This is a genomic window from Thermoleptolyngbya sichuanensis A183 (assembly GCF_013177315.1).
GTDB lineage: Bacteria > Cyanobacteriota > Cyanobacteriia > Elainellales > Elainellaceae > Thermoleptolyngbya > Thermoleptolyngbya sichuanensis.
In genome coordinates this window covers 4,085,353-4,143,023 of sequence record NZ_CP053661.1, presented here as the reverse complement: position 1 = coordinate 4,143,023, position 57,671 = coordinate 4,085,353, and the positions used below count along the sequence as shown (strand labels likewise).

Annotated in this window: 46 protein-coding genes, 2 tRNA genes and 1 pseudogene (2 of these 49 only partly in view); 15 read left to right on the top strand and 34 right to left on the bottom strand. The window is 56.3% G+C overall.

Annotated elements, in window-relative coordinates; genetic code table 11:
• Window positions 1-1,347: the 5' portion of a hypothetical protein gene (locus HPC62_RS17270; RefSeq protein WP_172357647.1), read on the bottom strand. It extends 252 nt beyond the left edge of the window; 1,347 of the gene's 1,599 nt are visible here — the first part of the coding sequence; it begins with the start codon at window positions 1,345-1,347; its stop codon lies off the left edge, out of view.
• 213 nt (window positions 1,348-1,560) lie between these two features.
• Here HPC62_RS17270 and rplU point away from each other — a divergent pair, with 213 nt between their 5' ends.
• Both rplU and rpmA read left to right on the top strand, forming a co-directional pair.
• Window positions 1,561-1,974: a 50S ribosomal protein L21 gene (rplU, locus tag HPC62_RS17265; protein WP_172357645.1), complete on the top strand. Its 414-nt coding sequence runs from the start codon at window positions 1,561-1,563 to the stop codon at window positions 1,972-1,974.
• An 81-nt stretch (window positions 1,975-2,055) separates the two neighbouring features.
• On the top strand, window positions 2,056-2,328 hold the full coding sequence (gene rpmA, locus HPC62_RS17260) for a 50S ribosomal protein L27 (protein ID WP_172357643.1): 273 nt from the start codon (window positions 2,056-2,058) through the stop codon (window positions 2,326-2,328).
• Between the two features lie 223 nt (window positions 2,329-2,551).
• On the opposite strand, the gene fabG is transcribed toward rpmA, so the two are convergent.
• Complete coding sequence (gene fabG, locus HPC62_RS17255) at window positions 2,552-3,301, bottom strand: 3-oxoacyl-[acyl-carrier-protein] reductase (RefSeq protein WP_172357641.1); 750 nt, start codon at window positions 3,299-3,301, stop codon at window positions 2,552-2,554.
• Between the two features lie 275 nt (window positions 3,302-3,576).
• Between fabG and trxA the strand changes: the two genes are divergently transcribed.
• Entirely contained in the window at window positions 3,577-3,894 is a 318-nt protein-coding gene (trxA, locus tag HPC62_RS17250; protein ID WP_172357639.1) for a thioredoxin, read from the top strand.
• Here trxA and HPC62_RS17245 read toward each other — a convergent pair.
• The 4 genes from HPC62_RS17245 to HPC62_RS17230 all read right to left on the bottom strand — a co-directional run bounded on the left by HPC62_RS17245 (window position 3,891) and on the right by HPC62_RS17230 (window position 7,625).
• A complete protein-coding gene (locus HPC62_RS17245; RefSeq protein ID WP_172357637.1) occupies window positions 3,891-5,588 on the bottom strand; it encodes a glycosyltransferase family 39 protein in 1,698 nt (565 codons plus the stop codon). The genes trxA and HPC62_RS17245 overlap by 4 nt on opposite strands.
• The gene (locus tag HPC62_RS17240; RefSeq protein ID WP_172357635.1) at window positions 5,585-6,778 is read right to left on the bottom strand and encodes an aminotransferase class V-fold PLP-dependent enzyme; all 1,194 of its coding nucleotides are present in this window, start codon (window positions 6,776-6,778) and stop codon (window positions 5,585-5,587) included. The genes HPC62_RS17245 and HPC62_RS17240 overlap by 4 nt, the downstream gene beginning before the upstream one ends.
• 18 nt (window positions 6,779-6,796) lie before the next feature.
• A tRNA-Asn gene (locus HPC62_RS17235) sits at window positions 6,797-6,868 on the bottom strand.
• Between the two features lie 187 nt (window positions 6,869-7,055).
• Complete coding sequence (locus HPC62_RS17230) at window positions 7,056-7,625, bottom strand: NYN domain-containing protein (RefSeq protein WP_172357633.1); 570 nt, start codon at window positions 7,623-7,625, stop codon at window positions 7,056-7,058.
• A 366-nt stretch (window positions 7,626-7,991) separates the two neighbouring features.
• Here HPC62_RS17230 and HPC62_RS17225 point away from each other — a divergent pair, with 366 nt between their 5' ends.
• A complete protein-coding gene (locus HPC62_RS17225) occupies window positions 7,992-8,558 on the top strand; it encodes a DUF3172 domain-containing protein (protein WP_172357631.1) in 567 nt (188 codons plus the stop codon).
• 105 nt (window positions 8,559-8,663) lie between these two features.
• On the opposite strand, the gene HPC62_RS17220 is transcribed toward HPC62_RS17225, so the two are convergent.
• Window positions 8,664-10,073, bottom strand: a complete 1,410-nt coding sequence (locus HPC62_RS17220; protein WP_172357629.1) for an amidase — start codon at window positions 10,071-10,073, stop codon at window positions 8,664-8,666.
• 305 nt (window positions 10,074-10,378) lie between these two features.
• On the opposite strand from HPC62_RS17220, the gene HPC62_RS17215 reads away from it, so the two are divergent.
• The 5 genes from HPC62_RS17215 (at window position 10,379) to HPC62_RS17195 (ending at window position 16,133) form a co-directional block, all read left to right on the top strand.
• Window positions 10,379-11,917, top strand: a complete 1,539-nt coding sequence (locus HPC62_RS17215) for a WD40 domain-containing protein (protein WP_216655278.1) — start codon at window positions 10,379-10,381, stop codon at window positions 11,915-11,917.
• A 189-nt stretch (window positions 11,918-12,106) separates the two neighbouring features.
• A complete protein-coding gene (locus HPC62_RS17210; RefSeq protein ID WP_205370758.1) occupies window positions 12,107-12,604 on the top strand; it encodes a GbsR/MarR family transcriptional regulator in 498 nt (165 codons plus the stop codon).
• A 125-nt stretch (window positions 12,605-12,729) separates the two neighbouring features.
• Window positions 12,730-14,061 (top strand): efflux RND transporter periplasmic adaptor subunit, encoded by a 1,332-nt coding sequence (locus tag HPC62_RS17205; protein WP_205370760.1) that lies wholly within the window; start codon window positions 12,730-12,732, stop codon window positions 14,059-14,061.
• Window positions 14,062-14,070: 9 nt separating this feature from the next.
• A complete protein-coding gene (locus tag HPC62_RS17200; RefSeq protein WP_172357623.1) occupies window positions 14,071-15,288 on the top strand; it encodes an ABC transporter permease in 1,218 nt (405 codons plus the stop codon).
• A 125-nt stretch (window positions 15,289-15,413) separates the two neighbouring features.
• The gene (locus tag HPC62_RS17195; RefSeq protein WP_068511525.1) at window positions 15,414-16,133 is read left to right on the top strand and encodes an ABC transporter ATP-binding protein; all 720 of its coding nucleotides are present in this window, start codon (window positions 15,414-15,416) and stop codon (window positions 16,131-16,133) included.
• Between the two features lie 176 nt (window positions 16,134-16,309).
• Here the strand turns inward: HPC62_RS17195 and HPC62_RS17190 are convergent, their stop codons facing one another.
• The 4 genes and pseudogenes from HPC62_RS17190 to HPC62_RS23525 all read right to left on the bottom strand — a co-directional run.
• Window positions 16,310-17,686, bottom strand: coding sequence for a UDP-glucose dehydrogenase family protein (locus HPC62_RS17190; RefSeq protein WP_172357621.1), 1,377 nt, complete (start codon window positions 17,684-17,686; stop codon window positions 16,310-16,312).
• A 264-nt stretch (window positions 17,687-17,950) separates the two neighbouring features.
• Window positions 17,951-18,913: a UDP-glucuronic acid decarboxylase family protein gene (locus tag HPC62_RS17185; RefSeq protein WP_172357620.1), complete on the bottom strand. Its 963-nt coding sequence runs from the start codon at window positions 18,911-18,913 to the stop codon at window positions 17,951-17,953.
• A gap of 465 nt (window positions 18,914-19,378) precedes the next feature.
• A complete protein-coding gene (gene psbM, locus HPC62_RS17180) occupies window positions 19,379-19,495 on the bottom strand; it encodes a photosystem II reaction center protein PsbM (RefSeq protein ID WP_068511535.1) in 117 nt (38 codons plus the stop codon).
• Window positions 19,496-19,874: 379 nt separating this feature from the next.
• Window positions 19,875-20,168, bottom strand: a pseudogene (locus HPC62_RS23525) (2Fe-2S iron-sulfur cluster-binding protein); the annotation flags it as partial.
• 278 nt (window positions 20,169-20,446) lie between these two features.
• On the opposite strand from HPC62_RS23525, the gene psbB reads away from it, so the two are divergent.
• Window positions 20,447-21,979: a photosystem II chlorophyll-binding protein CP47 gene (gene psbB / locus HPC62_RS17170; RefSeq protein WP_172357619.1), complete on the top strand. Its 1,533-nt coding sequence runs from the start codon at window positions 20,447-20,449 to the stop codon at window positions 21,977-21,979.
• Window positions 21,980-22,139: 160 nt separating this feature from the next.
• Window positions 22,140-22,244, top strand: a complete 105-nt coding sequence (locus HPC62_RS17165; protein WP_172357618.1) for a photosystem II reaction center protein T — start codon at window positions 22,140-22,142, stop codon at window positions 22,242-22,244.
• Between the two features lie 222 nt (window positions 22,245-22,466).
• On the opposite strand, the gene HPC62_RS17160 is transcribed toward HPC62_RS17165, so the two are convergent.
• Window positions 22,467-24,113 (bottom strand): CTP synthase, encoded by a 1,647-nt coding sequence (locus HPC62_RS17160; RefSeq protein ID WP_172357617.1) that lies wholly within the window; start codon window positions 24,111-24,113, stop codon window positions 22,467-22,469.
• A 409-nt stretch (window positions 24,114-24,522) separates the two neighbouring features.
• A complete protein-coding gene (locus HPC62_RS17155; protein ID WP_172357616.1) occupies window positions 24,523-24,936 on the bottom strand; it encodes a PPC domain-containing protein in 414 nt (137 codons plus the stop codon).
• A 411-nt stretch (window positions 24,937-25,347) separates the two neighbouring features.
• Between HPC62_RS17155 and HPC62_RS17150 the strand changes: the two genes are divergently transcribed.
• Window positions 25,348-25,719, top strand: coding sequence for a hypothetical protein (locus HPC62_RS17150; protein ID WP_172357615.1), 372 nt, complete (start codon window positions 25,348-25,350; stop codon window positions 25,717-25,719).
• A 69-nt stretch (window positions 25,720-25,788) separates the two neighbouring features.
• Here HPC62_RS17150 and HPC62_RS23520 read toward each other — a convergent pair whose 3' ends face one another.
• Window positions 25,789-26,637, bottom strand: coding sequence for a M15 family metallopeptidase (locus tag HPC62_RS23520; RefSeq protein WP_225910566.1), 849 nt, complete (start codon window positions 26,635-26,637; stop codon window positions 25,789-25,791).
• A 167-nt stretch (window positions 26,638-26,804) separates the two neighbouring features.
• Between HPC62_RS23520 and HPC62_RS17140 the strand changes: the two genes are divergently transcribed.
• A complete protein-coding gene (locus HPC62_RS17140) occupies window positions 26,805-27,779 on the top strand; it encodes an AEC family transporter (protein WP_172357614.1) in 975 nt (324 codons plus the stop codon).
• A 95-nt stretch (window positions 27,780-27,874) separates the two neighbouring features.
• On the opposite strand, the gene HPC62_RS23175 is transcribed toward HPC62_RS17140, so the two are convergent.
• The 4 genes from HPC62_RS23175 to HPC62_RS17120 form a co-directional block, all read right to left on the bottom strand.
• Entirely contained in the window at window positions 27,875-28,312 is a 438-nt protein-coding gene (locus HPC62_RS23175) for a hypothetical protein (protein WP_205370764.1), read from the bottom strand.
• 463 nt (window positions 28,313-28,775) lie between these two features.
• Window positions 28,776-29,606 carry a carbohydrate ABC transporter permease gene (locus tag HPC62_RS17130; RefSeq protein ID WP_172357613.1) on the bottom strand — a complete coding sequence of 277 codons (831 nt, stop codon included), beginning with the start codon at window positions 29,604-29,606 and terminating at the stop codon, window positions 28,776-28,778.
• A gap of 175 nt (window positions 29,607-29,781) precedes the next feature.
• Complete coding sequence (locus HPC62_RS17125) at window positions 29,782-30,585, bottom strand: transglutaminase family protein (RefSeq protein ID WP_172357612.1); 804 nt, start codon at window positions 30,583-30,585, stop codon at window positions 29,782-29,784.
• Window positions 30,586-30,612: 27 nt separating this feature from the next.
• Complete coding sequence (locus HPC62_RS17120; protein WP_172357610.1) at window positions 30,613-31,098, bottom strand: hypothetical protein; 486 nt, start codon at window positions 31,096-31,098, stop codon at window positions 30,613-30,615.
• 224 nt (window positions 31,099-31,322) lie between these two features.
• Between HPC62_RS17120 and aroA the strand changes: the two genes are divergently transcribed.
• Window positions 31,323-32,666, top strand: a complete 1,344-nt coding sequence (gene aroA / locus HPC62_RS17115) for a 3-phosphoshikimate 1-carboxyvinyltransferase (protein WP_172357608.1) — start codon at window positions 31,323-31,325, stop codon at window positions 32,664-32,666.
• Window positions 32,667-32,765: 99 nt separating this feature from the next.
• Here aroA and HPC62_RS17110 read toward each other — a convergent pair whose 3' ends face one another.
• From HPC62_RS17110 to HPC62_RS17035, 16 genes are all read right to left on the bottom strand, one after another.
• Window positions 32,766-33,992, bottom strand: a complete 1,227-nt coding sequence (locus HPC62_RS17110) for a glutamate-5-semialdehyde dehydrogenase (protein WP_267313414.1) — start codon at window positions 33,990-33,992, stop codon at window positions 32,766-32,768.
• 417 nt (window positions 33,993-34,409) lie between these two features.
• Window positions 34,410-34,817 (bottom strand): hypothetical protein, encoded by a 408-nt coding sequence (locus HPC62_RS17105; protein ID WP_172357604.1) that lies wholly within the window; start codon window positions 34,815-34,817, stop codon window positions 34,410-34,412.
• 846 nt (window positions 34,818-35,663) lie between these two features.
• Window positions 35,664-35,735, bottom strand: a tRNA-Gly gene (locus HPC62_RS17100).
• 129 nt (window positions 35,736-35,864) lie between these two features.
• Window positions 35,865-36,260 (bottom strand): YidH family protein, encoded by a 396-nt coding sequence (locus tag HPC62_RS17095; protein ID WP_172357603.1) that lies wholly within the window; start codon window positions 36,258-36,260, stop codon window positions 35,865-35,867.
• Between the two features lie 17 nt (window positions 36,261-36,277).
• Window positions 36,278-36,940, bottom strand: a complete 663-nt coding sequence (locus HPC62_RS17090; RefSeq protein WP_172357602.1) for a zinc metallopeptidase — start codon at window positions 36,938-36,940, stop codon at window positions 36,278-36,280.
• A 210-nt stretch (window positions 36,941-37,150) separates the two neighbouring features.
• Window positions 37,151-37,795, bottom strand: a complete 645-nt coding sequence (locus HPC62_RS17085; protein ID WP_172357601.1) for a TM7S3/TM198-like domain-containing protein — start codon at window positions 37,793-37,795, stop codon at window positions 37,151-37,153.
• 173 nt (window positions 37,796-37,968) lie between these two features.
• On the bottom strand, window positions 37,969-38,550 hold the full coding sequence (locus HPC62_RS17080) for a chemotaxis protein CheW (RefSeq protein ID WP_172357600.1): 582 nt from the start codon (window positions 38,548-38,550) through the stop codon (window positions 37,969-37,971).
• Window positions 38,513-41,926, bottom strand: coding sequence for a hybrid sensor histidine kinase/response regulator (locus HPC62_RS17075; protein ID WP_172357599.1), 3,414 nt, complete (start codon window positions 41,924-41,926; stop codon window positions 38,513-38,515). Before HPC62_RS17075 ends, HPC62_RS17080 begins: the two co-directional genes overlap by 38 nt.
• A gap of 67 nt (window positions 41,927-41,993) precedes the next feature.
• Window positions 41,994-45,485 (bottom strand): methyl-accepting chemotaxis protein, encoded by a 3,492-nt coding sequence (locus HPC62_RS17070; protein WP_172357598.1) that lies wholly within the window; start codon window positions 45,483-45,485, stop codon window positions 41,994-41,996.
• Between the two features lie 72 nt (window positions 45,486-45,557).
• The gene (locus HPC62_RS17065) at window positions 45,558-46,067 is read right to left on the bottom strand and encodes a chemotaxis protein CheW (protein ID WP_172357597.1); all 510 of its coding nucleotides are present in this window, start codon (window positions 46,065-46,067) and stop codon (window positions 45,558-45,560) included.
• Window positions 46,064-46,450 carry a response regulator gene (locus HPC62_RS17060; protein ID WP_172357595.1) on the bottom strand — a complete coding sequence of 129 codons (387 nt, stop codon included), beginning with the start codon at window positions 46,448-46,450 and terminating at the stop codon, window positions 46,064-46,066. Before HPC62_RS17060 ends, HPC62_RS17065 begins: the two co-directional genes overlap by 4 nt.
• Before the next feature lie 95 nt (window positions 46,451-46,545).
• Window positions 46,546-47,601: a response regulator gene (locus HPC62_RS17055; protein ID WP_172357593.1), complete on the bottom strand. Its 1,056-nt coding sequence runs from the start codon at window positions 47,599-47,601 to the stop codon at window positions 46,546-46,548.
• 516 nt (window positions 47,602-48,117) lie between these two features.
• The gene (bcsA, locus tag HPC62_RS17050) at window positions 48,118-50,700 is read right to left on the bottom strand and encodes a UDP-forming cellulose synthase catalytic subunit (RefSeq protein ID WP_225906771.1); all 2,583 of its coding nucleotides are present in this window, start codon (window positions 50,698-50,700) and stop codon (window positions 48,118-48,120) included.
• Between the two features lie 14 nt (window positions 50,701-50,714).
• Entirely contained in the window at window positions 50,715-53,009 is a 2,295-nt protein-coding gene (locus HPC62_RS17045; RefSeq protein WP_225910565.1) for a cellulose biosynthesis cyclic di-GMP-binding regulatory protein BcsB, read from the bottom strand.
• Between the two features lie 226 nt (window positions 53,010-53,235).
• Window positions 53,236-55,515 (bottom strand): tetratricopeptide repeat protein, encoded by a 2,280-nt coding sequence (locus HPC62_RS17040; RefSeq protein WP_172357591.1) that lies wholly within the window; start codon window positions 55,513-55,515, stop codon window positions 53,236-53,238.
• 756 nt (window positions 55,516-56,271) lie between these two features.
• Window positions 56,272-56,586 carry an RNA recognition motif domain-containing protein gene (locus tag HPC62_RS17035; protein ID WP_068511627.1) on the bottom strand — a complete coding sequence of 105 codons (315 nt, stop codon included), beginning with the start codon at window positions 56,584-56,586 and terminating at the stop codon, window positions 56,272-56,274.
• A gap of 279 nt (window positions 56,587-56,865) precedes the next feature.
• Here HPC62_RS17035 and HPC62_RS17030 point away from each other — a divergent pair, with 279 nt between their 5' ends.
• Window positions 56,866-57,671, top strand: partial view of a sensor histidine kinase gene (locus HPC62_RS17030; protein ID WP_172357590.1) — the 5' portion only. 505 nt of this gene lie beyond the right edge of the window; only the first 806 of its 1,311 coding nucleotides appear in the window; its start codon is at window positions 56,866-56,868; the stop codon falls past the right edge of the window.

The following is a 57,671-nucleotide window of genomic DNA, read 5'->3' as shown; positions in this document are numbered from 1 at the left end:
AAGGGGAATCTGGCGATCGCGCACATAGCTGGCCAGCGCCACCGTCGCCTGGGTCTGGGAGCCAGTAAGCTGAAACGGCGTGTAGTTGCTGTCGTATTGGCCCGCAACGCGGGGAAACTGGCGGTAATATGTGGCGGGGTTGAACTGGGTAGCGATCGCCTCGAAGCCATCCGCCCGCAGTCCCGAATTTGCAGGCACATCGGGCAACACCACCACCGAGGCTACTTGGCTCGGCGCGGGCAACGTTGGATCGAGAAAAGATAGACAGACGGGCGACTCCGCTAGCAGCGCATCCCCCGGAAACGCCCGCTGTGGATCGGTCAGATCAGGAACCCCCTGCAACGGTGTCAGCGTGGACTGAAGATCCAGGAAAAAGTTCGCCGCGTCGGGATTCGACCAATCTACAGAGGAGGATGGAACAGGCTCTAGGTGAGGCGTTTGACCTTTTTCTTCTTTTCGATCGCCTCCAGAAATTTGCCCCGTGACTTGCCCTATGACTTGCCCTATGACTTGCCCCGTGACTTGCCCCGTGGTTGCAGCGGGCGATCGCGCGGTCGTGGGGACGGGGGTCGATGCTTGCGCCGTTGCGCCGAGGACCGCTGGGTTGCCCACAGGCTTTGCCAGTACCGGAATCGGCGGAATCTCCAGGCAAATTTCGGGCGGCTGCTCGGCGATCGCCTGCGACGCGGGCACAGGCTCCGGCGGAATCGTCCGCACACGCGCCGCCAACTGGCGATAGCCTGCTGAAGATGCGATGCCGTTAAACGTCACGTCTGCCTTGGCGCTATTAAACGCCCGCAGCCCGTCCGCCCAGATAATCAGCCGCGGCAGGCGGTCGGGCGGCAGCACTTGGCGCACCACCAGATCCATGACGCGAGCCGTCGCGCCGTTGATGCTGAAATTGTAAATCCGCAGGTTGGGGCGGCCCCGTTCTGCGAGTGCCTGTCGCAGCACCGCCGGGTCGATGCCCTGCAACGCCCGCGAACTGCCGATGATCAGCACGTCAGGCGTGCCCTCGGTCATCACATAGTGCGAATAGAGCCGAATCTGGTGGTCAAGCCGCTGGCTGTTGAAGGAAGGGAAATTCGGTAAATACTGGGGCGATTCGGGCGGCGGATCTGTCGAAGCGGGGGGCAAGCTTACCGTAGACAGCAGCGGCATCAGTGGCGGCAGGGGGGCGATCGCCTCCATCTCAAACGCCTCCACAGGCAAAATCGGCATCGACCACAGCGGCACCACCAGCGCCGACCCCGCTGCCCAGCCCAAGTGCCCTTTAACCGAGTGCAGCTTTATAAGCCGAATCAAGCCGTTTTTTAAGCCGCGATAGATGAAATTGCCAGCAACCATAGCGCTGTCATGTTCAGACGCGATTCTTCGCACCGCATTACTCATTTACTATAGATCCCCTGGTGGAAACGAAAGCGAACTTGACACTTTGGCAGATTCTTGGCGAGAATAGTTAACTGTTATTCATGCGCTCGGATCAGGTTCCAAACAGCACAAAGGACATGGCTTAACGCCTTTCCCTGGTGCGGCCTGTACGGCGATCGCTTTACGAAAATGACCTACGCAATTGTCGAAACGAGTGGAACCCAACTGCGGGTAGAGCCGGGCCGGTTCTACGACGTGAACCGCCTGGATGTGGGCGAAAACGAAAAAGTCACCCTGGATCGGGTGCTGTTTGTTGAAAACGACGGCGAAATTTCGGTGGGGCAGCCTTTGGTGGCTGGGGCAACCGTCGAAGCGACTGTCCTGCGCCATCTGCGGGCCCGCAAAATCATCGTCTACAAGATGCGCCCCAAAAAGAAAACCCGCAAGAAGCAAGGCCATCGCCAAGATCTGACCCGCCTGATGATCGACGCGATCAACCTGGGCGGCACGACTCTGGCCGCTGCAAAGAAAACAGAAGTTGTTCAGGCGACTGAGCTGGTGGAACCTGCCCCGGAACCTGCGGCAGACGACGCAGAAGCCTAGAGGGTAAGCTGGAGCGCAGTTTCTAGTTTTGAGACGTGAGTTTGTGGATTGAGTTTGTTGATTTAGAGAAGGGCAGGAATCATGGCACACAAGAAAGGAACTGGCAGCACTCGCAACGGCCGCGACTCTAATGCACAGCGCCTTGGCGTGAAGCGCTACGGTGGACAAACCGTGACCGCAGGCAGCATCCTGGTGCGTCAGCGTGGCACCAAGGTTCACCCCGGCTTCAACGTTGGCATCGGCAGCGATGACACCCTGTTTGCGCTGATTGACGGCGTGGTGACGTTTGAGCGAAAGGGCAACAGCCGCAAGAAGGTGAGCGTGTATCCGGCGGCGGAAACCGCGTCTGCCTAGTGTGATCAGTCGTTGAGCATCAAGTTAAGCATTGAGATAGGATTCTGGCGGGGCGATCGCCCTTTGCTCGGTTCCCTCTATTAACCTAGAAGCCTCTGAGGTCAAGCGTCGTCCTGTCGCTCACTCCCTCAGAGGCTTTTGAATTGAGGCTTTTGAATTGAAGCCTAGTCCCGAAGGTGGGGCGCTAATTTATTGCGCTAATCGGGGGTGCTAATCTAGGGCGCTAATCCATCACCATGCCGCCATCCACATTCAGCACTTGCCCGGTGATGTAGGCGGCGGCGGGGTCAGCCGCGAGAAATCGAGTTGCACCTGCGACCTCTTCGGCCTGGCCATAGCGCCCCAGCGGAATGAACTTCAAAATATCCTCGCTGTTTAGCCCGTGGGTCATGTCAGTGGCGATGAACCCAGGGGCGATCGCATTCACGGTAATCCCACGCGGGGCCAGTTCCTTGGCGACACTCTTGGTAAAGCCAATCACGCCTGCTTTGGCGGCGCTGTAGTTCGCCTGGCCGGGATTGCCCATCAGCCCCACGACCGAGCTAATGTTGATGATCCGCCCAGACTTTTGCTTCAGCATGATCTTGCTGGCGGCGCGGGTACAGAGAAACACGCCCGTCAGGTTCAGGTCGATGACGGCCTGCCAGTCCTCTGGCTTCATCCGCAGCAGCAGCGTGTCGCGGGTAATGCCTGCATTGTTTACCAGCACATCGACCCGCCCCCATTTCTCCATGACGGCGTTGAACAGCGCATCCACCTGATCCGCCTTCGACACATCGGCTTGCAGGGCAATCGCCTCGCTGCCTGCGCCCGCAATCTCCGCCACCACCGCATCGGCCGCCCCGCTGGAACTGGCGTAGTTGACGGCGACCTTTGCGCCCTCTGCGGCCAGGGCCAGGGCGATCGCCCGTCCAATTCCCCGCGATGCGCCCGTCACGATGGCGACCTGTCCTGCTAACCGTTGTATTGTCATAGCCGTTTCTCGAAAATCCAGAGTTCATCTTATCCCACAGGCGTTACGCCGTTAAGACCTGCTTTCTGGGGGGTTGTCTGGATGTCTCGCAGGCTGCACCCGCAAGACGTAACTCGTTCTAAGGCGAGTCCCGAAATCCAGAAGCGCGGGGCGGGGGCAATCCTGGCGAGAAAACCCGCCATGCATCGCCAGAAAACCGCCCCCCGTAGCCCAAAATCCTCACTAGGATGGAGGAAATAGCAGCCCCCAAGCCCTATTTAACGGAGGATGCGACGATGGCCGTCAAGAAAGCCTTTGGCAGTTTTCAAGAGATGATCGATCAGTCGGAGAAGCCCGTGCTGGTGGACTTTTATGCGACGTGGTGTGGCCCCTGCCAGATGATGGGCAAAATTCTCGAAGATGTGAACGCCCGGATGAAATCCAAGCTGCGGGTCGTGAAAATCAACACCGAAGCCTATCCAGATTTGGCCTCAAAGTACCAGGTCTACGCGCTGCCGACGCTGGTGCTGTTTAAGCAGGGGCAGCCTGTGGATCGGATTGAGGGTGTGTTGACTGCGCCACAGCTCATGCAGCGCCTTGCCGCAAAGATCTAGCCCTCGCAGCGGAGGTGGTGCAGCCGATAGCCGTCTTCCGTGCCGTCGTCTAGCACGGTGCAGTTTTGTTGTGCCAGTTCCCGAAGCAGCGCCGGACGCTGGGGAATTTCGATATTCAGCAGCCAGAGGTCGAACGGGCGGGGCTGGGGTGCGACAGCGCTGAGAATACTGGGGGCGATCGCCGCTCTGGGGGACTCCTGATGCGCCAGCAGAAAACGCGGTTCGGGGCCATCGGCAAACTGCGATCGCCATGACCACGCCACGCCCATCAGCCGACCCGTTTGCCCATGCGTGCGGTGGGCGATCGCCACCAGAGCGGGAAAGCGGGTATTCTCCCGAATCCGCTGAGCCAGCAGGTCGGGCCGGTGCGTTTTTTGGAAGCCCAGGTTCGCCAGCACCGTAAGGCTGCCCAGCAGCCCCAGCAGGGCTACCAGAAGAATTACCCGCCGCTGCCCCTGTTGCCACAGGGCCGCGAATCCTCCTGCAACCAGCACCATGACCGCCGGGTAAACCACAAACTGATAGCGAAATGCCACGGTCAGGTCGCGCTGAAAGCCATAGGTGATCAGCAAAAACAGGGCGATCGCACTTAGCACCACGCCCCCCAGCGGCAGGACGGAATCAGGCGTTTTCTGAACCTGGAGCCGCAGGCCAGCCGTGAGTTTGGCAGCCGTCCACAGCGCCAGCCCCACCAGCGCCAGCACCGAGGCATAGGCGACAGTCGGCGGCGTTGCTTGGACAGGCAGCAAATAAAGCATACTGACCAGCCCGCTGAGCAATTGCCCCAGGGGAGTGAGCCACGCCAGCCCCGTGCGATCGCGCCGCACGATCCAGCGGGTTAGCTCCGATTCTTGCGTGCCCTGAAGCGTTGGCAGCCACACCAACCCACTGAGCAGCGTGCCCCCCCCCACCGCCAGCACTCGCCGCCAGCCCGCATTCAGGCGAAATTTGCCCTGCCGGAGTTGAAAGAGCGCCAATCCGACTAGGGTCAACGCTTCGGCAGCAAGGGCGATCGCCACAAAATAATGCGTCGCCAGCCCCAGCCCGTTCACCAAAATCCACGCGCCGCAGAGCCAGAGCGCTGGCACTCTCTCGGTTTGCAAAGCGCGAACGGTCGCCAGCAGGCAAGCCAGGGAGGCCATCACCCACAGCACAGGCAGCGTGTAGTGCCGCGCCTCCTGCGCCAGATACACGCCAAAGGGCGACACCGCCATGAGCAGGGCAGTCAGGTGGGCAGCGGGGCGAGTGCGAAAGGCCAGCCAGCCCAGCCCAAAGGCAGCGGGAATCGTCAGCGTGCCGAAGAAGGCAGAGAGCGATCGCACGCCCCACAGCGAGACATACCCTCCATCGGGAGAAAACAGCCGCAGCCAGAGGTGCGTCAGCGCAAAATACAGCGGCGGATGGTTGCTCTCGCTCAGCAGGGTTTGCACTACATCGCCCTCGCCTGCATTGGGATTGGGCACGAGCGGCTGCATCAGGTCTGATAGAGAAATCACGCGGTCTAGCGGCACGGTGCGGAAGCTGTTGCCCAGGCTAAACACCATCGTGGAAAATTCGTCCGTCCAGGGGGCTTTGTCCGACAGGCGGGCAAACCGCAGCGCCAGCCCCAGCAGCGTCCACCCCAACAGCCAGAGGAGCGATCGCCCCTGGGTGGCAAGTCGATTTCTGAACATGGCATCAGGGCGATCGGTCACTGGGGTTTGGCAAGCAATAGCGCAAGGACATCTGCCAACCGATCATAGTCTGCGGGCGTGTTGTAAAGCTGCGCCGACAGGCGAATCAGCCGATTAGACACGCCCTGCCAGGGGATCACGGGAATTTCAATGGCGTGGTCTTCTACTAGCGCCCGGTAGAGTGAGTCGGCATCGCCCTCCGGCAGGGGCAGCGTCGCCATCGAGCCGATCATCTCGTCGGGACAGGGCAACCCCAACCCCAACCGCTGGCTCAGCCGTTCTCGCGCCCACAGCGCCAGCGCCCGGTTTTGCGCCATGATGTCTGCCCAGCCGCCGGGCAGCAGCGTCGCCAGGTACAGAATCGCCGTGCCCACGCAGAGAAACGGCGTGGGGTCGCCTGTGCCTGTCCAGTCAAATTCCAGATGAAAGAAGGGGCGATCGCGCCGGGGAGAATTGGCTCCGTGGCTAATCACCAGCGGCCGAATGCAATCGCGCCGATCAGCCCGCACATAGAGAAATGCCGCTCCTTTGGGCGCACAGAGCCACTTGTGGCAGTTGCCTGTGTAATAGGCCGCACCCAGGTCGTTCAGCGCCAGCGGAATCATGCCAGGTGCATGGGCCCCGTCTACCAGCGTGTCGATGCCCTGATCCGCAAGCGCCCGAATCAGCGGCGAAATCGGCAACACCAGCGCCGTCTGGCTAGACACATGGTCGATCAGCAACAGCCGGGTTCGGTTAGAGACCTTGCTCAACACGCGCTCGACCACCTGTGCGGGGCTGCTCAGCGGAAAGGGAATGTCTGCTACCACGACCGTTGCGCCGCTCCGCTGGGCGACAAACTCTAGCGCATTGCGAGAGGCGTTGTACTCGTGGTTCGTGGTCAGCAGTTCGTCGCCAGGGCGAAACGAGAGCGATCGCAGCACGGTGTTCACGCCCGTCGTGGCATTGGGCACAAAGGCTAAATCGGCGGGACTCGCCCCCACAAACGCCGCCAGCACCGCCCGCGACTCGTCTAGCAAGGGTTCGAGCGATCGCCCAAAGAACTGCACGGGCTGCGCCTCTAGCTGCTGCCGAAGCGCCTGCTGCCGCTGCTGCACGGCCAGCGGACACGCGCCAAAGGAGCCGTGGTTCAGGAATGTAAAAGCAGGGTCTAACCCCCAGACCTTTCGCCAGCCCTGACTCGACGCATCAACCACCGCAGAAGAGAGCATGGCACAGGATTCAAAAAACTCCCCAGGCTGGATTCGAACCAGCGACCAATCGGTTAACAGCCGACCGCTCTACCACTGAGCTACTGAGGAACGCGAATCTCATATTAGCAGATCAAAACGGCCGATTGGCAAGGGCGAACCGCAGTTTTTTTGAGATTTTTTTGGAGGAGTGTTTTTGGAGCCATTGGGAAGAAGGGAAAATGAAGAACGAAAAACGAAGAAAGAAGAACGAAAAGAGAAGCGGGAGAGATGGAGGCTTGGGGTGCTGAAAGGCAATTTAGGGCTGTTCAGGCTCCAACTCCCCAAACCGGAGCCGAGAGAGTTTTTCACGCGCCTGTGGGTCGAGGGAGTTGGCCAGGAAGCGGCCGGGCGATCGCCCCTTGGTAAACTGTCGCTGCCGCACCCGCCGCTCTGCCGCCTCCACGTCCGAAAGGAGCCGTTGGGCGGACATCAGTTCTGCGCCGTAGCCAATGACCGTCTGCTGCTGCGCCCGGTCAGAGGTGGCCACAATCAGCCGCTGCTCATATTTCCGCAGATCGTTGCGAAAGCGAGAGCAGGCTAGTTCGATAAAGGTATCTGCCGTTTGCTGAAAGTCGGTATAGCAGATGCAGAGATTTTCGGTGATAATTTCGCGGCTGCCCGGCGTGTCCTGATATTGCGCGTCGAACACGACCTGCGTGTTAAAGCCCTGAAAGGCGCTGTAGCCCACCAGCGATTCCACCAGCCCGCGCCGCGCTTCTTCTAGCCCGTGGCGATCGCGCAGTTGCCGCAGCACGTCCCAGGCTCCAATCACGTTGTAGCCATCGACGAGCAAAATTGCCTGATATACGGGGCGGCGACGGGGCATGGCAGAGTGCGGAGTGCGACAGTGGCGAACCAGTGACGAACGAATGGCGAACCAATGGCGAACGAGTGGCAAACCAGTGGCAAACCAGTGGCAAACCAGAACGCAGCGTTAAATCATTCCAAAGCCGTGATAGCCAGGTATTACCTCTTCTTATATGATGCCCGGTTTTGTTGCAATTCGTAAACCGCTGCCGTTGTTTCCTAGAATCTCGAAACTCTCGACTTGCCCCTTTCCCCAAACCCTGTTTTTCGATTCCTGTCCCCGTGCCTGTCGATTTCCCAAGCGAGGCACTAAACTGGATGAAAGGATTGGGCAAACCACCAGTCCTCGCTTCTTCAGTCCTTGTGCTTTTCCAGATATTTCCCTATGGCACGTAGACCCAAGGCACCCCAGCGTCCCCCCTCTTCCCGCTACATGGATGACGAACCCAAGCGATCGCCCCTCGGCTCAGCCATTAACTACGGCACAGCCATGCTGATGGCTGCCGTGTTGATTCTGGGCATCGGGCTTGGCATTGCCTTTAGCTCGACAGCAAACTTTGGCACTGAGAACGTCGCCTCGCGGGAAGTGATCGACCGCAGCGCCCCCAATGCCGATATCTGCGTGCAATACGGAGCCAGCGCCATCACGATGGATATGCGGGCGTTTTTGACGCTAAACCCGTTTAGCGTGTACGTGTCGCGTCCGGTGATGCAGCCCGGCTGCGTGCTGCGGAGTAGCAACTGGTCGATTTTGGAAAAGGCGAACGTGGTAAACGCGCAGGAAGTAAATGAGTGCCGTCGCCGTTTGAATACCTTCGGCTTTACGGGCGACATCCAGAAGGGTGGCGAGAATGTGCGCGTCACCTGCATTTACCAAAACGACTCTGCCCAAAACCTGTTCCTGGATCAGTCTGGACTTACCGGCACGCCACGAGAAACCGGTCGGTTCTAGGTTCGTCGGAGTCTAAGCTCGAAAGTCTCCAATTCAGAGCATTGTTTGCGGGGCTGGCCAAGGGGTCAGCCCTGCTTTACAGCAAAATTTGCAGGAAAACCCGTTCTAGGTGGTGGCGATCGCCGGCCGGTGCTGAATCCACGGCTGGTCTTGCTCTAGCTGTGCTGCCAGGGAAATGAGCGTCACTTCGTCGGCGGGTCGCCCCACAAGTTGAACACCGATAGGCAATCCGGTTTCGGTGAATCCCGTCGGGAGGGCAATGCCCGGTTGCCCAGTCGCGTTCAAGATGGGGCTGGGCGCAACCCAGTGGACGATGTTTTGAAACATTTTGTGGGCAGGCAGGCTGGCCCATTCCCCCACGCGAATCGTGGGGTGGAGAAACACGGGAAACAGGGCGGCATCGTAGGGCAACAGCGTTGCGACAATCTGGCGAGCGGCGATCTGCATCTGGTTCACTGCGGTCAGGTATTGTCCGGCACTGCGTTTGCGCGATCGCCAGTAGAGCCAGCGATTCAGCTTGCCCATCACAAACCACGGCACGCCGACGTCTACGCCCGTTTGCCAAACAGCGATCAGCGGCTCCACCAATTGATTCAGGTCAATCTGCACAGGTTCGACCGTGTGGCCCAGCGCCTCCAGTTGCTTTGCCGTGTCCAGCACGGCCTGGGTGCAGGCGGCATCGGCAGCCCCGATGGGCGAAAAGTCCGTAGTATAGCCAATCCGCAGGCGACCGGGCGATCGCCCTACTGCTGCCAGGAAACTGGGTTCGGGATCGGGCAGCCAGTAGGGATCGCCCACGGTATAGCCCGCCATTACGTCCAGCAGGGCTGCGGCATCTGCCACCGTGCGGGCGATGGGGCCATCGGTAGACAGCCCGTTCATGCGATCGCCCACCGGAGCTAGCGACACCCGCCCTCGTGCGGGCTTTAGCCCCACCAGCCCGCAGCAAAACGCGGGCCCGCGAATCGAGCCGCCGCCATCTGTGCCCTGGGCGATCGCCGCCAAACCCGCCGCCACCGAGGCCGCCGCGCCGCCGCTAGAGCCACCCGGTGTATAGTCCGGATTCCAGGGATTGCGGGCGGGTGGAAAGCCGCGTGGCTCCGTAAAGGGCGTGGAGCCAATCTCTGAGGTGGCTGTTTTGCCCAGAAGCACGAAGCCCGCCTGCCGCAGCCGCGTCACCACGCCCGCATCTTCGGCAGCGACTCGATTCTTTGCCACGCTCAAACCATAGCTACAGCACTCACCCGCCACCGGGGTCAGATCTTTAATAGAGATAGGAACCCCCAAAAACGGCGGCAGTTCACTGGGGTCTGCCTGGAGGAGCCGCTCGGTCTGGTCTTTTGCCGTGGCGATCGCCGCCTCGGCCATCACGGTGAAATAGCTGCCCAGCAAGGGATTGAGCCGCTCGATCCGCTCCAGGTATAGCTCTACCAATTCCAGAGGCGACACCTCGCGGCTCCGAATCAGACGGGCCTGTTCTAGCGCTGGGGTAAAGGCAAGGTCAACGGCATTCATGGGTGGCGACGTTCAGTAAGGAGCGACTTCTGATGACTCTAGCAAGGCCGCTCCCAAATTCCTGCAACAGCAGGACAGATTTTCTCATAGCCCACAATTTGCGTCTGCTGTCCTACTTGCCCTATCTGATACTTGCCCTATCTGAATTGAGCCATTGCGCTTGTTCAGATTACTCGCTCCTGATTGCCCGCTCCTGATTGCCCCGTTCTGATTTCCCACTCCTGATTGCCCACTCACGATTCCTGTGAATACTAGACCATGCCACCCGATCGGCAACCCCTGGCAGGACAACCCGCAGGTCATCCGTGTGCCAACTGAAGTATCGAAATATGGCAGAAATTCAGTCCTATTACGAGCGTCTTGATCTCAAAGTTGGCGCATCCGAAGCCGACGTAAAGGCCGCCTATCGGGCCCTGGCAAAGCGCTGGCATCCCGATCAGTTTCGTGATCCTCAACAAAAGAAACAGGCCGAAGAGGAACTCAAAAAAATCAATGAAGCCTATCAAAAAATCAAGGCGTTTCTAATCGAAAATCCCTCTCCTCAAACCGAGGCAGGAGGACAGTCTCAAGAGCGCGAAAACTCAGACCCAACCGCAAATCATTCGTCATCTAAATCCTCGTCGGCACAGACCAAAATCTACACTTCAGGGGCATCGGCCGCAGAAGCGCTTTACCAGATGGGGGCTGAATTGACCAAGGCCGGAAAATATGAAGAGGCGATCGCCCATTTCAGCAGCGCTATCAAGCTCAATCCCAACTATGCAGAAGCCTATCGACATCGGGGCTTTGTCTATTCTTTGATGGGGTTAGAGCTAGGGGCAGAATCAGACCTGAGAAAAGCAAAAGCACTAGGACTTACGTCCCAAAACCGTACCTCCCGATCGGATCGAACGGCTCAATCTGAACCCGAAATTGTTTCCGAAGTTCTGACTCCAGAAAACTCCAAAAGTCAAATTTGGCAGTGGGTTCATCCCCTGGAGCCACATCATGATGAAGTCACAGGTCTGTTATTTTCCCCAAATGGAAAGAGCCTGATCAGCGCTAGCAAAGACGGATCAATTCAGCTTTGGAATCCGCTAAAAGGCACCTTATTGGTTACATTAGAAACCCGATCAGCGGCAATCGCCTCGCTGGCTCTTAGCGCAAATGGCGAAATTCTAGCCAGCGCTAATGCCATGCCTGAAGTCAAACTCTGGCATTTGCGGACGGGCGCTTTGCTCAAAACGCTCAGACCCAATGCAGAGGCGATCGCCGACATCACCTTTCATCCGCATCAGCCGATTCTAATCGTCGCCAGCAAAGACGGCAGCATTACCTTTTGGGATTTGCGATCGGGCAAGTTGGTGAAAGGCTTGAACTGGCAAAAAACATCCGTTTCTGCCCTCGAAATTAACCCCGACGGACGCACCCTGGCGATCGCCAGCGGCAACGGTTCTCTGGTGCTTTGGAACCTGAGCTTGAACCGCCCGATGCGGACGCTGGATTGGCCCTGCGGTGGCATTTCAGCGATGACCTTCACGGCAGATGATTCGCGGTTAATTTTGGGCTGTCAGGATCGCACCCTGCGAATCTGGGACAGGGTGGGCGATCGCCTTGTGGCAACGCTTGCTGGTCACGCGGCCGCCGTCACGGGCATCTCGTCGGGTCATAGCCGAAACGCGGTGGCTAGTGGTGGCGATCGCACGGTTCGCCTGTGGAATGTAGAAACCAGACAGCTTCTCGCCGTGCTGGACGGGCACGAAGCCGCCGTCACCGCTGTTGGTTTTCTGGAACCGCAGCGCATCCTGGCCAGCGGCAGTGCCGACGGCTCGATCCTGATCTGGCGCAGAACAGACGAGCCGTGATCCCATTGCTGCCAGCAAATTCCTCCGGTCAGGTGAGGATATCCGGAGGAGCCGTCAGGAATGTCTTCAGGTTAAAGTGAAGCTATGGGGAGAAATGCTTACCTTCCTAATTATTTATTCAAAAAGTTCAGTGATTACTGAACATTCCAAACTGAGGGCGATTCGTGTTAAGTATCGTTAAGATCTAACGTGAGGTGGAAGCCGTTGAACCGAGAGCAGCCGTTCGAGCATACGCATTTTGTCGAAGAAGTGGGGCTGATGTTTGAACTGATTGGGCTGCCCCGCATGGCCGGGCGCATCTTTGGCTGGCTGCTGATTTCTCAACCGCCGCACCAGTCCAGTGGCGAACTGGCGGAGGTGCTGCAAGCCAGCAAAGGGTCCATTAGCTCGATGACGCGCCTGCTGATCCAGCTTGGGCTGATTGAGCGACTGCCGCTGCCGGGCGATCGCCGCGATTTTTTTCAGATCAAGCCCCACGCCTGGTCACAGCTTCATGAACAGCAGCTTGCCCGCATCGCCGCCTTCCGCAAGCTCTCCGAACGCGGCCTCGACCTGCTCAAAACCCAGCCGCCCGAATCCCAGCAGCGCCTCCGCGAAATGCACGACTACCATGCCTTTTGGGAGCAAGAGCTGCCCCGTGTGCATCAGCGCTGGATTGAGCATCGCCGAAAGATGGCGGTGGAGTAGTAGCAGATGACCAAAATGAGAGGACTGCTAGCCCCCTTTTAATTTTGTTTCTCATCCCCTCTGCGAATCTCTCAATCCTCCCAATTCCAACACCCCCAATCCCTAACCCAATCCCTAAAATGACCATGCGACTCCCTATGATCGGCAAAGTTCAGCCCAGCAATCCCTGGCTGTGGGGATTGGTAGCGGCGGGTTTGATTGGCACGGGTACGACGGCGGCGCTGGTGGCGCGACAGAGTGCGACGATTCCTGATGTGGCGGCGCTGACGGTGCCCGTGGAATCGCAAGCCCTGACGGTGCGAATTACCGCCAACGGCAGGGTGCAGCCTGTGCAAACGGTGAATATCAGCCCCAAGGCGACGGGTATTTTGCGAGAACTGCTGGTGGAACAGGGCGATCGCGTCCGGGAAGGGCAGATCATCGCCCGCATGGAGAGTGAAGACGTGGCGGCGCGAATGATGCAGGCGCGGGCCCAGGTTGCCGAAGCGCAGGCCCGACTGGCAGAAGTGCGATCGGGCAATCGTCCCGAAGAAATTGCCCAGCGCCAGGCCGAAGTGGAGCGGGCCCGGGCCCAGGTGCGCGATGCCGAAACCCGCGTGCAGTTGGCGAATCAGCGGCTAGAGCGGAACCGATCGCTGGCCAGCCAGGGCGCAATTTCCCGCGATGCGCTGGATGAAGTGGTGCGTGAAGCCAACAGTGCCCGCGCCAACCTGGAGCAAACCCAGGCCAGCCTGCGGGCCGCGGAGCAGAGCCTGAATCTGTCTCGCAACGGCAGCCGCGCCGAAGACATTGCCCAGGCAGAAGCCCAGTTGGCCAGCGCCTTAGGCAATCTCCGCAGCGTAGAAGTGCAGCAAGAGGACACAGTGCTGCGGGCCCCCTTTGACGGCATTGTGACTCAGAAATATGCGACGGAGGGGGCGTTCGTCACGCCGACGACTTCGGCTTCGGACGCAACTTCTGCTACTTCGACCGCGATTGTGGCGATCGCCAGCGGGCTAGAAATCCTGGCAGATGTGCCAGAGGTAGACATCGGGCAAATTCGCCCCGGCCAAACGGTAGAAATTCGTGCCGATGCCCTGCCTAATCAGGTGTTCACGGGTGAAGTGCGGCTGGTGGCTCCGGAGGCGGTGGTGCGGCAAAACGTCACCTCCTTTCAGGTGCGGATTCGCCTGCTGACGGGGCAAGACAGGTTGCTGTCGGGCATGAATGTGGATCTGGACTTTTTGGGCGATCGCCTCGATAGCGCGGTCGTGGTTCCGACGGTGGCGATCGTCACGAAGGATGGGCAGAACGGGGTGCTGGTTCCCGGTGAGCGAAATCGACCCGAATTTCGCCCTGTTACGCTGGGCACTGCCGTCGGCAACCAGACCCAGATTCTAGACGGCATCGAACCGGGCGATCGCGTCTTTATCGATTTGCCCCCGCAGTATGCCCGCGAGTGGATGCAGCCGCAATAGGGAGGATCTATGGACTTACTCGAAAGCACCGCAATGGCGGTGAAAACCCTCAAAGCCAATAAGCTCCGCAGTGCGTTGACCATGCTGGGCATCATCATTGGGAATGCCTCGGTGATTACGATGGTGGGCGTGGGCCAGGGGGCGCAGCGCTATGCGTCCGAACAGTTTGAGTCGCTGGGGCCGAACGTGCTGTTTGTGATTCCCGGCAGTGACTCGTCTCGTCAGCGCACGCTAGAAACACCGCGCACCCTGACGCTAGAAGATGCAGAGGCGATCGCCTCCCAGGTTCCCACGGTCATCGGCGTTGCGCCCCAACTGCAAACCCAGCAGACCGTCACCCAAGGCAACCGCAGCACCAGCGCCCTAATCGTGGGCACGACTCCTGAATTCAGCACAGTGCGGAGCTTCCCAGTGGCACGGGGTCGCTTCCTCACGGATATGGACGTGCAGCGGGGAAACCGCTCGGTGGCGCTGGGGGCTGACCTGGCCCGCAGCCTGTTTGGCGACGCTGACCCGCTGGGGCAAACGATTCGGATTAAAAATCTCACCTTTCAGGTCGTGGGCGTGATGGAGGCGAAGGGCGCATTCTTAGGTAATAACCAGGATGACGTGGCCTATATCCCCATCACCACCATGTCGTCGCAGATTACAGGCAACTCGTCGCCCTACGGCACAGAAGTCACCTTTATTTCCATCATGTCGCGGGATGAGCAGTCCATTGGTGCGGCCCAGTTTCAGGTGACGAATCTGCTTCGATTGCGCCACAGAATCGTATCTGAAGATGACTTTACGGTTCGCAGCCAAAAAGACGCGCTGGAGATTGTGGGCAATGTTACCGGGGCGCTGACCATCATGCTGGCGGCGATCGCCGGAATTTCGCTCCTCGTCGGCGGCATCGGCATCATGAACATCATGCTCGTCTCTGTCCGCGAGCGCACCCAGGAAATCGGCCTCAGGAAGGCAATCGGCGCATCCCAGCAAGACATTCTGGTGCAGTTTATGATCGAGGCAACCATCCTGGCCGTGCTGGGCGGCGTGGCAGGAACCCTGATCGGCATCGGCGGTGTGTCCCTAGCCGGTGCGCTGACCCCGCTCAAGGCGGGCGTTTCTCCCACCGCCATTCTTCTAGCGGTGGGTGTATCGGGTGGCATAGGCCTCTTCTTCGGCGTGGTTCCCGCCCGCCAGGCCGCCAAGCTTGACCCCATTGTTGCCCTCCGCAGTGCCTAACTGTGCCTAACTGTGCCTAACTTATGCCTACTTAACTGTGCCTAACTGCGCCTAACTCGTGTTGGCGTGGTAGGGTTCCGGCTCCACTGCGCCAACACCTCACCTTCCTAAAATCCCCTTTTCCTATGCAGCCCATCATCCGCCTCGAGCACATCTCCAAAGTCTACGGTTCTGGCAATACGGAAGTCCGCGCCCTGTCGGATGTGAACCTGACGGTCGAAGCAGGGGAATATTGCTCCATCATGGGGCCCTCGGGTTCTGGCAAGTCCACGGCGATGAACGTGATCGGCTGTCTCGATCGCCCTACGTCTGGCAGCTATTACCTGGACGGAACCGATGTGGCGGGTTTGGATGATACGGAACTGGCCCACGTCCGAAATCGCAAGATTGGCTTTGTGTTTCAACAATTCCACCTGCTGCCGCAACTCACTGCCATCGAGAATGTGATGCTGCCAATGGTTTATGCAGGCGTGCCTGTACGCGAGCGCCAGGAGCGGGCCGCCGAAGCGCTAACCCGTGTGGGTCTGGAAAACCGCATGAACAACCGCCCCAATCAGCTTTCGGGAGGACAGCAACAACGGGTGGCGATCGCCCGCGCTATTGTAAACCGTCCTGTCTTGCTGCTAGCCGACGAGCCGACGGGTGCCCTCGACTCACACACCACTCAAGAAGTGATGAATATCTTTCAGGAGCTAAATGCAAGTGGCATCACAGTGGTCATGGTGACGCATGAACCAGAGGTGGCTCGACTCACTCGCCGCGTGGTCTGGTTCCGCGACGGGCAGGTCATCCATGCCAACATGGCTCCGTCAGACATCGCTCAAGTGTCCGTTGCGCCTGTCTAAGCGGTTCTCACCCGGGGCGAAACCTGAAATTGCACCTGACAAGAACCCAGTACAAAAAAACAAAAAGACCTTGCGAGAATTCTCAGCAAGGTCTTGATGCTTTCTAGCTTGATTGGAGGTTCAATCGGGCAGGATCAGCTGCGAACTAGCTGGCGGCCGACTCCCTCATCCCAGATCTAGCGACCAATGCCCACATAGCGGAAACCAGCTTTCTCAATCGCTTCTTGATCAAGATAGTTCCGTCCGTCGATCAGGATGGGGCTGTTCATCAGGGTTGCCATCTTGGTATAGTCGAGCGTCTTAAACTGGCTCCAGTCCGTCACTAGCACCAGCGCATCGCAGCCATCCGCCAGACGCTCCGGATCGGTTTCCACAATCACGTTCGACAAGCCGTGGCGCATTCCGGTCTGAGATACCAACGGATCATACGCTTTGACCTTTGTGCCCAAACGAGTCAGATGCTCGATGATAGTCAGCGCAGGCGCATCGCGCATGTCGTCGGTGTCAGGCTTAAAGGTCAAGCCCAGCAGGCCCACCGTCTTGCCCTTCAGAATCTTCAGCACTTGCTGGAGTTTCTCAACCGCAATCAAGCGCTGGCGGTCGTTAACGCTCACAGCAGCCTTTAGAAGCTGAGCTTCATAACCGTAATCATCCGCCGTGTGAACCAACGCCGCAACGTCTTTGGGGAAGCAAGAGCCGCCCCAGCCGATGCCTGCTTGCAGGAACTTGCCGCCGATGCGCGAGTCCAGACCAATGCCTTTGGCGACCTGGGTTACGTCCGCACCCACGCGATCGCAGATATTTGCCACTTCGTTGATGAAGCTAATCTTGGTTGCCAGGAATGCATTGGCAGCGTACTTCACCATCTCTGCCGAACTGAGGTCAGTCACGACCACGGGCACCGTCGGGCCAGATTTGTCTTCCGCAAACTGACGAGCCACAATCGGCGCATATAGTTCCTTCATCATCGAGATGGCGCGGGAGCTATTGCTACCTAGCACAATCCGATCTGGGTTGAAGGTGTCATACACCGCGCAACCTTCTCGTAGAAATTCGGGGTTGCTGACTACATCGAAGGCCACATCCGGCTCTGCCACCGCCACGCCACCGCCAGCCGTAGCCACCTGACGCTCTAAAACGCCATCCATAACAATCATACGAACCCAGTCGCCGGAGCCAATCGGCACTGTTGACTTGTTCACAATCACCTTGTAGCCGCTGTTCAGGTGTGCCCCAATCCCACGCGCCACGGCTTCGACATAGCGGGTATCGCTCTCTCCGGTCGGTAGCGGAGGCGTACCCACTGCAATAAACAAAATCTCGCCATGTTCCACACCCTTGGCCAGATCAGTGGTGAACTCAATCCTGCCTTCCTGAATGCAGGCGGTCATTAGCTCAGAGAGTCCAGGCTCGAAAATGGGCGACTGCCCGGACTTCATCAGCTTGACCTTTTCTTCGTTGTTGTCCACACAAATTACGTCATGCCCAATGTGAGACAAGCAAACACCTGTCACCAAGCCGACGTAGCCTGTACCGATAACACACACGCGCATGGGCAGTACCTCATTTATTCAACTGCTGACGATGGACAAGGGAAACGCATCTCGAACAACAAATCTCGAGCAATAAAAATTCCTACAAGATGCAGTCAAAAGCGCTCCAGATCTAAAACGCCCAGGTAGGACAAGCTGTGTAGCCCATCAAAGCTACCGTGAGGCAGGATCAAAGGACTTGGCGGGGCACCCCTCTACAAGACTGGCTCGTGAACCCAGTAAGAGGCTTCAGAGATTCTGGGGAACCCTGGGCAACCAGCCCCGCTAGTGTGAGGAAACCGAGGGAACTTTAGCGACGCGATCGCCCAGACGAGTCCGAAAATCCTCAATCGTAAGCCGTAGCCCGTCTGCCAGAGGCACCGTCGGCTGCCAGCCTAGATGCGTCTTGGCACGGGTAATGTCGGGCTGACGACGACGAGGATCGTCCTGGGGCAACGGCTCAAACTTGAGGGCTACGTCAGGGTTGATCATGGATTGCACCGTTTGAGCCAGTTGCAAAATGGTGTACTCCTCAGGATTCCCCAAATTAACCGGGCCCATAAAATCACCATTCATCAGGCGAATCAGTCCGTCTACCAAGTCTGAGACATAGCAGAAGCTCCGGGTTTGCGACCCGTCGCCGTAGACCGTTAGCGGCTTGCCTTTCAGGGCTTGCACCACAAGGTTGCTAACCACCCGACCGTCGTTTTCCAGCATCCGGGGGCCATAGGTATTGAAAATCCGAGCAACCCGAATTTCCACATCGTTCTGGCGATGATAGTCAAACGCCAGCGTTTCTGCGACCCGCTTTCCTTCGTCGTAGCAACTGCGAATCCCAATGGGGTTCACATTGCCGCGATATTCCTCCACCTGGGGATGAATTTCTGGGTCTCCGTAAACCTCAGAAGTGGATGCCAATAGGAATCGAGCTTTGATCCGCTTGGCCAGCCCCAGCATATTTAGAGTTCCCATGACGTTGGTCTTAATCGTCTTTACGGGGTTGTATTGATAGTGAACCGGGGATGCGGGGCAGGCCAGGTGATAGATCTGATCGACTTCTAGCCGGATGGGTTCAGTGATGTCGTGGCGAATCAGCTCGAAAAACGGACTATCGATCCAGCGAAGAATATTTCGCTTGTCACCTGTATAAAAGTTGTCTAAACAAATCACCTCATGCCCCTCTGCCATGAGGCGATCAATCAGGTGAGAACCAATGAACCCTGCACCACCCGTCACTAAAATTCGCATAGTTACCACCGTATAAGTGTGTACAACTCCAAACGCACTACAGGCTGTCTAAAACTAAAGTATCTGGCACATGACCCAATGTGAGGCAAGCTTCCCGGCGCGGGTCACAGTATTTTCACGGAAATGTGAAGCTAGCTAAACAAATATCGCATAACAGAAATAAAATGATCTGCTTTTGTAGATACAACCTCTTCTCTAGCGCAACGCTCTATATCTAAGGGGTAACCCCAAATCCTAAGTTCGATGTGCGCTAAGAGTTCTGAAGCTGAGTCTGCGGCAAATTTGAGGATTTTAGAGGATTTGGAGGATTGATCTGTAGGAATAGGCTGGGCGATCGCCACTAATTCGCCCCTAGTTTTGCCCCTAGTAAAGCCCAGAGGTTTCACAACTCCCTTTACAGACCAAACAAAAAGCGGACAGGAAACTCTGCCCGCTTTCATCAATCAAAGAATCTGGTGCCCTCACCTATTTCGACTGTTTACCCTCGCGGCTAGCGGTCTGAATATAGAGAATCAGCAGGAAAACCGTTGGAACCAGAACGAACAGCAAGCTCGCAACAAACCCAAGATCATTGACAACCATAGTGCTAGACCCTCCACGCAAATCCAGAGATATAAACTCCTAAGACTACAGAATATCACTCCACCGCCTAAGCACATCAAGCCAACAGGGCTACGAAGACGCTGGAATTGTGAAGGTCTGACCCTTTGGTTACTCAGGTCTGCAAACTCTTAGATCTGCAAACCCTATGGATTCAGACGACTTCCAGTTTCCCTGTTGAGGGATTCGTCTCCTCAGCACTGGAACCGGATACCTGCTCTTCTGCCAACACTTCCAAATCTGGCTCAGATGCTTCAGAAGATGAACCGGGTTCAGAGGATTGGGTCGCCCCCACTGCGCCACCTTCCAAATCTGCCTGAGACGGTGAACTGGGCTGATACTCCACCGTCTCACCGGGCTTGGGCTTGGTCACGACGCTGACCGGCCCATTTACCATCGTCTGGCAGGCGAGTCGATAGCCTGCGGGTTTCTTTCTCAGCTTCTGGTCTTCAACTGGAGTCCGCGGGGAAAGGTTTTCCCCGCCTTCGACAATCTCCACGACGCAGGTGCCGCACTGACCGTAGCCTCCACAGTTCATCATTTTGCCCATGAAGGTGTAGAGGTCGATACTGTTCTCAAGCGCCTTCAGCCTCAGATTCGCTCCGTCGGCAGCAATAATCTCTTTGCTTTCTTTAACAAACTTAATATTGGCCATGTCCGATACCGTCCCTGCGTCTTACGCAATGCGCCTGTAACCAATGCTTGCGTCCCATCCAGGCCCTGGTTACACTTTTTAATACACTTTCATTTTTACAACCGGATTGTCAAACTGTCGAAGTGTCTGGCGATCGCACGTTGTCTTTCGTTGGTTCATAGGACTTTGGGCGGTTTGCCACGGATAATGGTGCTTGATTCTGGTAGGCTTACTAGTATCTTGCAGCTTAATAAAAAGGCTCAAAAAGGCGTTGAAACGTAATAGGAGGAGCGTAGTCGATGGGACTACCCTGGTATCGCGTACACACAGTGGTTCTGAATGATCCAGGACGCCTGATTGCTGTACACCTGATGCACACCGCGCTGGTTGCAGGCTGGGCCGGTTCAATGGCGTTGTACGAATTGGCGATTTACGACCCCAGCGACCCGGTTTTGAACCCCATGTGGAGACAGGGCATGTTTGTTATGCCGTTTATGGCTCGCCTGGGCGTTACTCAGTCCTGGGCAGGTTGGAGCATTACGGGTGAAACTGCGGTCAACCCTGGCTTCTGGTCATTTGAGGGTGTTGCTGCTGCCCACATCGTTCTGTCGGGACTGCTGTTCCTGGCAGCCTGCTGGCACTGGGTCTATTGGGATCTGGAGCTATTTAGAGATCCTCGGACGGGTGAGCCTGCATTGGACTTGCCCAAAATGTTCGGTATCCATCTGTTTCTTTCTGGTCTGCTTTGCTTCGGCTTTGGAGCATTCCACCTCACAGGGCTGTTTGGCCCAGGCATGTGGGTGTCCGACCCTTATGGATTGACAGGAAGCGTCCAGCCTGTTGCTCCGTCTTGGGGCCCTGAAGGTTTCAATCCGTTTAATCCAGGCGGCATCGTGGCACACCATATCGCCGCTGGCATCGTAGGCATTATTGCAGGCCTGTTCCACCTCACGGTTCGTCCGCCCGAGCGTTTGTATAAGGCGCTTCGGATGGGGAACATTGAAACGGTGCTGTCGAGCAGTATTGCAGCAGTATTCTTCGCGGCGTTTGTGGTGGCTGGCACCATGTGGTATGGCAGCGCTGCCACGCCGATTGAACTGTTTGGCCCGACTCGCTATCAGTGGGATAGCGGCTACTTCCAGCAAGAGATCAATCGTCGCGTTCAAGCGGATGTGGACGATGGTCTGACGTTGGCCGAAGCTTGGGAGAATATCCCTGAGAAGCTCGCTTTCTATGACTATGTGGGCAACAACCCGGCTAAGGGCGGTCTGTTCCGCACCGGGCCGATGAACAAGGGCGACGGTATTGCTCAGGGCTGGCTGGGGCATCCTGTGTTTAAGGATGCCGCTGGGCGTGAACTGTTTGTGCGCCGGATTCCCAACTTTTTCGAGAACTTCCCGGTTATCCTGACGGATAAAGACGGCGTGGTTCGTGCAGACATTCCGTTCCGTCGGGCTGAGTCGAAATACAGCTTTGAGCAGGCTGGCGTGACGGCGACGATCTACGGCGGTGCGCTGGATGGTCAGGTGTTTGACGACCCGGCAGAAGTGAAGAAGCTTGCGCGTAAGGCTCAGTTGGGCGAACCCTTTGAGTTTGATCGGGAGCCTCTCAAGTCTGATGGGGTGTTCCGAACCAGTCCTCGCGGTTGGTTTACCTACGGACATGCGGTGTTTGCGCTGCTGTTCTTCTTTGGTCATATCTGGCACGGCTCTCGGACGCTGTTCCGCGACGTGTTTGCGGGGATTGACCCTGACCTCTCAGAAGAGCAGGTGGAGTGGGGCTTGTTCCAGAAGGTGGGTGACAAGTCTACTCGCCGTAAGGAAGCCGTCTAGGCATCTGAATTGTGAATTGGAGGAGGGCTTGCTGACGAGTTTTGCTCTGTGAGCATTCCCTCCTTCAGGTTTGCAGGTTTGTATCTGCTGGATTCGTATCTGCTGTGCTGAGTTTTAGTCTGGTGCTACGTTTCCTTGAATAGCTTTAGGAGACTGTGTTATGGAGAGCCTGATTTACGTTTTTCTGCTGGTTTGCACGCTGGGACTGCTCTTTTTTGCGATCGCCTTCCGTGAGCCGCCTCGGATCACCCGCGACAAGGATTAGTTTTACGGATTAGGTTTTCGCTTTAATTTTGCGCTTGCAACTTTGCGCTTGCAACGATGCAAAATCGGCCGTCGAATGGGGTTCCTGCTGGGGACGACTTCGACGGCTAATTTTATAGGCTAATTTTATGGGCAGCTTTTCTCTTATAGGCAGCCCATTCTTTATAGGCAGCCCATTCTCTTTAGCTGTGGAGTAGGAGTGGAGCGCTTGGCACGCCCAGTCCTAATTCACCAGCGATTGGGGCTTGACCGGGGATTGCCCTGAAGATTGCTCTGAGTGGGCGATCGCCGCCTGCACAAACCCTCGAAATAGCGGGTGAGGCGCGTTTGGACGCGACTGAAATTCGGGGTGAAACTGGCTAGCGATGAAAAACGGATGGCTGGGTAGCTCGATAATTTCCACCAGGCGACCATCGGGGGAAGTGCCGCTAATCATATAGCCCGTTTCCAAAAACAGCGTGCGATAGGCATTGTTGAACTCATAGCGGTGGCGATGGCGCTCGTAGACCACCTCTTCGCCATAGAGCCGCTCGGCCAGCGTGTTGGGTTGCAGCCGACAGGGATATAGCCCCAAGCGCATCGTGCCGCCCAGATCCACCACATCCTGCTGTTCAGGCAACAGGTTAATGACGGGGTTGCGGGTCTGCGGGTCAAACTCGGAGCTATTGGCATGTTCCATGCCGGCCACATGCCGCGCCCACTCGATCACCGAACACTGCATCCCCAAACACAGCCCCAGAAACGGAATCTGGCGATCGCGCACGTATTGGATGGCGGTAATCTTGCCGTCGATGCCACGGCTGCCAAAACCACCGGGTACGACAACCCCGTGGATGCCTTGGAGTTGCTCGGCTACCGTCAGTGGCTCGATGTCTTCAGAGTTGATCCAGCGAATCCGCAGGTCGCCGCCCGTAGCCAACGACGCATGGCGCAGCGCCTCCACCACCGACAAATAAGCGTCGTTCAGCCGCACATACTTGCCTACGATGGCGATTTCCAGCGGACAGCCGGGGCGATGCAGCCGCTCTACCAGTTCTTCCCACTGGCGGAGGTCAGGATCTCGCTGCTCCAGTTGCAGCAGGTCGAGTGCTTGGTGTGCCAGGCCTTCTTTTTCCAGCGTCAGGGGCACTTCGTAAATGCTGCTGGCATCCTGTGACGTGATCACGCATTCCACAGGCACATCGCAAAATTCCGACAGCTTTTCTTTAATTCCCTTTGGCAGGGGACGATCGCACCGACAGACGAGAATATCCGGCTGAATCCCAATCGAGCGCAGTTCTTTGACCGAGTGCTGCGTCGGCTTGGTTTTCATTTCGCCAGCCGAAGCAATCCACGGCACCAGCGTCACATGCATATACAGCACATTGCGCCGCCCCACAGCTTTGCGAAACTGGCGAATCGCCTCCAGAAACGGCAGCGACTCGATATCGCCCACCGTGCCGCCAATTTCTGTGATCACCACGTCAGGGTGGGTATTGGTGGCAACACGCAAGATGCGTTCCTTAATTTCGTTGGTGATGTGGGGAATCACCTGCACCGTGCCGCCCTGATAGTCACCCCGCCGCTCTTTGTTCAGCACGGCTTGATAAATCGACCCCGTGGTGACGCTGTTCAACCGCGACATGGAGGTGTCGGTAAAGCGCTCATAGTGTCCCAAGTCTAGGTCGGTTTCTGCACCGTCTTCCGTTACAAAAACTTCCCCATGCTGAAACGGACTCATTGTGCCGGGATCGACATTGATGTAGGGGTCAAGTTTCAGGATCGAGACGGAGTAATCGCGCGACTTGAGCAGTCGCCCCAGGCTAGATGCCACAATGCCTTTACCGATGCTGGAAACAACACCGCCCGTTACAAATACAAACTTTGTCATAGGTGGGGAGAGAGCGTGGGGGAAAGAGCGAGAAAACTGAAAAGCTGAGGGCGATCGCCAGACTGCCAATTTGACCGAATCCATTCTGACACAAGCTGCCCCCTTCAATTCGCTCTGAGCCGTTCCCCAGACGCTATAAACCAATCCCCTAAAACAAACGGCGCATCTCGATGAGGTGCGCCGCGCCAGAAGCGTTATAAAGAACTGTTCCAAAGAGCATCGCAGAGCAGCAATGCGCCAATCCTTCAGGAACGCCATTTCAGGTTGTGTCATGAGATTTTGGCCAACCTATGGGGCGATCGCCCTGTGCAGCTTTGCCTGCGTTTTGGACTGCCTCTGTTTGGGCTGCCTCCGTCGGCTCCTTGGAAGAATTTTGGAAGAATTCCAGAATTCCCCGGTGGGTTTTCTGCTATTCGGCAACCATGACCTCGACCGTGTAGCGGCCGCGGCTGCTGGCATCAAAACCGTTGGCAATCACGATGTAGGTGCCGTCGGTGGCCAACGTCAGTTCCAACTGCGAGTTCTGAGGGTTGCCGCCTGCGCTGTGGTTTTCGCCCAGCACCTCACCTTCTGGGCTGATGACCGCCAGATAGGGCTGAAATTCAGTGCTGAATAGTTTGATCGTCACCGTTTGTCCAGCTTTACCTTCAAAGGTGAACTGGTCGTACAGGCTGTTATCCGAAGGCAGCACCATGTCGCCGTTTTCCAGCACGCCTTCTTCACTTAGCAGCATTTCCTGAGCGCGGGCGATCGCCCCTGTCGCGCAGATTCCCACCGCTACTGCACCGGCCAGCACCCTAGCAAACCATTTCTGACCTGTCATAGCCCGTTCCTCAACTAAATCCAAATAGAACAAGTCGCGCTAGAGAATCCTGCGATGGTGTTTTAATGTCTCACCTGATACAGGGCCTGCCAAACACAACACAACGATTCTTACATGCTCTGCTATTTGGCTTCAGGGAGAAAATGCGGAATTCACAAAAGCAAAATCATTCTCTTCTTGAAGATTACCCAGATTTGATCCCGTCCGTAACATCCATTAGACGCACTGGATGGCGATCGCCCCTCGCCTGCGGCAAGTCTTGCAAGCCTTGTGGATGGGTCAATTTGGGGATTGGCCTCAGGAGGCGATCGCCCGCCTCAATTCGTTCACAAATCTCGCCTAACCGCTTGGAAATCCTGGGCAAAATTAACATAATGTTAATTAATGCAACGATATTTTTCAGAGGCACTCATGGCAGGACTATTCGGTTTGTTTGGCAAAAAGAATAATGCAGAGGCACCACCCTCCGCTAGCAATGGCGCAAAGCCAGGAGCCTATTTCCTGGACGCAGACGATGCCAAAACGATGGGCAACATCGAGTACATGCGCTCGAAAAAAGTCATCAAGCACAAGTTTCCCAAGACCGCAGGCAACGGTGGCGAGTTTGAAGTGGAGTACGAAGTGTCTTCTGACAATATGAAGTCGGGCAACAGTCTGCAAGTTCCAACCGAACCGACTTCCACGTCTTCTGAAGCGACACCCAAGCTAACGAACGAGCGCCGCACGGCCGACTCCAGTATGGATCTCTTCCGTAACATGGCTCGCGACATTCGCAAGCGCTAGAGCTGATCAAGAAGTCTAAGCGTGGGGGGTGGGTTCACCTGCCCCCTGACTGATTGCCAGTAGCCGAAACTACCGCTTATAAAACGTTTCGAGGCTGTGGCGATCGCCCACGAAGCGCCAGTGCCACGGTTCGTAGCTCACGCCCTGAGCGTTGTCCTGAGGGAAAGACAGCTCAAACCCAAAGCGGGCAGCATTGGCCGTCAGCCAGCGGTAGGCGGCTGTCTGATCGAAATCGGTTTCCAAGTCTGTATCTGGGCGATCGCCGTCCCCAATATCCACTGCATAGCCCGTGTGGTGTTCGCTGTAGCCGGGAGGAGCGCTGACCTGGGCCCGTTCCTGAGCCGAGAGCGATCGCTTCGCCTTCAGCGTGAAAAACAGGTAAGTCTGTTCTTCCACCGAGCGAAAGCCCGACAGCGGCACCAGCCTCACCCGCTCAGCGCGAGCCGCCCTCACCATTGCCAAAAAGCGCTCGGCAGCCGCATCACGCAGCAGGATGCTGCCATTGGGAAGCACTGGGCTGAGGGTGTCTGGAGGAGCTTCGGCGTAGGCGATATGGCCCAGCAGGCTATCGGCCGGGGTCAGCGACAGTTGAGACATCGCTGCGGACAAGCCGGCCTCGATCGGCTGATAGCCCTGTGCGGTAGAAACATTGCTAAAGAACAGGCTGCGGCTGACCAGCGCAAGCTGCACCGCCGCCACAAAGCCAATCAGCCCCCATAGCCAAACCCGCCCCCGAAAGAGCGATCGCAGCCTATCCGCCGCCGCTCGAAACCCAAACCCACCGGGGTTCAAATCGGCCTCTAAACGCGCCCCATCTCGCTGAGCAACCGGGATATCGTCGGTCAGCCCATATTGACTTTCCTGGCCAGAGACATCGGGCTGGGGCGCTGACGACTTGGGCAAACTGGCATCTTTCACGCAAACTCTCCCGCAGACTGGTTTAGTCCTGCGGGGTTATTATTGCATGGCCTTGGAAGAGCGTCATCCCCTTCGACACACGGCAAAGTAACTCAACGGTCTGCTGAACCCTTGCTCCGCAACGATAGCCTTAAAACCGTTCAAATTACTCCAACGATAATCAACCTATGGAATTTCCGAGTCTTCGCTTGCTGAGTCTCTATGTCCCGCTGATAGGGTGGAGCAGTTTGGGATTTTGGCTAGGACGGATTTGTCCGCTGTGGGTGGGCGATCGCCTCGGAAAGCTGCTGTTTTGGGTAGGGGTGCCGATTAGCGTGCTGGGGTTTCTGCGCCAGTCCGAACTCTCGGCAGCGGTGTGGCTCGCGCCCGTGGCAGCGTGGCTGGCGATCGCGCTGGGGGGGCTGCTGGGCTGGCTATGGCTGATGGCTACGCTAAAGCAAGGACAAAGACCAGAACAAAAACAACGACCTGTTTCTTCCCCCATGACTCAGAGCCGTCCTCAGCAAGGCAGCTTTTTGCTGGCGACCATGATGGGCAACACGGGCTATTTGGGGTTCCCCGTCAGTCTAGCGCTTATAGGCCCAAAGTACTTTGCCTGGGCTCTGTTTTACGACATGATTGGCACGACGCTCGGAGCCTACGGGCTGGGCGTAGTCATGGCCGCCCACTTTGGCGGCATGCAAAAGAGTCCACGGGATTTGCTGCGGGCGCTAGTGTGCAACCCGGTGCTGTGGAGCTTTGCGCTGGGGTTGGGCATCCACGACATACCGCTACCGCTCTGGCTAGACTCGTTCCTCAAAACAGTCGCTTGGACAAGCATTACCGTTGCCCTTGTGCTGATCGGAATGCGGCTCAGCCAGTTGCGTTCTTGGCGCAGTGTCCGCCTCGCCTCCGTCAGCCTGAGCGTGAAAATGCTCATTGTGCCGCTGCTAATCGGCGTGCTGCTCTCGTTCACCAGCCTTGGCTCAGCAGAAAAGCTAGCGATCGTCCTCCAGGTCAGTATGCCACCGGCCTTTGCAACCCTCGTACTGTGTGAAGCCTACGAGCTAGACCGAGAGCTAACAGTGACGGCGCTGGCCATGGGATCGATCGGGCTACTCGTCACGCTGCCCCTCTGGCTGCTGCTGTTTCCCACAAGTTAGACGCAAGTTAAATGCAAGTTAGAAATGCAAGTTATACGCAGCAGAAGCAGCCCAAATGCGGCTTCAATGTGGTCTTTTTCCTTAGACCAACGCTCCTAGCCGACCCAGCTTACGTCGCTATCTGACGAGTTCACCGGAGGCAGGGGCTTGGAAATGGGAACCTCGCGCCGGGTAGGAGTCTTTTGGGCGTTGGCCGGCGCTGCTGGCGGCACTGGCTCGACTCGTTGAGCAGGTGCAGGAATTGGGGTCAACGGCGGCTGCTGTTGGCGCTGCTTCTCTTCCCAATCTTGAAATGCTTTCTTCTCAGGCAGGATCACCTTTTTCATGATCCACTCAATCGTCTGTTCTTTGACCCAGCCGCGAGCCACCAGCACCTCGCCCAGACGCATCCCAGTTGCCTGCTGATCGTTCAGCGCCACCGTGACCTGATCCGGCGTGATCAGACCTGCATCTAGCAGGTAGCTGCCCAGGCGCTTGGGGCGCATCGGCATGGGAATAGATGTTACTCGATAGCGATCGCTCCTATCACGCATAGTCATACAACTCATAGCAGATCAGTACAGCGGTATCAAAAGCAAATCTCGGAAAATCCCGATGCTCTGCAACTTTGGAGCAGAAAACCTTTGTAAATTCACCTGTAAATCCACTATAAACCCGCATTTAAGCTCACATCTCAGCAAGTAATAACGGGCGTGTATCTTCAGAGAATTTACTGGCTCCCGATGAACAGACTGGTCTAGCGACGCTTTCCCTCCGGGATAATACGGAGATTAGCTCAAGGCGAAAGAGTTCTTTACAGTATAACAACGGAACACTGACTCTTTCTTTATCGAGCCTTTACAGGTTGTTTCAGAATATCTCACAGAGTATTTTTCGGCAATGGGGCGGAGTTAATTCTCCATAACCTAGAAAAATGAAACCCCTCAGCGCTAGGGGCTGAAACCCCTCAACAGCAAGACATTTCGCCGTTTAGCCCGGTTGAGCGGGCAGTTTTGATTATCCCTTGACCCCACTACTGGTATCCGTTGGCACGATGTAGCGCTGAAGCAGACCGAATACCAGCAAGATAGGCGCAATCGAAATCACAGACCCCGCTGCAATCAGTCTCCAGTCGAGGGAAAATGCACCCGCTAGTTTGGCAACGCCCAGGGGCAGCGTGTAATAGTCGGGCTGGTCGAGCAGGATGAGCGGCCAGAGAAAGTCGCTCCAAGCTCCGATGAAAACGAAAATCGCCAGCGTGATCAGGGCAGGGCGGACAGCGGGCAGCATCACATTCCACCAGATCCCCAGTTCCGAGCAGCCGTCGATGCGGGCGGCTTCTTCTAGCTCTTTGGGTACGCCTTGAAACGCCTGACGCAGGAGAAAAATCCCAAAGGCAGAGGCGATCGCCGGTAAGATCAGCCCTAAGTACGTATTACGCAGCCCCAGCTTCACCGCCAGGACATACAGCGGAATCATCACAATCTGAAACGGAATCAGAATTGTGGACACAATCAGCAGCAACAGCGCCTCGCGCCCGCGAAACTGGAGTCGCGCCAGGGGATAGGCCGCCAGCGAGCAAAACAGCAGATTTAGCACCACCGTTAGCACTGCGACCAGGGTGCTGTTGAACAGGTAGCGCCCGAAAGGATTGGTCTGCCATACTGTTACAAAATTTTGCAGCGTTGGAGACTGGGGCAAAAACCGGGGCGGAAACTCGAAGATATTTTCTGTGGGGGCTTTGAACGCCGTGCTGACTAGCCAGATCAGCGGCAGCAGCATGACGAGGGCGATCGCCCCCAGCAGGGCATACAAAGCGAGGGTCTTGAGCGATCGCGTCGAGGGCATTCGTCGAGGATGGGATAGAGGTTGGAGATCAGGCAAAACCCTTTCGGCGGGTTCACCCGCACCAAGGGGGAATTCTTTGAGTTTACCTGGTGAGTTTGCCTGGTGAGTTTGCCTGGTGAGTTTGCCTGGTGAGTTTACCTGGGGGCTGCACATTTCCTTGCCTAGCTGCTAACCCCTAGCCCTCCTTCACCCACACGCGCATTTCCTGAAGTGTCAGCGGGCCAAACTGGGTCGCTAGGGCCACATCGGCGGCATCACGACCATAGGCGATCGCAATTCGGTTTCCCCGTGGCTGTGGCTGCGTCGCGTCGAAGGTATACCAGCGGCCCTCGGCGGTTGACCCGTCGGGGCTGCTGAGGAATGCCTCAAACCAAGCGTGCAGATCCATCGGCTCCAGTTCGTACAAGTACCCCACCACCATCCGCGCCGGAATCGAGAGGCTGCGGCAGAGGGCGATCCCCAGATGGGCAAAGTCGCGGCAGACACCGATTTTGCTCTGGGCAGTGTCTACCGCAGATGTAGAGGAGTTGCTGGTGCCGTATTGATATTTCACCTGGGTATGAATCCAGTGGCGGATCGCCTCCACCTGGGCATAGCCCGGTTCCGTGTCGCCCACGATGGCGATCGCCTCGTCGTAGAGCATATCTGACTGGCAGTAGCGGCTGGGCAGCAAAAACTGCACCACGCCATCGGGCAGCAGTTCCACAGGCACATAGGCGGCATCGGGCGCAACGTCGATCTCGTCCGCTGTTTCTACACAAGCGGCGGTGTAAACCAGAAATCTTCCCTCTGACGTAACCAAACGCTGGCAGAGATTGCCGTAGCTGTCGGTATATTCCACCATAGGCACCGACGGCTCCAGCCGATATTCTTCGCGCACCACCCACTGCCCTTCGCCGCTGCGGGGGCGCAACATCAGCAGCAGCGGACTTGGCGCTTCTGCCGAGAATAAAAGCTGACAGCCTGCTTCCAGCCGCATTTGAGAATCCTCAACCGATGGCTGGCGCTACAAGGACTGCATTTCTAAATTCAGCACATAATGCCCAAGCTGCAAGTTTTCTGTCCACAGTTCATACTCCACGCGCAGGTGACGGGGCTGGGGATCGGAAATCAGCTTCAGGTGGCGCGTATAGTTCCGCAGGCGCATCTGGTCGCTCATACCCAGGTCGCCCGACTGCGATCGCAGCCAGTAGCGGCTGATGCCGTAGACTCCTTGCTCCCAAAAGTGGCGATAGCTGATGCTGCCGTTGCCCTGCATGGTCATAATCACGCGGTAGGGGGAAATTTCGAGCCAGAGCAGGTGGGGCTGCTGGGCCTGGTCAGCCGAAGTTTCCCCTTGGGAATAGTCCATAAACAGCGGCTCCGTCAGCACGACGTGATAGCGGCCTGGCTCTTTTTCATATAGCGCGGCAGAGGCTTCCACCACCGACCAGAGCGGCGAATTCAGTGACATCCAGGACAGACAGACTGGCTGGCGATGTTCGGTGAGCATGGCTAAAAAGGGCTGGGACTAAAAAGGGCTGGGAAAATGATTTTTTCATCCAGTCAAACAGGTTCAACCTTGCCAGATCTGCGAAACAGGATGAAATAGAATCTGTCGGCAGAGAATGCAGTTCGACCAGTGATCCGGCCTTTGCACTGCTCTGGTAGCGTAGTAAACGCAGCGATGGCGCAGCACGCTCGACGAGGCAATTGCCCACCTACGGAACTATAGCAATGCAGACGGCTTCTATCACCCTCAAAACCACCGAACATCATCATGTGCTGACAATTTCGCCGCCTGTGGATTTGGCGCTGACAGGGGCGATCGCCATTCCCGGCGACAAGTCTATCTCCCACCGGGCGCTGATGCTGGGGGCACTGGCGGAGGGCACGACGGAAATTCGCGGGCTGCTGTTGGGGGAAGATCCCCTGAGTACCGCCGCCTGCTTTCGGGCAATGGGGGCAAACATTTCCGACCTGAATACGGAACGAGTGACCGTAGAGGGCATTGGACTGGGGCAACTCCAGGAACCTGCCGACGTGCTGAATGCGGGCAATTCTGGCACCACGATGCGGCTGATGCTGGGGATTTTGGCCTCCCACGCGGGGCGATTTTTCACGGTGACGGGTGACGGATCGCTGCGATCGCGCCCCATGTCTCGCGTGATTCGGCCGCTCCAGGACATGGGCGCACAGATCTGGAGTCGTGCTGGGGGCCTCGCGCCACTGGCGGTGCAGGGGCAGGCGCTTCGGCCGATTCACTACACCTCGCTCATTGCTTCGGCCCAGGTGAAATCCTGCATTTTGCTGGCGGGGCTGGCCACAGAGGGCAAAACGACCGTCAGCGAACCCGCCCTATCTCGCGACCACAGCGAACGGATGCTGCGGGCCTTTGGGGCAGAGGTTCTGGTTGATCCCGACACCTGTAGCGCAACGGTAGTCGGCCCGGCGCGGCTGATCGGGCAGCCCGTGGTGGTTCCCGGCGACATCAGTTCGGCGGCGTTTTGGCTGGTGGCCGGGGCGATCGCCCCCGGTTCTGATTTGCTCATCCAAAATGTCGGCGTGAACCCAACGCGCACGGGCATTCTCGACGCGCTGGCGCAGATGGAGGCAGACGTGACCCTGGAGAATGCTCGCGAGGTGGCAGGCGAACCCGTTGCCGATCTGCGCGTGCGCGGCCACAATCGGCTAAAGGCGGGGCACATCGGCGGCGACCTGATTCCCCGGCTGATTGACGAAATCCCCATTCTCGCGGTGGCAGCCGCCTTTGCCGAAGGGACGACCGTCATCTCCGATGCCGCCGAACTGCGGGTGAAAGAGAGCGATCGCCTCGCCGTCATGGCCACCCAGCTCAGCCGCCTGGGCGCAACCGTCACCGAGCGTCCTGATGGTTTGGAAATCACGGGCGGCAAACCCCTGCACGGAGCCGAGGTGGATAGCCACACCGACCACCGCATTGCCATGAGTCTGGCGATCGCCGCCCTCCGCGCCACAGGCCCCACCACGATCCACCGCGCCGAAGCCGCTGCGGTTTCCTATCCGGGGTTTGTGGACACGCTGAGGCAGGTGGTGAGGTGAGGGGGCGAGAGACGGAAAAAAGAAGAACGAAGAACGAAAAACGAAGAATGAAAAACAGAACCTCTTCTCTCTTCGTTCTTCTCTCTTCGTTCTTCCTCCTCAGCCGCTCCCCTGTACCACATACTTCAGCGTGGTCAGCGTTTCTAGCGTGATTAGCCCGCGCCGATGTCCTTTTTGGTTGGACATGCCGAGGGCGATGGGGCTGCCCTGCTTGGGGTTGCGATAGAACCGGGGCGAGGCGTTGATATAGGTCGTGGCGCTGTTGATATGCAGGGCAAACTGGTGGCTTTCCTGGTAGGATTCGGTCACCAGGCAGTCGGCGTGGCCGCTGCTGTAGCGATTCATCAGGGCGATCGCCTCTTCCAGTCCGCTGACCGAACGGAAGGCAATCGTGTTGTCCAGGTAGGGGCGCGGCCACTCGTCGTCTTCCGTCAGTACCAGATCCGGAAACTCCGCCACCAGCCCCGCATCGCCCCGCAGGTGAAAGCCTTTTTCGCGCAGGCTGCGCCACAGGGCTTGTAGCGTGTTGGGGTCGTGGTGAGTGCTGATCAGCACCTTCTCGATGGCGTTGACTGGATCAGGTTCGCTCTGGTGGCTGTCTAGAATCATGCTCCGGGCCAGATCCAGGCTGCCGGAGGGCGACCAGTAGAGATAGCAGTTGCCAATTGCCGTTTTTAGCACAGGCACAGTGGCCTGGCGGATCACTTGGTTCACCAGGCTCACGCGACCATAGGGAATGACTAGATTAACGTAGGCATCTTGGGTCACCAGTTCGCGGATTGAGTCGCCCTGGTCAGTCGGAATCCAGCCGAGGGCATCGGTGGGCAGGCCGGCTTCCTGGAGGGCGAGTTTCAGCGTGCTGGCGATCGCCTGGTTGGAGTTGCTGGCCTCGCTGCTGCCCCGCAGGACGATGCTGTTGCCCGTGCGAATACACAGCCCAGCGGCGATCGCCCCCAGTTCGGGAAACGCCTCATACACCAGCGCAATCACCCCCAGCGGCATCAGTTGGCAATAGGACTGAGAATGACTGAGGGAATAGGGAATCGTCAGCATTTGCTGCGTGGGGTCTGCCAGTTCCGAAAGGCGTTGCAAAATCTTGACCACCGCCTCGATCCGCTCCGGCGTGAGCTTCAGCCATTCCAGCACCAGATCGGGCACGGCCATTTCTCGGCTGGCTTCGAGATCTAGCGTGTTGGCCTCAAGAATATCGTCCTGCTGATCCTTCAGCACTTCCGCCATAATCTGGAGCGCCCGACTGCGATCGCCCCCTTTCATCGCAGCCAAATGTCCCGCCGCTGCATAAGCCCGATGAAGCGTGGTCAGCAAATCGGCTGGGGAATCTAAAGAATCCTGACTGTTAGAAAACACGGTAAAGAACTGTGAAAAACGCTGCCATTCACTGCATTAGACAATGAATTGCACAAGTATCGCCTCGATGACTCGATAATCTGTGTATTGCGCTAAATCTATTGCACTAATCTATTGCGCTAAATCCATTGCACTAATACAGCTTTAACCTGTAAGGCTCACGGCTGTAAAGCTCAAGACTGTAAAGCTTTTAGGGAATCGCTCAGTAGCACTTTGCAGTAGCACAGCGCGATCGCCCTATCCTAATCACATTTCAGTGACAGTTTGGTCAGTGACAGTTTGGTCAGTGACAGTTTGGTCAGTGACAGTTTGGTCAGTGACAGCTTGGTGACGTTGCAGCCCATGAGGGATTAGCAGGACTGGGTTTTCGGCGGACTATCGCCGACAGGCTAGCCACAGCATAAACGCCAGCATGACCGACAGCACCAGCGCCGCCACCACCCGAAACGCCACCTGAGAGGCAGCGGGTGCGCTCAGCGTGGTCAGCAGCAGCAGAAACACCAGCGCAAACATGAACAGCAGCGTCAGCGGCACATAGCCCTTTCCCAGGGATGGGTTCACCACAATCCACTGATGCCCGTTCCAGCGCCACGCCCGCTTGTAGGGATAGTTGGTCGAAAGCTGCTCAATCGTATGCCCGCTGTCTTGCACGACGAAAATTTGCTGACATCGGTCGCAGCCAAAGGCATCCGTCAGGGCGATGGGTGTCAGCTTGCCCCGACGACGACAGGGACAGGGGTAGTCGCCGTTTAGGTCGATTTTGTGGGGTTTCTGAGTTTGCACAAGCAGAGCAGCGGTGAGTGTGATGCAAGCGGTGCAGGGTCTAGCGCCTTGGGAGCCACGACCGTGAACCCAAAAGCCGCTGGGGGCGATCGCCCTTCCCGCGCAGCCGCAGACGAACCAGCGCTAAACCATGATTCATTGACTATCGTCAACCGGACTATCGTCAACCGGACTATCGTCAACCGACCCATCCTCCAACCCTCGTCAGAGAGGTTGGTTTGGGTGTGACTTGAGAGCTAATTTGTAAAGGAGCCTGAAAGCCTTGTTAATCAAGGATTTCCGAGAAACCGCTTTTCCTGGGCAAACATGACCTCAAAGCCACACATGCCAAGAGTTTCAGGCTTCTTAAGATTTGCTTCATAAATTAGCTCTGATGCGTGATCCTAGACAGGCTTCTAGGCAGCGACCCAGACTTTTCTCAGAGCTTCTGCCAGGAACTGGGGTTGCGAATACCCAGATTCAGCCCGATTCTAACATTCCTGTTTGCGGGAGTCAGTGACAGAAAACCGTGGACTGAGAAACGTGGAGTGAAAGATGTGGCCAGAGAAACACGAGCGCGATCGCCCGCTTCCCAGCCCATCCAACCCGTCGTGTCATCAGTACTGGTAAGACTCTCTAGACTCATCCTACAGGGGCAAGCTGAGAGATCAGTGGAAAATTCGCTTAAGCTTGGATAAAGCCTGCAAGCCCAGCGAAAACCGAGCAGAAAGGTGTCTTGATTCACGAAGATGCTAAAAGCGAACGCATCAGACACGCTGGTTCAGCAGCGCCTACTCAGCACAACCTTGCAGCAGATTGAACTCATTCCCAAACCACCACTGACTCTTAGCACTAGGTCGGAAACAAAGCGGGTAACGCGATTCGAACGCGCGACATTCACCTTGGCAAGGTGACGCTCTACCACTGAGCTATACCCGCAAAACACGCTCCAAAAAAGCGTAACTACTATTGTGTGTGAGAGGTCACCGTTTGTCAACCTGGGCCAAAGATTTTTGCAAATTTTTTGGGGGCGATATTCTAGTCTGCCGCGGCGAGCAAGGCAGGGGGCTAGTTCAGAGTGCTGATGATAATTCCCAGGAAGGCGAAGATGCCAATCACCATCAGGGCGATCGCCACGACCAGCGCGTTGGAGCGTCGCGGTGTGTAGAGGTAGTCGTCTCGCTGAATGCGCCGCAACTCCTGGCGATGTTCAATCGTCGCCGATAGCATGGCATACAGCCCGACCGCGATGAATGCCAGCCCAGTGATTCTCGCTAGGTACATTGTCCCCAGATAGTCAAGCCTGCGGGTTCGCTGAATCGCCGTCACAATCTGGTCAATGCCAAAGCCAAAGCCAATCAGCGAGAGCGAGGTACGAATCCATGCTAGCAGCGTGCGTTCGGCGGCGGCTCGGTTGCGCTCTTTCGCGAGTTCGTTGTTCAGGTTGCGGGGCGCGTCAGGCATGGGCGTGCGAATAGGATCTAGTAGCGGCGACGGCTGCGCTGGGTCAGGCTAACGTAGTAGAGTAGTTGCATGATAGAAGTGGCAGCAGCAGCGATGTAGGTCCAGCCTGCGGCACCGAGCATCTGTCTGGCTCCCTGACGCTCCTCTGGCGTATCCAGCAGCCCCGCATCCTCTAGCAGCTTTAGCCCCCGACGGCTAGCATCGATTTCAATCGGCACCGTCAGCAGGGAAAAGACCACCATCAGCCCAAACATGAGAACCCCAATCCACATTAGCCCCACCATGCCAAACATGAAGCCCAGCAAGAAGGCCATGTAGGAAATGGTCGGCGTGAATTGCAGCGCAGGCAGCAAGAAACTGCGGGCAGCGATCATCGGCGAACCCGTCTGGTATTGCTGTACATGCCCCAACTCATGGGCGGCGATCGCCATTGATGCAACCGACGGCTGGGCGCACACGGGTTCCGATAGCCGCACCACGTTGGTTCGCGGGTCGTAGTGGTCGGTCAGGGAGCCGCGCGTTGGCTCCAGCGGAATCGACTTCAGCGACGTGCGATTAAAAATGGTCTGAGCAACCTGCATTCCGGTGTAGCGTTCGCTGTTGGGCACTTGGCTCCACTTGGCAAAGGCGCTTTTGAGACGAGCCTGAACCAGCATGGAAATTAGTATCGTGGGTAGCATCACCCAAAGTAAGTAGATCGGATCATAAAAAAACATAGTTTCAGGGCAAGCTTAAGTAGATAAGACTTGAATCGTTTTAATCCAAATTTTTGACTTAATCCAACTTTTGAACAGTTTTGAACAGTTGGTTCCTCGACGTTCTACTTGCAGATAAGTACATGCTTGCAGATAAGCTCTCATACCTTAAGTAAACAGCCTAGCACCAGCCTCCTACATCCAAAAGCGGACAAACTCTTGCTTGGCAAACTCCACGCTGCGATAGCGCCGCAGTTGGTAGAGAAATCCGGCGATCGCCAGCCCGCTCCACAGCAGCAGCCAAAACCACGAATCCCGGAAAATGGGCAGCAGCGTGTTGCCTGCGTTCTTCAAATCCTCAATCGAGACGCGCCCATTCAGCAGCAGCAGCGACAGCACCAGCGCATTTGCTCCGCCCTGAGCAGACAGCAGCATGACAATATACTTCTGCCAGTTTCGCACGTAGGTCAAGACCCCCAGCACCAGCCCCGATCCGAGGGCCACCAGCGCGGGCAACGTCCCCTGCTGAAAGCCAAGAATAGCCATGATGCTTGATCCAAACAGCGCACCCGTAGCTCCGCCCATCAGCGCCACGCCCACTTCATAGAACTGCCAGCAAAAAATTGCCAGCAAAATTCCCAGCACCAGCCCGACCGTTAGCCCCGTCGTGGTAGCCAAAAAGCCGCCGCCTAGCAGCAGAAACACGGCCTTTGCGCCCAGCCACAGCCCCGCAAAAAACGACCAGACGGGCAGCATCACCATAAAAAAGCGGTAGCCCCCAAGGCAGAGCAGCACGCCGAAAACTGCTGAAAACAGCGCCAGCAAGATAGGTCTTAGCATAGGTATCTAAAAAAGCGTATCTTAAAAACCTATCCAAAACTATCTAGAAAGGAGCGCAGGGCGCTGTTATCCAGCAAACCGAACTGCCCGTAGAAGGGGCTTAATCCACAAGAATCAATAATTATTGCAGGATTGTTGCAGAAATGCAGATTTGATCCTGTTCTGCCCTCCGCTTATCCTGCGCCCAGCAGGGCTGACGGTGGCTGCAAAACCTGCGCCAAGTTGAGCAAAAAAATGGGCGGGCTGTCGTCTGTGGGCAGAATCAGTCCGCTGACGCAGCGAATTCCGCCTTCTTGCTGGTAAAGCACAGACAATGGCTTGAAGGCGGATTCTGTGAAGCGCTTGAGAGCGGGTGGCCCATCAATTTGTAGCCCAATGACATCCCCTTGCAGGCTGTAGACCAGAATTAGGTATTGGGTCGTAACAGTGTGGCTGAAGGTTTGCCCAAGCGTGGAATATTTTGTGACCTCTTGTGGGTCAATCTGCGTTCCGGGTTCTAAGCATTGAGTGGATGTTGGTGTGTTCGCAAAGATGCGCTGCTGGAGGTTTAAGACGGGAATATTTTGGTCATGATCGAGGGCGATCGCCGTCCCCGTTCCTTCTTGCTGGGCATAGAGACGGTCGATTTCGATGACCCGATGCACGATTGCTAATGGCAGGGCGAACAGTTCCTGCCGCAGCGGGAAAACCAGCAGTTGACGAGTGATCTCGACGGGTTTAGAGCGCAGCGCTCGCAGAGAGTTCAGAAGGGTCATGAATGTGTTGTGCCAAGGTGGTCAGGAGAGTTTGCTCGTTGTAGGGTTTTGAGAAATAGGCGATCGCCCCCAGGCTTAGCGCCAGTTGTCGATGTTTGGCGCTCGTGCGTGAGGTGAGCATGGTGACGGGCAAATGCTCAAACTGCGGGTCCGATTTCACTTTCGCCAAAAAGCCGTAGCCATCTAAACGCGGCATTTCGATATCGCACACAACCGCGTTCACCTGAAGCCCGGCCCGCAGCTTTTCGACCGCTTCCTGCCCGTCTTTTGCTTGCTCAACCTGATAGCCCGCTTTCTCCAGAGTGAGTGCCAAAAATCGGCGGACATTAATCGAATCGTCTACCACCAGAACGGCGGGCTGCTGCTCCACTGGGACAGCGCGACCTAGCAATCGGCGATCGGCATCCATGAGGCTGAACTGGCGATCGCCCAGTTGGGAAGACCTGGGCACCACTGGGCCGGCTGCCTCAGTGCTGGCAATCCAGTGCAGCAATTCTGGGACATTGACAAGCGGCACAACGCGCCCATCACCCAGAATGGTGCAGTTGCTAAAGCCAGCAGGAAGCGGAATGGTGCTATGGATACGGCGCACCGCAGTTTCCTGTTCGCCCCAACAAGACTCGATTTGGATGCCAAAGATTTGACTGTTGTGTTCCACCAGCAGCACGACTGGTTCGCTAATGCTAGGGGGTGTTTCTAGGCGATAGGGATGACGCGGCCCAGGAAATCGGAGCCAGCGTGATAGAACCACCAGCGGAATCAAGTTGCCTTGCACGTTCAGCATTTCGCTGTCGCCCACCCGAACAATATGCTCTGGCTCAAGCTTCAGCATTTCGCCAATCACGTCGCTCGGAAAGCCAATCAGCATGTCGTTGCTTTCGGCAATTAGCACGCGCACAACAGACATCGTGAACGGCACTGAGAGCGTAAACGTTGTGCCTTGCCCTGCTTTGGTTTCTACTTTAATATCGCCGCGAATTTGCTTGAGATGATCACGCACCACATCCATGCCTACGCCGCGACCCGATAGCGACGTGACCTGTTCCTTGGTACTGAAACCGGGTTCAAAAATGAGGGAGACGAGTTCCTCTTCGCTGGCCACCCCCAACAAGCTAGGGTCTAGCCCCATGGCGATCGCCTTGGCGCGGATTTTTTCAATCGGGATACCTCGTCCATCGTCTTGGATGGTGATAAATGTGCGATTGCCCCGATGAAAGGCTTGAATTTTAATCACGCCTTCTTCTGGTTTGCCCTGAGCCAGCCGGGTTTGCGGATCTTCGATGCCATGATCGAAAGCATTTCGCAGCAAATGCATCAGTGGATCATTGAGCGCTTCCAGGATGTTGCGATCAATCAGTGTGCCAGCGCCATTGACCTGAAGACGCACCTTCTTGCCATATTGCAAGCACAGTTCCCGCAGAGCGCGAGGGAAGCGGTCAACCAAGTCAGACAGCGGCCGCATCCGGATTTGAGTCAGTCGAGACTGGAGTTGGTTTGCTGTTTTGTCTAGGGTGCGAGATGCCTGCTCGACTTCCTCAAGGGTCAGATCGATGTCTGTGGTAACTTCTTGAACCTGGACGATGGTTTCTAGAATGTCCTGCGAGAGCGAGTGAACATCTTCATACCGATCTAGCTCCAGCGCATCAAACCCATTGCCCAACCCAGCGCCAAACCCACTCCCTGGACGATGCTCAGACCCAGGAGGAATAGCTGAGGATGGGATCTGCTGGAACAGATTGGTGGCTGGGGCTGGAGCTGGCTCGGTGCTGACGTCTGAGGGGCTGTTGTAGAGCTGGGCTATTTGGGGGCGATCGCCCGACTGGGCAGCACGCGCCTCACTGCTTGGGAGCAGGTTGAGGGCGGAGGAGAGGGGCGATCGCCCAACATCAGTCGCCAATCGATCGTAGGTCGTTCGCAGTTCGGAGCTAGCCTGTTCTAGCGTTTGCACCCGGTTGTTTAGCAGCCGCGTCAAATTCCGAAGACGTTTGAGGTAGAGGTTGAGCGCGTTGCGGTCAATCGTCAGCTCACCAAACAAGTCACTCAGTTGGTTCAACTGCTGCACCGACACCCGCACCGTATTCTCTTGGGTCGTCTCAGTGGCGGGTGCGTTGCTGCTCCAGCGGCTTTGCTGAGCCGGGGCTACGATGGGGCGATCAGCAGGACGATCAACGGGGCGATCGCCCGACTGGGAGCGACCCGCAACATCAGCACCGACCTGATCCTCTACCTGATCCTCTAACAAAGGAGGCTGTGCCGACGGCTCAGATAAGGAAGCCGAAAGCGTGAAATCGGCAATCTCTTCCCCATCCAACCCTTCAGAGATACCAGAGATTTCGGTCGTTGCCAGCTCTGTTGCAGGCGCTCCATAGTCCACCCCTGCGTATTCCAGATCGACATAGTCTGCAACCGCATGATCTGCCGCCGCAACTTCCTCTTGCACCCCAGAATGGTCTGCTGCCTGGGCAGCAATTGTTTCGAGAGGAAGTGTGATTTCATCATCAGAGGACGTTGCAAATGCCGACGCTCCGGCCATTTCAGCGCTCCAGGAAGGTGCAAAAGACCCGGCCCCGGAGGTTTCAAGCTGTATCGCCGTAGGAATGGCTGCCAGGTTGCCAGTCAAAACGAGCGCCTGCGCCCGCCGCCAAGCCTGCAACGCCGTCTGCGCCAAGGTAGAAATGGCAGTTGCATTGGTCGCTTCTGTTTGAGCCGTTTGGACACCAATGGACTGACACAGTTGGGAAAAGCTCTCGATCTGGAGCATCTCCCCCAAGCCCTCTAGCTCCTGGGCCAAAATTTCGACTTCTTCTTTTAGGCGGGGAGACTGTTCATGAATTGCCGATTCTAGCCGCTGCAAACAGCCCTCGACTTCGGTTTCAAACAGCAGGGGAATAATATCCTGTCCGTCTTCAGGAGATAGGAGCGAGTAGGCATCTTCATCCTGGGGCGTGCCTAGCCGCTCGTGAAGTTGCTGATAGGCGGGTTCAATCTGTTCCAACAGCCAAGCCGGGGCAATGGTTGGACGGGGGCGATCGCCCTCTGTAGACAGACTTTGGCGATCGCAGGCAATCACCCTCCCCAACCCATCCACACACTCCAACAAAAGCTGCTCCAGACTGCCATCTACTTCCAACGATTGGCGCTGCACCTTCAACACCTTCAGCCCATCTTCTAGGCGATGCGCCAAATCACTTAAGCTTTGAAAGCCCATTAGACCCGCTCCCCCCTTAATAGAGTGAGCAGCCCGCAGTGCCTCGTTGATCTTGTCTGCATCAATCGCTTGGGCCAGCCCGAGCAGTCGAGATTCTAACGTCCTCAAATATTCTTGAGCTTCCTCCAAGAATTGCAGTTGGATTTCAAGTTCCTTGTCGTAGACCATAATGACTCTCTATGAAAGGCGACAAGCGGTATCGCAAACCCAGGAAAACAAACCAAAACTCTGCAAACTAAACCTGTTCCCCTGTCTTAAAGGCACCGACCGAGGCTTGCAGTTCGCGGGCAACTTCGACTGTTTCTGCCAGCGCCCCAGAGATCTTGCGCGACGAATCAGAGGTCAACTCCGACACCTGAGCCACTTCCTGCATCAGCATCGACACAGCCGCAGACGTTTCCACCTGAGACACGGTTGCCTGCGAAATCGACTGCACCAGTTCGTCAATTTGACGCGACAGATCCAGAATTTGCATCAAGTTTCGCTTCGCATCTTCCACATAGTGGGTGCCCTCGACCACCTTGCTGGTGCTTTGCTCCATCGCTTCGACCACCTCGACCGTTTCCTGCTGGATGTTTTCTACAATGCGCTCAATTTCCTTTGTCGCATCCGCAGACCGAGCCGCCAGCTCGCCCACCTCTTCTGCCACCACTGCAAACCCCTGGCCTTCTTCGCCCGCGCGAGCCGCCTCAATCCCAGCGTTAATCGCCAGCAAGTTCGTTTGCATGGCAATTTGGTTAATCAGCGACACGGCCTTGGAAATTTGCTGCGACGATTCACCCAAACGCTTCACTTTCTTGGACGTTTCTCCGATGATTTCCCGCAGATTGAGAATGTTTTGCACCGTCAAGTCCATCGCACTGCCGCTGACCTCGGCGGTGGCGGAGGCTGTATGGGCCACCGTAGCCGCCTGCTGCGCCTGTTGCGAGACTTGCTGAACGGAGTGCGTCATAACTTCCACCGAGTTCATAATGCGCGTGGTTTCCTCGGCCTGCTTGAGGGCTGCATTTGCCAGCGCGGCAATGGCGCTCTCGTTTTGTCCGAGAGACTCATTCACTCGGTTGGCGGAACGCTTCACCTGGGTCACAATCTGGCGCAAGCTCTCAATAATGGAGTTGAAAAAGTCTGCAACCGTGCCAATTTCCCCAGCCGTCACGTCCGCCCGAACCGTGAGGTCGCCCGAAGCAGCTCCTTCCACGTCGTCTAGCAAAGACATCAGCTGACGTTGGAGCGTTTCTTGCTGCCGACGGCGTTCTTCAGAGAGCATGTTGGCTTGGTTAAACAGGCGAGCTTGCTCGATCGCATAGCCAAGCTGAATCGCGACTTGGCGGAAGAAGTTGATTTCAAGCTGATTCCAGACGCGGGGCGCATTACACTGGTGGGCAATCAGCAAGCCCATCAGATCTTCGCCAATCAGGATAGGCGCAACGAGGTTGGCCCGAACCTGGTAGGGTTTGAGCTGTTCGAGATGGCATTCGGTGAGTCCGGCTTGGGTAATGTCGGCAACCGCTTGTACACGCCCTTGGCGATATTGCTCTACATATTTCTCGGCAAAGCAGGGGTCATAAATCTTGTTAGACAGGGCGGCCGGATAACCCGATTCGACCGATTCGGCAATGAAGGTGCCTTGCCAGTTTTCGTCGAAGGCATAGACCGCAACCCGCTGGCAGTTGAGCGATCGCCGGGTCTCAGTCACCGCCACTCGCAGAATCCGCGGCTCCTCAAAGCTTTCCCGCATCCGTGCCACAATCTCGGCGAGTTGGCGTTCCTTCTCGGCGGCTGCTTGCTGTTTTTGCAAGAGCCTTGCCTGACTCAGGGCATAACCAATCTGCACGGAAATTTGTTGCAGCAGCTCAACTTCGGCCACTTCCCACTGCCGTGGGCTAGAGCATTGATGGGCACAGAGCAGCCCCACCAACTCATCACCCGCCAAAATGGGGGCTGCCATGTTGGCTTGCACCTCTAGGCGTTTCAGAATTTCGCAGTGGCAGTGGGTCAATTCGGCGGTTTCGCGATTGGTCATAAAGCTGACTCGACCCGTGTAGTAGCGCTCAATGGCTTCGGGGCTGAGGGGGTCCTCAATGATTTGCCCCATAGCTCGCTTCCATCCACGCCCGACGGCCTCAGCAGTGATTTCGCCACTTTTTAGGTCGGGAGCAAAGCGATAGATCAGCACCCGATCGACCTTGAGCACTTCCCGCACGCCCTCTACGGAGGTTGTCAGAATTGTCCTTTCGTCGAGGGATTGGCGAATTCGGCTAGTGACTTCTGCTAGCGTCATGGCGCGTTCGGTAGACTGCTTTTCGCGCTCACTTTGCATCCGCAAGACTGCTTCGGTTTGCACAACGCTGTCTGCCAGTTTGTTAAAGACTTGAGCCACTTCTCCGAGTTCGTCAGTGCCGTAGATCTCGGCGCGAGCCTGGCGATCGCCCTGAATAAAGCGCTGGGCGGTGGATTGCAGTTGCCGCGCTGGACGCAGGATAGACATCCCTAGTAGCTTGGCTAACACTAAATCGGCGGCGATCGCCACCAGCGCAATCAAAAATTGCAGTTTCAAGCTCTCGAAAATCAGTTGATTCAGTGCGGTTTCAGAACTCCCCCGCACCAGCACGGCCGTTGGCTCACCGTTGAAGTTGGGAATTGCCTTGGCAGCCAGCGTATGGGTCATTGAGCCAACTGGCCCGCGCCGGGTTACCACCTGACCGCGAGCGGCGATCGCATCGCGCAGCAGTTGCGGATCTTCTAGGGCGACATCTGGAATTGCTTGATTAATATCGGGGTTATCTCCCGCTGCCAGCGCGGTTGCCAGCGCTAAGCTGCCATCGGGCTGCACCTGATAAACTGCACCATACCCGTTTTCAAATGCAGACAACGGCTTTTCCGCGATTGGCAGCTTGCCATTGACAATATCCCCTGATACCAGCACCCCAATCACCTCTTCCGTGCCGGGTGCAAAAACCGGGGTCACTGTGTAGCGAATTAGCGCATCTTTCCCGCTAACGCCCTCAGGCAGTGGTGGCGCTTCGTTTTTTAACTCGTCCCAGGAAACCATTGCTGTCGCTCTGATCTGCCTTGGGTTTTTCAGCACCGTACCCACCAATCCATTGGGATCGAATCGTTGCCCAGTCCGTGTTGCATTGGCGCTGGCGATAATCCGCAAATCCTTACCCACGAGCGTTGCATATTCAATCTCACGAGCTTTAACCTCGTTTTGCAAAATCGTTTTCACCTCGGCCTCGGCCTGTGGCGAAAGGCGGCTACCTGCGGCATGAGTGGCTGCTGCAGAAATAATCGCTCGGTTGTCGGCCTGCCCTCGAAACCCAAAGGCCATTTGGTTGACTTTGATGTCGTAGGCAAGTTCAATCACCGCCAGTTCAGATTCGGCTTGGTTCCGCAACTGATTGCGGCCGGATGTCACAATCAGCAACGCGCCAATTCCAACTAGACCAATAACCGAGATCGCTTCGGACGTTGCCAATCCCAAAATTTGCTTGTTGCGAACGCTCAGGTTATAAAACCACTGAGTCCAAGGATAGGGACTCGGCCGAGTCACCTTAATCGGTTCTTTTTGATTTTTGCCATAGTTGATACCCCGATAAATCATTTGATCATCAAAGTCGGGGGGCAAGGACACCCCTTCCTCATGGCCGTTTTGAGAAAATGAATGGGTTGGTGAAAGCGTAGTAGAGTCCGTCTTTTTGGGAGCTGGGCGAAATTCGGTGGTCATAGTTCAAAACCTAGCGCAAGAGAGGTTAAAGAATGGAATTGGGCGGCAAGGATAGATGATAAAGAGAGAACCTTAAGAAGATCGCAAGAGGGATGAGCGAGCGATCGCCTCTGCATTCAACACCAGCAGCAGCTCAGAATCTAGGGAAACACATCCGTCTAGGTAGGGCGTAATACCACTAGAAATATTGGCTGGTGCAGGTTGAATCAGATCAGAATGGATATTCAGAATGCCACTGACTTCCTGAACTCGAAACATGAGGGGCGTTGCCTCCGTTTGCACCAAAATCAAGTTGAATTGCTGCGAGTGATAGAAACTAGCTGACAATTCCAACATTTGTGCCAAATCGATAACCCAAATCACCTGACTCCGACGATTCATTAGGCCAGATAGGCAGGGATGCATATTCGGCATGGGAGTGATGCGCTGAGTTGGCACTGTGATGGCTTCCTGTACGCAAGACAACGGCAACACCGCAGGCGTTTGATGAGTTATGTTAAATCGAATGTGAGTGTGCGATCGCCCCACATAAGATACTGGAGCCAGGGAAGACGGTGGATTGGGAACTAGAGCCGCACTCATAGCCCAACTCCAACAACGCTCATCACTGCTCGTAGCAACTGTTCGCGGGTGTAGGGCTTAGTTAAATACGCATCCGCCCCTTGTTTCATGCCCCAAAGCCGATCAATTTCTTGGTTCTTGGACGTGCAAATAACGATTGGCACCTTGGATGTCTCTGGCTGTTTTTTTAGGCTACGACACAATTCAAAGCCGCTCATTCCTGGCATGACAACATCAGTGACAATCACATCTGGACGGTGCTGAATGGCTTTTTCCATCGCTTCTTTAGCCGTGACCGCATTAATCACTGTGCAGCCGCTTTCGCGAAGATAATGGCTCATCAATTCCATTTCAGAAGGGGTATCTTCAACAACCAGGATTGTTTTCGTCAAGGTGAGAGTCATAGATTAGTTGCCTCTATAGATAAAAATTACACATGGTGTCTGAGCAGCCATTGCAAGAGATACCATGCTGCTCTTGATTAATTTGCGACCTTGCCCTAGCTCAAGTGCTTGAAGACAACTTTTAGCAAATCGGACTGATTGAATGGCTTGGTGAGATAGCCCGATGCGCCGACCAGTTTTGCCTTGGCACGATCAATCAAACCCGTGTTGCTAGTTACCATCACCACAGGAACATTCTTGAAACTCGGATGGCGGCGCAAAAGAGAACATAACTCATAGCCGTCTAAGTTGGGCATTGTTACATCTAGCAAAATCAGATCAGGTTTGGTACGCACAATTTGCATGAGCGCTTTTACCGGATCGCTAATCACCACCACCGAAAAAATAGTGTCGTCTAGAAATGCCTCAATCGACCGCAAAATTGTTGGACTGTCGTCAATACAGACGACGGTGTAGTGGTCTTTGGAAAGCTTTGGTGGATTGACCTCTATGGTTGAGCTATGCTCTGTAGGTGCTGTTTTTTCAAGCGTATCTTTGTGAGGTATGGCTGGCTGCGATCGCCCTCTTTCAATGGGAATTGTTTTGGAAGCTGGTGAGTGGGCGATCGCCATTTGCGGCTTTTGATGTGCAACATGCTGCTGGCAATATTCCACCAAATTTCGCAGATCGATCTTGCAGAAAGTCCGCCACTCCAAAAACCGCTCTCTTTCAAGCAGTTCATAGCTGCCCGCATGAACTAGCAAAAATCCCTCAATCACTTCCTTCGCCAAGCTGTCAATCAAATTAAAAATATGTTCATCCATCAGGTGATTTTGATCGACCAGCCAGCAGATGGCCTGATAATCTGGCACGAACTCTGATTGATAGATAGGACGGTTTTCAAACAAGAGCCGCAGTTGCACGCGCACTGCGCTGACCAAGCTAGGTAGGCGGCGGCTTACTTGACTGAGGTGACGATCCAGCCGTCCAAACGGATCAATCGAGCTAGACGCATATACTAAGTCACCCTCTTCAAGATAGATGAACCAGGTTGTGGAACCATCAGTGACGCGCAAGCAGCCAGTCGTTTTACGACTTTTAAGCTGGGCCAAAAGATTGAGTGGATATAACTTTTGAGGAAATCGATAGCCTGCAATTGAGGTGGTATTCATGAGTCGCTACTTGACCTTACTTCAACTGTTGACAGCCTTCATGAGGGGTTCCGCAAATGATTCAAGCGCTGAATCTGACTGGTTCAGTATCTTGGATGATGCAGCATAACCCGCAGAGGTAATAAGGGCGATCGCCCAATCTCTCTACTGGATTAGTGCTATGCGTTTGTCTCAGTGCCCAAATCTCTGGGCTGCTGGAGAAAAAACGCAGTTTTAGCCTTACGTGCTTGAACCTGTAAATTGAAATGCAAATTGAACTAAGTGCGCGGGTTCAAGGGAGGCTTGAATGGCTGATCAATGTCTGATCAAAGTCTGATCAACCTAGAGGGAGATGCAAGGGATCGAAACTGGTAGAAGAGTGGTAGATGATTCAGGCAGGCTCTCTTAAGGGCTGAATCATTTCAGCAATTCGGCTGATGCATATCACTAGACTAACAAACCAATGAGCAAATTTTGCAAATCTTGAATAAAGATGAAATGGCAAATAAAAAGACATAGTGGGGATGAGCCAAAAGATTAATTGAGCGATCGCAGCAGGCGGCGGATCTTATCTTTTTGCTGGCGATCGAGTTCGGGTGGAAAGCTGAGTTCCAAAATGGCGCGATCGCTCAGCCCAGCTAGCACCTCAACCCGCATAACTTGTACAACCAGGCTTTGCGGTTCTGGATCATCCGGCTGGCGCAACACCAGCAGACTCAGCAGCGGTTGGCTGATCTGCAATGCTTCAATGCTCTCTAGATCCATCGCTTCTATCTCCAGCCGCAGATCGCGCATCCCCATCTCGGTTAGCGTCGCCGGATACGATATGTCGCCCCAGCCTTCCCAAAACAGATAGGACGCAGCCTGTACCTGCTTTCGCACAGCAACGCTGGATTCGGGTCGAAACTCGCGAAAGACGCGCCCAATGCTGGCAGCGATGAACTTAAAGGAATCTACCGGATTGTCTCGCTGCTCACGCTTTTGGGAGTACCACTCTTTTACGTCCGAGTAAAGCACGAGAACCAAATCATCGGTTTGAGTGCGGCTGAGGTGGATGAACTGCACCGCAACCTGAACCTGCAAGCTGCTTGTCGCCTTGGCGCGAATGATTTTGGCATCCAGCAGCACTCGTGCGCCATAGTCTCCAATCAGTTCTACGCGGATTTCGTCTGGGACGTTCGGCCATTCATCCAGCAGCAGCAGCGCACCCGATTCGCTGACATTCTGCGTGGTTGCGGCCCACTGCTGATCGCCGCTGTGGATGATGGCAGCAATTCGTCGGGGCAAGCGATGAGCATCTCGCAACTGAGGTTGTTCAAAGGCCACCAGGCAGGCCGCCAGCAGCAAAAACAGGTTAAACACATTCCAAATTGCATTGATCAGCACAGCCTGCATGTCCTGCGGGCTGATGACTAACCAGAAGGGAATGGCCAATAGCGAAGCAGCGGCGATCGCACTCAAATACACCAGATATCGCACACTCTCAAAATCAAAGTTGCGCTCAGTCACCATCAGCCCTTTGTCCGTCACGTTGAACGATCCCAGCTTTGGATTGATCAACGCCAGCAGCGTCACAATGCCCGCCTGAAACGACATGGCAAATTCATACACTTCGTTCCAGAAAGAGAATCTAACGTGCTTATAGGGAATGTGGTTGGTTTGCATAGACAAAAGAATGTGCGGCAGTGCGTAAGCCATCGTCTCTAGACCCAGCCCACGCACCGACGAAATGCCCAGCAGCAGGTAAATCATCGGTGCAACCACATACATCAGTCGCGGAAAGCCAAAGAAGAAGTGTGACGTGGCGCTGAAATAGCACAATCGCTGCGCCAGCGTGAGCTTCAGCTTGCGGTTAAACAGGGGATTTTCGAGCCGCAGGATTTGCGCCATGCCCCTCGCCCAGCGCACCTGCTGACCCACATAGGACGAAAATTTTTCGGGAGCCAATCCCGCCACCATAATCTTGTCGTAGTAGACAGACTGGTAGCCGAGCGAATGTAGCCGCAGCGCCGTGTGACAATCCTCGGTTACAGTTTCGGTGGCGATACCGCCAATCTCCAGAATATACTCGCGCCGCACAACCGCAGCGGAACCGCAAAAGAACGCCGCATTCCAGTGGTCATTCCCCTTTTGCAGCACTTTGTAAAATAGCTCGTTGCCCACGGGAATTTGGCCACGAGTCAGCAGGTTGCGCTCGAAGGGGTCGGGATTGTAGAACCAGTGCGGCGTTTGCACGAGTGCGACTTTGGGCTTGAGGAAAAAGCCCACTGTTTCTTTGAGAAAGCAGCGGGCGGGGATATGGTCGCAGTCCAAAATCAGCACCAAATCGCCGTGGGTTTTCTCTAGCGCCGTGTTGATGTTGCCCGCTTTGGCGTGGTCGTTGTTGTCGCGCACCAGCATGATTGCGCCCACCTCGTCGCACATGGCCTGCAATTCGGCGCGGCGTTCGGGATACTTGCGGCCGTCGTCTAGAACGTACACGCACTTTTTGTCGGCGGGATAGTCGATGGCGAGGGCGGCGATCGCCGTTTTTCGCACAATTTCTACGTCTTCGTTATAGGTCGGAATGTATACATCGACACTGGGCCACTGCGTCTGGGGCACGGTGGATAAGTCAATCGGCTGGCGCTGACGGATGCGGAGCGTCTGAAAATAGGCCAGAAACAGCGTCAGAATGGCGTACATCTCTGCGGCATAGAGCAGCACGCTAAAGGCTGCATTCAGCCAGCCATTCAGCGAGAGGGTATAGAACGTGCGGTAGTAGAAATAGCGGAGAGTGGTCAGTCCGCTGAGGGCAACCAAGACCAGATGCAGCCGTTCGCTGAGCGCAGAGTCTTCTTGCTGCTCCTCCAGGCGCACCAGCCAGTTGCCCAAAAACACCAGCGACAGTCCAAAAACGCCCTGCTGCCAAATGCCAGGACGGGCCGTAATCATAGGTGTGGCCAGCCACAGCAGGGCGCTGAGAAGTACCAAAAATACGTAGCGATGGCGGCGAAAAGCCGTTTCAAAAAAATGCGGAATGCCATTCACCAGACGAAGTAAGATCCGTTTGGCAAGCGGAACTCTCGCCTGTTCCGATGCTGGCGTTGCAGCAGGGGCGATCGCACGAACCATAGACATCTCCTACTGCTTTTCTACTGCTTTTCTTGAGACGGATACCGATTCAGCCAGGCCTGACCCACGCCATACATCAGCAGCGCGATCAGAATCGTGCCAGGAACCAGCAGCAGCCAGTAGCCCCCCACCCGCTGCATCAGGCGATCGCGCCAGTTTGCTTCACTCAGGGTGGTGCGCTGTCGGGTCTGTTGCAGGAATTCCAGCGTGTAGGCATCTGGGCTATTGGCTTGCACTGCTGCATCATTGGCGCTGATCAACACTGTGTCTTCTCGCAGTTGATAAAATAGTGCATCCTGTTCAAATAAGGCTTGTAGCTGCTGAATTCCGGTGCTGGATTGCCCTGTCAGCGCCAGAAAAACGCGATCGCTATTCCAGGGCGACACTACCTGTTTGGCAACGCCTTCCACATCCGGCAGGGTGCGAATCGCTGCGCCATCTCGCCTGCGTTGAAACAGGGTTTCCAGGTTAAAGCCGCTGGATTGAAGCGCATCGGGCAGCGGGAAGCGCGATCGCTCGCCGAGGGCAATAAGATGATGAGTTTTTCGCACCTCGGCGGGCAGTTGATCCGCCCGATACACATTCAGCTTGATCGATTCAGCCTTACTCAGTCGCCCCAGCCGCTCGCTTACCTCCAACAGCAGCAGTAACTCTGCGGGGTTGGGGTTTTGGGGGAGGGCGATCGCCGTCTGTGACAAATCCTGGGGTGCCGCAAAAGGATAGCCGACTTGCAGCAGTTTCAGGTCGGGCAAGCGGGCCATGTTTTCTCGCTTCAGATCAAAGCTGGTGTCTGCATGAACCGTGCCCCAAAGCTGCTGATCGATGGCTCGGTTGCAGGAGCGACGTTCGCGGGGGTCTAGCCGAAAGCGGATTTGAAGTTTGGAATTGGGTTTGATCTTATCCTCAGGCAAATCCACCCTAAAGGTGCCGTTTCGCACACCATCCACCGCATCCAGCTTGCGCCCTGCCAGCGGCAAGCCATCCAACTGCACTTCCAACAGTGAGGTCAGGGGGTTAAGTTGCGGCCCGTAGCTATAGCGCAGATTCAACACATTGCCGACCAAAAACCGATCATCGGGCAGGGCGCGAAAGTCGATTTCGATGGGCGGTGCGTCGGAACCGCGAGTGGTGATGTCCTGGAATGGCTCGTTTGCCTGGGTCAGCAAGTCCTTGAGTTGGAAGGAATTTTCAACGGGTAGATAGCCCGGCCAGTCGCGGGGGTCTGGCGTGGGCACGTCGGCAAGGTCTTTCACCAAAATCACGCTGCCGGTGCCAATCTGGCGATCGCGGCTTTGCAGCAAAAATTGCACTGCTTTGCTGGCGGCGGCGGGCGTGTTGCCGGTGGCCACCAGCACCAGGCTCTTTGCATCTGGCGAAGGGGTCAACATCAGCACGCCCACATCATCGGCAATCGGCTTCTGGGTTTCATCTAGCCAGCGATCGCCCTGAAGTTTTAGCGGCAACTTCAGCGACTTCAGGATTGGCTGGGTCTGAGTTGTGCCAATCACCACTAGGCGCTCGCCGGGGCTGAGTTCGTTGACCTGTTTTACCAGTCGCGTGTCGATTGGGCGAAACTGTGCCAGTCGTCCCAGGCTGCTCTGAAAGCGGCTGGCAGCCGTCAACCAGGCTTCATCCACGGCGCTGGGCAGCAGATACGCCAACTCATTGGGGCTGAGGCTGAGTTCATCAAACAGCGGAAACGGATAGCGGCTAAAATCCAGCGTCACTGGCCTGGGCGCAAGGTCAAATACGATTTTGGAATCCGGTAAGATCTCTGTCCACAGGGAGGGATCGTAGGGATCTTGGGTGCAGGTGGGGGAGTTGTTTTGCAGCGCCGCAATCACCACTTCGTTATAGTCTTGCAGCAGGCTGATGGGCACGTCGTAGATGGCATTGCCGATTTCGCCCTGGGGCTTGTTGAGCGGCACACTGCCCACGCTAGCGCCGTTGACCAATACCGTCAGGTTTGACCGGGTGGCATAGAGCGCAGGCGAATGGCGAAACCGCAGCGACACTTTGACCGACTTGGTTTCCCAACTGCGCGGGCGGGTAAACCGCAGCCGCGACTCATCGTAGATGCCCCGCAATTGCAGCCGCGTTCCCACCACAGGGCTACGGTTAAATTCCAGGACATATTGCCCCGGCGATAGGGGCTTCAGTTGCACGGTCGCTGGTAGCGTCGCTTGGTTGGGGGTGCCTGTGGCGGGTCGGGTGTTGGGCTTGGTTTCCGGCGGGATGGCGTTTTGGCGAAAGTCGGGAAGCTCGCTCTGGGCGATCGCCCCACTGTTTGCCAGCAGCACCCCAAATAGCAACAACGAAAGGAAACTAGCAGCCCGCTTTTGTGAACGCAGTTTGGAACAAGAAAACAGCCTGAAGAAGAAGACAAGTGGACGAGCAGTATGACGCTTCATGGAAAGCCTGGAGGATGTTGGAGTGCAAGGGAGTGTTGGAAGGAAGAGGGACGGATTTTGGATTTTGAATTTTGGATTTTGAATTTTGGAAATAGGCGGTAATCCAAGACCCAAAATCCCCAGTCCAGAATCAATACCGCTCCCAGAAGGGTTGATAACCCCGGCGGCGCAGCAGGTTATGTTCGACTTGCTGGAGGCGATCGCCCACGGTCGGATTAATCACACCCTGAGCGTCCTGGGCTGCCCGCACCTGGCGCAGTTGTCGAATGCCACGCTGGATCTGATCCTGGGCGAGGTACAGTTCTGCCATGACGCGCTGGGTTTCCAGGTCGTCTGGGCGTAGGGTCAGGACTTGCTGATAAAGCCGCTGGGCGGCGGCGTATTGCCGTTGCTGGAACCGAACGCCTGCCAGGGCAGAGAGCGCGCCGACCTCGTTGGGCTGTGCTGCCAGGATGCGCTCATAGGCCTCACTCGCCAAGGCCAAATCGCCCAGCGTTTGCGCCAGTTCGCCCTGGATAAAATAGCCAGCAATCGGGTCATCTTGTCGAGCCAGGATTTCGGACAAGCGCGATCGCGCTGCTTCTGGGTCGCGCTGGGCAATGACTTGCAGTAGTCGCCGCTCAATGGATAAGTCATTGGGAGACATTTCCAGCAGGCTAAGATACAGCGGTTCTCGCTGCTCGGTGGGGGGCAATGCGCCAACCAGGGCATAGAGTTCGGGATAGGCAGGCTGGGGCGAGTGGTTCGCCAGCCATTGCGCTAGGGCTTGCTCGGCGGCGGCATCAGAGATTTCGCCCAATTCATACTGGTGACTCAGTTGGGCAATCTGGGCGCGGGGCTGGTCTGGTTCGCGGCGGCGGATGTCGTCATAAAAGCGGCTGACGGATGCTAGGTTCCCCTGCTGGCGGCGGATGTTGCTCAGGCCCAGCAGGGCATCCAGTTTTACGGTGCTTGGCACAGGTTGAGCCAGGATGCTTTCGTAGCGGCGGGCGCTGGCTTCCAGGTTTCCAGTCTGCCGCTCTAGATCTGCCAGCAGCAGGTCTGCACCAACGTCGCTCTGTCCCAGTTGGGTGTTTTGATAGGCTAGCAGCGATCGCCGTGCGTCGTCCCAGTTGCGCTGCTGGAGGTGGATTTGGGCGATGCGGAAGTGCAAAAACGGCACATCTACCCCAGATTGCAGCAGGTCCTCGTAGATTGGCAGCAGGGGAGCGGGCGGCGGGTCAAGCTGGGTGAGGGCGATCGCCACAGATTGCCGCTCGAACATCGCGTCGGGCAGGGGTTGCAGCGCGTTCTGTAATTGCGTTTGCAGTGCTGCCATGCCGATTTGCCCAAGCTGCTGCTCTAGCACCAGCCGCCGAACTTGCAAGCTGCGATCGCCCGGATATTGCTCGCTCAACTGCTGATAAATCCGCAACGCTTCGGCCCGTCCCGCGACCGATTCGCTCAGCACGTCCGCTGCCTCAAGCCGCACGCCTAGGGACGGCTCGGCGATAGTGCGGAGGGCCTGTCGGTACAACTCTGCTGCCTGCTGGAGCAGTTGGGGGTCGCGTTCGCGGCGGCCAAGGGTGCTGAGGGCGCGGGCCAGGGGCAGCGTGGCATTAGTCTGCTGGCGCAGTGGCTCCAGGGTTTGCAGCGCTTTGGGAAGTTGCTGATCAAGCTGGTAGGCGATCGCCAGCGTGCTGCGGGCATCCGGGATGAGCCAGTCAGGAACTCGCGGCCGCCGGAGCGTGGTTTCTAAAAGCTGAATCGCCTGCGCCGGGTCGCCCATTTCCGCCAGCGTGCGGGCATAGGCCGTCAGCGCTCCGTCAGGAATCGCCTGTCCCGTAGCGCGATAGCGAGCAAATAGGGTTTGCGACTGGGCATAGTCGCCGCTGTAGGCGTAGACCTGTGCCGCACCCAGCAGCGCCGTCGGCCGGGGATTGCTGGCCAGCAAGCGGTCATAATCCGCAAAGGCTTCGGCATAGCGGCCCTGATAGCCTAGGAGCAGGGCACGTTGGGTGCGGGCATCGGTGTCGTTGGGGGAGAGTTCCAGCAATCTGCTCAGCGCGTCGATGCCGCCCGCCTGCCATTCGGGTCGATAGCCACCCAGCAGGCCAATGGCGCTGAGGGCAGTTCGGTTCGTTGCATCTTGCGCCAATACTTGCTGATAAGCATTCCAGGCATCGGCATCGCGGCCCGCCCGCTGATAGGCGATCGCCAGTCCTAGTCTGGCATCCAGCGAGTTGGGCAACTGCCGCAGCGCTTGCTGAAATGCGGCGATCGCATCGTTCACCCAGCCGCGCTCCAGCAGCGCATAGCCATTTCGCACCGCCGCTGGACGGGATGTTTGCGTAGTTCCGGGCAGGGCGATCGCGCTGCAAAGACTGACGGCCAGCCCCACAATGCCCAGCCATCTTCCAATTCTCTTCATCTGAAATATGCCTCCTGGAAAGGTGTCAGGCTCTCTCAGTCAGGATTTTTGAACGATGTGAGTGGTATATGCGAAGGTTTATGCGAATTGTTCGTCGGATAGGGCTGCACCCAAAAAATGCATTCGATTCCTATCGAATCAGCATCTTAAAATCAAGCCTGATACGCTAAACCATGCATCATCTCATGCACCTGCCTGACACGCTTAGCTGCAAGGCAAAGTAATTCGAAAATCATGCCAGTTCGATAAGAATTCGCACACGATCTGGAATGCAATCGCACTCCAAATCCACCCCATCATTCAAGTTCCCGACTCGTTCCTGATCTAGCCATGTGGCATCAGCCAATCTGCCGCAGATTCATCCTTCATCAGCGAAAAACTAATCAGCGAAAACCCCTTAATGAAAACCCTGAGAATGTGCCTGAATCGAACCCTGAGTCTTGATTAAAACCTTGAAGCTCAGCAATATAGCTGAGTGATCTACTTACATCTACTTACATCTACTTATTTCGTAACCCACTCCTCTCCTACTTTGTACTGCGGGAATTTCTAAGATCCGCATAAAGATTGCGTAAATTCCCGGCAGAGGAGAGATCTAAAGGATCGCGAGCGTCTTTGGGAATGTCCAAGATGATGCACCAACAGAGCATAAAAAACCAACAGAGCATGAAAACCAACAGAGCATAAAAAAGCGAGGCGCTGACTGCTCAGACCTCGCTCGTTACAATGTTTTACAAATCTTGGGTACAGGCTTGCTTAGAAGCGGCGATCGCCCCGGCTATATTCGCCGCCGCCATTGCCGCCCCAGCTATTGGCCGGGCGCTTTTCTTCGCGGGGACGGGCTTTGTTCACCTTCAGATCGCGCCCCATCCAGGTCGCGCCATCCAGCGCCTCGATCGCCGCTTGCTCCTCACTTTCCGACGACATTTCCACAAAGCCGAACCCACGAATCCGACCTGTTTCCCGGTCTACCGGAAGCTGAACCCGCGTAACCGTACCATAATCCGAGAAGACGGTTTGCACCTCTTCCTGCGTAACCTTGTAGGAAAGGTTACCAACGTAAATCGACATGGAGTAACTCCGACAGTTAAAGCAATTGCAAAGGCTGGAGATTCAGAGCAGCGCCCGCCAACAAATTGATCCGGTTCGCTCGATCAGATTTGCTCTATCGAATATTTAAATTCGATGCGCTTAATCAGATGAACTCAGATGAAATTAAACCGATAAACTTGTAAACAAACTCGTCAACCGAAACTAAAGCCTCAACCGTCAGTCTAACACGGGCGCGGGGCGGAAGCGGCGATGAAAGCCCGCTGTCACGAATCCCTGCTCCTTTTCCCCGAACCCCTCATGTTTCAGGCTACTCGCCGTCGCCTTGCTCTGTGGTATACCGCTGTTACAGCCGTGCTGCTGATTGTGTTTGCCAGCGGTGTGTATCTCTATGTGCGGACGACCCTGATCGAGCGGATCGACGACACGCTGAGCCATGTAGTGGAGGTGGTAGGGCGATCGCTCGTGATTGAACCCGCCAACCCGGCCCGAGGGCTGCCGCCACGGGTCAACATTGAGGCCAGCTTTCGCGACGACTCCGACTCGGTAGAAGACGACCACATCGACCTGGAATGGTTCGACCCAGCGGGAACACTGCTCTGGTCTACGTTTTCCTCTACGCTAGAGATTCCGCTGCATCCCAACAGCAACGGCGAAACGGTTCATGTAACGGAAGATTTGCTGCTGCGACAGGTGACGCAGCGCATCGAGGCGGGCGGTCAACTGCTGGGCTATCTGCGCGTCAGCCACCCCTGGTTTGAAGTCACGAAGCCCACGCGACAGCTCATCCGCGATCTGGCGCTGGGAACGGCGCTGCTGGTGGGCACAGTGGCAGGCATCGGCTGGCTGCTGTCGGAGTTGGCGATGGCTCCAGTGCGCGAGTCTTACCAACGGCTGAAGCAGTTCACTGCCGATGCCTCACACGAATTGCGAAACCCCATCGCCGTGATCCAGACCAACGTGCAGGTGGCGCTGGCCGATGCGGAACCCGACCCCGCGATGCAGCAGCAGCAGCTTAAAGTGATCGAGCGGCTGACGCGGCGACTGGGGCGGCTGGTGGATGATCTGTTGTTTCTGGCGCGGCAAGACAGCGGTACAAAACTGGC

What these genes read in the sequence shown, in the direction of transcription:
- HPC62_RS17225 (WP_172357631.1), top strand. Translation starts at nt 7,992, where the DNA reads ATGGCACGTAGACCCAAGGCACCCCAGCGTCCCCCCTCTTCCCGCTAC.
- HPC62_RS17150 (WP_172357615.1), top strand. Translation starts at nt 25,348, where the DNA reads ATGGCAGGACTATTCGGTTTGTTTGGCAAAAAGAATAATGCAGAGGCA.
- rplU (WP_172357645.1), top strand. Translation starts at nt 1,561, where the DNA reads ATGACCTACGCAATTGTCGAAACGAGTGGAACCCAACTGCGGGTAGAG.
- HPC62_RS17095 (WP_172357603.1), bottom strand. Translation starts at nt 36,260, where the DNA reads ATGCCTGACGCGCCCCGCAACCTGAACAACGAACTCGCGAAAGAGCGC.
- HPC62_RS17065 (WP_172357597.1), bottom strand. Translation starts at nt 46,067, where the DNA reads ATGAGTGCGGCTCTAGTTCCCAATCCACCGTCTTCCCTGGCTCCAGTA.
- HPC62_RS17205 (WP_205370760.1), top strand. Translation starts at nt 12,730, where the DNA reads ATGCGACTCCCTATGATCGGCAAAGTTCAGCCCAGCAATCCCTGGCTG.
- HPC62_RS17185 (WP_172357620.1), bottom strand. Translation starts at nt 18,913, where the DNA reads ATGCGAATTTTAGTGACGGGTGGTGCAGGGTTCATTGGTTCTCACCTG.
- HPC62_RS17090 (WP_172357602.1), bottom strand. Translation starts at nt 36,940, where the DNA reads ATGCTACCCACGATACTAATTTCCATGCTGGTTCAGGCTCGTCTCAAA.
- HPC62_RS17140 (WP_172357614.1), top strand. Translation starts at nt 26,805, where the DNA reads ATGGAATTTCCGAGTCTTCGCTTGCTGAGTCTCTATGTCCCGCTGATA.
- HPC62_RS17160 (WP_172357617.1), bottom strand. Translation starts at nt 24,113, where the DNA reads ATGACAAAGTTTGTATTTGTAACGGGCGGTGTTGTTTCCAGCATCGGT.
- HPC62_RS17195 (WP_068511525.1), top strand. Translation starts at nt 15,414, where the DNA reads ATGCAGCCCATCATCCGCCTCGAGCACATCTCCAAAGTCTACGGTTCT.
- bcsA (WP_225906771.1), bottom strand. Translation starts at nt 50,700, where the DNA reads ATGTCTATGGTTCGTGCGATCGCCCCTGCTGCAACGCCAGCATCGGAA.
- rpmA (WP_172357643.1), top strand. Translation starts at nt 2,056, where the DNA reads ATGGCACACAAGAAAGGAACTGGCAGCACTCGCAACGGCCGCGACTCT.
- psbB (WP_172357619.1), top strand. Translation starts at nt 20,447, where the DNA reads ATGGGACTACCCTGGTATCGCGTACACACAGTGGTTCTGAATGATCCA.
- HPC62_RS17120 (WP_172357610.1), bottom strand. Translation starts at nt 31,098, where the DNA reads ATGCTCACCGAACATCGCCAGCCAGTCTGTCTGTCCTGGATGTCACTG.
- HPC62_RS23175 (WP_205370764.1), bottom strand. Translation starts at nt 28,312, where the DNA reads ATGCGTGATAGGAGCGATCGCTATCGAGTAACATCTATTCCCATGCCG.
- HPC62_RS17085 (WP_172357601.1), bottom strand. Translation starts at nt 37,795, where the DNA reads ATGCTAAGACCTATCTTGCTGGCGCTGTTTTCAGCAGTTTTCGGCGTG.
- HPC62_RS17230 (WP_172357633.1), bottom strand. Translation starts at nt 7,625, where the DNA reads ATGCCCCGTCGCCGCCCCGTATATCAGGCAATTTTGCTCGTCGATGGC.
- HPC62_RS17075 (WP_172357599.1), bottom strand. Translation starts at nt 41,926, where the DNA reads ATGGTCTACGACAAGGAACTTGAAATCCAACTGCAATTCTTGGAGGAA.
- trxA (WP_172357639.1), top strand. Translation starts at nt 3,577, where the DNA reads ATGGCCGTCAAGAAAGCCTTTGGCAGTTTTCAAGAGATGATCGATCAG.
- HPC62_RS17165 (WP_172357618.1), top strand. Translation starts at nt 22,140, where the DNA reads ATGGAGAGCCTGATTTACGTTTTTCTGCTGGTTTGCACGCTGGGACTG.
- HPC62_RS17240 (WP_172357635.1), bottom strand. Translation starts at nt 6,778, where the DNA reads ATGCTCTCTTCTGCGGTGGTTGATGCGTCGAGTCAGGGCTGGCGAAAG.
- HPC62_RS17155 (WP_172357616.1), bottom strand. Translation starts at nt 24,936, where the DNA reads ATGACAGGTCAGAAATGGTTTGCTAGGGTGCTGGCCGGTGCAGTAGCG.
- HPC62_RS17035 (WP_068511627.1), bottom strand. Translation starts at nt 56,586, where the DNA reads ATGTCGATTTACGTTGGTAACCTTTCCTACAAGGTTACGCAGGAAGAG.
- HPC62_RS17190 (WP_172357621.1), bottom strand. Translation starts at nt 17,686, where the DNA reads ATGCGCGTGTGTGTTATCGGTACAGGCTACGTCGGCTTGGTGACAGGT.
- HPC62_RS17060 (WP_172357595.1), bottom strand. Translation starts at nt 46,450, where the DNA reads ATGACTCTCACCTTGACGAAAACAATCCTGGTTGTTGAAGATACCCCT.
- HPC62_RS17040 (WP_172357591.1), bottom strand. Translation starts at nt 55,515, where the DNA reads ATGAAGAGAATTGGAAGATGGCTGGGCATTGTGGGGCTGGCCGTCAGT.
- HPC62_RS17125 (WP_172357612.1), bottom strand. Translation starts at nt 30,585, where the DNA reads ATGCGGCTGGAAGCAGGCTGTCAGCTTTTATTCTCGGCAGAAGCGCCA.
- psbM (WP_068511535.1), bottom strand. Translation starts at nt 19,495, where the DNA reads ATGGTTGTCAATGATCTTGGGTTTGTTGCGAGCTTGCTGTTCGTTCTG.
- fabG (WP_172357641.1), bottom strand. Translation starts at nt 3,301, where the DNA reads ATGACAATACAACGGTTAGCAGGACAGGTCGCCATCGTGACGGGCGCA.
- HPC62_RS17055 (WP_172357593.1), bottom strand. Translation starts at nt 47,601, where the DNA reads ATGAATACCACCTCAATTGCAGGCTATCGATTTCCTCAAAAGTTATAT.
- HPC62_RS17080 (WP_172357600.1), bottom strand. Translation starts at nt 38,550, where the DNA reads ATGACCCTTCTGAACTCTCTGCGAGCGCTGCGCTCTAAACCCGTCGAG.
- HPC62_RS17220 (WP_172357629.1), bottom strand. Translation starts at nt 10,073, where the DNA reads ATGAATGCCGTTGACCTTGCCTTTACCCCAGCGCTAGAACAGGCCCGT.
- aroA (WP_172357608.1), top strand. Translation starts at nt 31,323, where the DNA reads ATGCAGACGGCTTCTATCACCCTCAAAACCACCGAACATCATCATGTG.
- HPC62_RS17070 (WP_172357598.1), bottom strand. Translation starts at nt 45,485, where the DNA reads ATGACCACCGAATTTCGCCCAGCTCCCAAAAAGACGGACTCTACTACG.
- HPC62_RS17130 (WP_172357613.1), bottom strand. Translation starts at nt 29,606, where the DNA reads ATGCCCTCGACGCGATCGCTCAAGACCCTCGCTTTGTATGCCCTGCTG.
- HPC62_RS17200 (WP_172357623.1), top strand. Translation starts at nt 14,071, where the DNA reads ATGGACTTACTCGAAAGCACCGCAATGGCGGTGAAAACCCTCAAAGCC.